General features: G+C 34.4%; 46 protein-coding genes, 4 tRNA genes and 7 pseudogenes (1 of these 57 running past the window's edge). 13 read left to right on the forward strand and 44 right to left on the reverse strand.

What is annotated here, in order from left to right; genetic code table 11:
* Positions 1-240 precede the first annotated feature (240 nt).
* The 7 genes and pseudogenes from IPH11_00005 to IPH11_00035 form a co-directional block, all read right to left on the reverse strand.
* On the reverse strand, positions 241-1674 hold the full coding sequence (locus IPH11_00005) for a hypothetical protein (protein ID MBK6912135.1): 1434 nt from the start codon (positions 1672-1674) through the stop codon (positions 241-243).
* Positions 1587-1994: a hypothetical protein gene (locus IPH11_00010; GenBank protein MBK6912136.1), complete on the reverse strand. Its 408-nt coding sequence runs from the start codon at positions 1992-1994 to the stop codon at positions 1587-1589. The genes IPH11_00005 and IPH11_00010 overlap by 88 nt, the downstream gene beginning before the upstream one ends.
* A 245-nt stretch (positions 1995-2239) precedes the next feature.
* Positions 2240-5572: pseudogene (locus IPH11_00015) on the reverse strand (NgoFVII family restriction endonuclease).
* Between the two features lie 448 nt (positions 5573-6020).
* Positions 6021-7521, reverse strand: a pseudogene (nrfA, locus tag IPH11_00020) (ammonia-forming cytochrome c nitrite reductase).
* Positions 7522-7560: 39 nt separating this feature from the next.
* A pseudogene (nrfH, locus tag IPH11_00025) lies at positions 7561-8138 on the reverse strand (cytochrome c nitrite reductase small subunit).
* 165 nt (positions 8139-8303) lie between these two features.
* Positions 8304-9748: pseudogene (locus IPH11_00030) on the reverse strand (DNA-protecting protein DprA).
* Positions 9745-11762 (reverse strand): annotated as a pseudogene (locus tag IPH11_00035) (RecQ family ATP-dependent DNA helicase). Before IPH11_00035 ends, IPH11_00030 begins: the two co-directional pseudogenes overlap by 4 nt.
* An 865-nt stretch (positions 11763-12627) precedes the next feature.
* On the opposite strand from IPH11_00035, the gene IPH11_00040 reads away from it, so the two are divergent.
* The 5 genes from IPH11_00040 to IPH11_00060 all read left to right on the forward strand — a co-directional run bounded on the left by IPH11_00040 (position 12628) and on the right by IPH11_00060 (position 17939).
* Entirely contained in the window at positions 12628-13038 is a 411-nt protein-coding gene (locus IPH11_00040; protein MBK6912137.1) for an amino acid permease, read from the forward strand.
* Positions 12971-13729: an amino acid permease gene (locus tag IPH11_00045; protein ID MBK6912138.1), complete on the forward strand. Its 759-nt coding sequence runs from the start codon at positions 12971-12973 to the stop codon at positions 13727-13729. The genes IPH11_00040 and IPH11_00045 overlap by 68 nt, the downstream gene beginning before the upstream one ends.
* Positions 13692-13985, forward strand: coding sequence for a hypothetical protein (locus IPH11_00050; protein ID MBK6912139.1), 294 nt, complete (start codon positions 13692-13694; stop codon positions 13983-13985). The genes IPH11_00045 and IPH11_00050 overlap by 38 nt, the downstream gene beginning before the upstream one ends.
* Before the next feature lie 77 nt (positions 13986-14062).
* Positions 14063-16828, forward strand: coding sequence for a DNA polymerase I (gene polA, locus IPH11_00055; GenBank protein ID MBK6912140.1), 2766 nt, complete (start codon positions 14063-14065; stop codon positions 16826-16828).
* Positions 16829-16913: 85 nt separating this feature from the next.
* A complete protein-coding gene (locus tag IPH11_00060; protein MBK6912141.1) occupies positions 16914-17939 on the forward strand; it encodes a glycosyltransferase family 9 protein in 1026 nt (341 codons plus the stop codon).
* A 1-nt stretch (position 17940) separates the two neighbouring features.
* Here the strand turns inward: IPH11_00060 and IPH11_00065 are convergent, their stop codons facing one another.
* Positions 17941-19038, reverse strand: a complete 1098-nt coding sequence (locus IPH11_00065; protein MBK6912142.1) for a glycosyltransferase — start codon at positions 19036-19038, stop codon at positions 17941-17943.
* A gap of 106 nt (positions 19039-19144) precedes the next feature.
* Between IPH11_00065 and IPH11_00070 the strand changes: the two are divergent.
* From IPH11_00070 to ispE, 3 genes and pseudogenes are all read left to right on the forward strand, one after another.
* Positions 19145-20264: pseudogene (locus tag IPH11_00070) on the forward strand (glycosyltransferase family 9 protein).
* Positions 20265-20313: 49 nt separating this feature from the next.
* On the forward strand, positions 20314-21153 hold the full coding sequence (locus tag IPH11_00075) for a homocysteine S-methyltransferase family protein (GenBank protein MBK6912143.1): 840 nt from the start codon (positions 20314-20316) through the stop codon (positions 21151-21153).
* Positions 21122-21967 (forward strand): 4-(cytidine 5'-diphospho)-2-C-methyl-D-erythritol kinase, encoded by an 846-nt coding sequence (gene ispE / locus IPH11_00080; GenBank protein MBK6912144.1) that lies wholly within the window; start codon positions 21122-21124, stop codon positions 21965-21967. The genes IPH11_00075 and ispE overlap by 32 nt, the downstream gene beginning before the upstream one ends.
* On the opposite strand, the gene IPH11_00085 is transcribed toward ispE, so the two are convergent.
* Positions 21964-22905 carry an LD-carboxypeptidase gene (locus IPH11_00085; GenBank protein MBK6912145.1) on the reverse strand — a complete coding sequence of 314 codons (942 nt, stop codon included), beginning with the start codon at positions 22903-22905 and terminating at the stop codon, positions 21964-21966. The genes ispE and IPH11_00085 overlap by 4 nt on opposite strands.
* A 103-nt stretch (positions 22906-23008) precedes the next feature.
* On the opposite strand from IPH11_00085, the gene IPH11_00090 reads away from it, so the two are divergent.
* On the forward strand, positions 23009-23545 hold the full coding sequence (locus tag IPH11_00090) for an HAD-IIIA family hydrolase (protein MBK6912146.1): 537 nt from the start codon (positions 23009-23011) through the stop codon (positions 23543-23545).
* 31 nt (positions 23546-23576) lie between these two features.
* On the opposite strand, the gene IPH11_00095 is transcribed toward IPH11_00090, so the two are convergent.
* From IPH11_00095 to IPH11_00225, 27 genes and pseudogenes are all read right to left on the reverse strand, one after another.
* Positions 23577-23966, reverse strand: coding sequence for a hypothetical protein (locus IPH11_00095; GenBank protein ID MBK6912147.1), 390 nt, complete (start codon positions 23964-23966; stop codon positions 23577-23579).
* 103 nt (positions 23967-24069) lie between these two features.
* Complete coding sequence (locus IPH11_00100; GenBank protein ID MBK6912148.1) at positions 24070-24897, reverse strand: phosphate ABC transporter substrate-binding protein; 828 nt, start codon at positions 24895-24897, stop codon at positions 24070-24072.
* A gap of 4 nt (positions 24898-24901) precedes the next feature.
* Positions 24902-25768: a M28 family peptidase gene (locus IPH11_00105; GenBank protein ID MBK6912149.1), complete on the reverse strand. Its 867-nt coding sequence runs from the start codon at positions 25766-25768 to the stop codon at positions 24902-24904.
* A 68-nt stretch (positions 25769-25836) separates the two neighbouring features.
* Positions 25837-26550, reverse strand: coding sequence for a hypothetical protein (locus IPH11_00110; protein MBK6912150.1), 714 nt, complete (start codon positions 26548-26550; stop codon positions 25837-25839).
* A gap of 98 nt (positions 26551-26648) precedes the next feature.
* On the reverse strand, positions 26649-27383 hold the full coding sequence (locus IPH11_00115) for a T9SS type A sorting domain-containing protein (GenBank protein ID MBK6912151.1): 735 nt from the start codon (positions 27381-27383) through the stop codon (positions 26649-26651).
* A 176-nt stretch (positions 27384-27559) separates the two neighbouring features.
* The gene (locus IPH11_00120; GenBank protein MBK6912152.1) at positions 27560-28006 is read right to left on the reverse strand and encodes a hypothetical protein; all 447 of its coding nucleotides are present in this window, start codon (positions 28004-28006) and stop codon (positions 27560-27562) included.
* Positions 28007-28280: 274 nt separating this feature from the next.
* The gene (locus tag IPH11_00125) at positions 28281-28838 is read right to left on the reverse strand and encodes a TonB-dependent receptor (protein ID MBK6912153.1); all 558 of its coding nucleotides are present in this window, start codon (positions 28836-28838) and stop codon (positions 28281-28283) included.
* The gene (locus IPH11_00130; GenBank protein ID MBK6912154.1) at positions 28754-31087 is read right to left on the reverse strand and encodes a TonB-dependent receptor; all 2334 of its coding nucleotides are present in this window, start codon (positions 31085-31087) and stop codon (positions 28754-28756) included. The genes IPH11_00125 and IPH11_00130 overlap by 85 nt, the downstream gene beginning before the upstream one ends.
* 120 nt (positions 31088-31207) lie before the next feature.
* A complete protein-coding gene (locus IPH11_00135) occupies positions 31208-31558 on the reverse strand; it encodes a DUF190 domain-containing protein (protein ID MBK6912155.1) in 351 nt (116 codons plus the stop codon).
* A gap of 12 nt (positions 31559-31570) precedes the next feature.
* Entirely contained in the window at positions 31571-31939 is a 369-nt protein-coding gene (gene crcB / locus IPH11_00140) for a fluoride efflux transporter CrcB (protein ID MBK6912156.1), read from the reverse strand.
* Positions 31940-31944: 5 nt separating this feature from the next.
* Positions 31945-32919 (reverse strand): DUF4249 family protein, encoded by a 975-nt coding sequence (locus tag IPH11_00145; protein ID MBK6912157.1) that lies wholly within the window; start codon positions 32917-32919, stop codon positions 31945-31947.
* Positions 32920-32921: 2 nt separating this feature from the next.
* A complete protein-coding gene (locus tag IPH11_00150) occupies positions 32922-34706 on the reverse strand; it encodes a TonB-dependent receptor plug domain-containing protein (protein ID MBK6912158.1) in 1785 nt (594 codons plus the stop codon).
* Entirely contained in the window at positions 34637-35104 is a 468-nt protein-coding gene (locus IPH11_00155; GenBank protein MBK6912159.1) for a carboxypeptidase-like regulatory domain-containing protein, read from the reverse strand. Before IPH11_00155 ends, IPH11_00150 begins: the two co-directional genes overlap by 70 nt.
* A gap of 131 nt (positions 35105-35235) precedes the next feature.
* A pseudogene (locus IPH11_00160) lies at positions 35236-35412 on the reverse strand (N-6 DNA methylase).
* A 408-nt stretch (positions 35413-35820) separates the two neighbouring features.
* On the reverse strand, positions 35821-37047 hold the full coding sequence (locus IPH11_00165; protein ID MBK6912160.1) for a TlpA family protein disulfide reductase: 1227 nt from the start codon (positions 37045-37047) through the stop codon (positions 35821-35823).
* Between the two features lies 1 nt (position 37048).
* Entirely contained in the window at positions 37049-37186 is a 138-nt protein-coding gene (locus tag IPH11_00170; GenBank protein MBK6912161.1) for a hypothetical protein, read from the reverse strand.
* Complete coding sequence (locus tag IPH11_00175) at positions 37183-37644, reverse strand: DUF3368 domain-containing protein (protein ID MBK6912162.1); 462 nt, start codon at positions 37642-37644, stop codon at positions 37183-37185. Before IPH11_00175 ends, IPH11_00170 begins: the two co-directional genes overlap by 4 nt.
* The gene (locus IPH11_00180) at positions 37637-37891 is read right to left on the reverse strand and encodes a UPF0175 family protein (protein ID MBK6912163.1); all 255 of its coding nucleotides are present in this window, start codon (positions 37889-37891) and stop codon (positions 37637-37639) included. The genes IPH11_00175 and IPH11_00180 overlap by 8 nt, the downstream gene beginning before the upstream one ends.
* Positions 37892-38132: 241 nt before the next feature.
* The gene (locus IPH11_00185) at positions 38133-38495 is read right to left on the reverse strand and encodes a four helix bundle protein (GenBank protein ID MBK6912164.1); all 363 of its coding nucleotides are present in this window, start codon (positions 38493-38495) and stop codon (positions 38133-38135) included.
* A gap of 71 nt (positions 38496-38566) precedes the next feature.
* Positions 38567-39736: a group II intron reverse transcriptase domain-containing protein gene (locus IPH11_00190; protein MBK6912165.1), complete on the reverse strand. Its 1170-nt coding sequence runs from the start codon at positions 39734-39736 to the stop codon at positions 38567-38569.
* The gene (locus IPH11_00195) at positions 39729-39965 is read right to left on the reverse strand and encodes a hypothetical protein (protein MBK6912166.1); all 237 of its coding nucleotides are present in this window, start codon (positions 39963-39965) and stop codon (positions 39729-39731) included. Before IPH11_00195 ends, IPH11_00190 begins: the two co-directional genes overlap by 8 nt.
* A 273-nt stretch (positions 39966-40238) precedes the next feature.
* A complete protein-coding gene (locus tag IPH11_00200; GenBank protein ID MBK6912167.1) occupies positions 40239-40871 on the reverse strand; it encodes a hypothetical protein in 633 nt (210 codons plus the stop codon).
* 185 nt (positions 40872-41056) lie between these two features.
* Positions 41057-42598 (reverse strand): fibronectin type III domain-containing protein, encoded by a 1542-nt coding sequence (locus IPH11_00205; GenBank protein ID MBK6912168.1) that lies wholly within the window; start codon positions 42596-42598, stop codon positions 41057-41059.
* Positions 42599-42688: 90 nt separating this feature from the next.
* Positions 42689-43051 carry a hypothetical protein gene (locus tag IPH11_00210; protein MBK6912169.1) on the reverse strand — a complete coding sequence of 121 codons (363 nt, stop codon included), beginning with the start codon at positions 43049-43051 and terminating at the stop codon, positions 42689-42691.
* A 42-nt stretch (positions 43052-43093) separates the two neighbouring features.
* Positions 43094-43450, reverse strand: a complete 357-nt coding sequence (locus IPH11_00215; protein MBK6912170.1) for a hypothetical protein — start codon at positions 43448-43450, stop codon at positions 43094-43096.
* 119 nt (positions 43451-43569) lie between these two features.
* A complete protein-coding gene (locus IPH11_00220; GenBank protein MBK6912171.1) occupies positions 43570-44022 on the reverse strand; it encodes a four helix bundle protein in 453 nt (150 codons plus the stop codon).
* 61 nt (positions 44023-44083) lie between these two features.
* On the reverse strand, positions 44084-45367 hold the full coding sequence (locus tag IPH11_00225) for a T9SS type A sorting domain-containing protein (protein MBK6912172.1): 1284 nt from the start codon (positions 45365-45367) through the stop codon (positions 44084-44086).
* Between the two features lie 491 nt (positions 45368-45858).
* Here IPH11_00225 and IPH11_00230 point away from each other — a divergent pair, with 491 nt between their 5' ends.
* Positions 45859-46545: a hypothetical protein gene (locus tag IPH11_00230; protein MBK6912173.1), complete on the forward strand. Its 687-nt coding sequence runs from the start codon at positions 45859-45861 to the stop codon at positions 46543-46545.
* Between the two features lie 44 nt (positions 46546-46589).
* On the opposite strand, the gene IPH11_00235 is transcribed toward IPH11_00230, so the two are convergent.
* From IPH11_00235 to IPH11_00250, 4 genes are all read right to left on the reverse strand, one after another.
* A tRNA-Glu gene (locus tag IPH11_00235) sits at positions 46590-46664 on the reverse strand.
* A gap of 48 nt (positions 46665-46712) precedes the next feature.
* Positions 46713-46789: transfer RNA gene (locus IPH11_00240), tRNA-His, on the reverse strand.
* 113 nt (positions 46790-46902) lie between these two features.
* Positions 46903-46976, reverse strand: a tRNA-Arg gene (locus tag IPH11_00245).
* A gap of 174 nt (positions 46977-47150) precedes the next feature.
* Positions 47151-47224 (reverse strand) — tRNA-Pro (locus IPH11_00250).
* Positions 47225-47495: 271 nt separating this feature from the next.
* On the opposite strand from IPH11_00250, the gene IPH11_00255 reads away from it, so the two are divergent.
* Genes IPH11_00255 through IPH11_00265 form a run of 3 tightly spaced genes read left to right on the forward strand, consistent with a single transcriptional unit; the run spans position 47496 to position 50644 of the window.
* Positions 47496-48716 (forward strand): ABC transporter permease, encoded by a 1221-nt coding sequence (locus tag IPH11_00255; GenBank protein MBK6912174.1) that lies wholly within the window; start codon positions 47496-47498, stop codon positions 48714-48716.
* Positions 48716-49945, forward strand: a complete 1230-nt coding sequence (locus IPH11_00260; GenBank protein MBK6912175.1) for an ABC transporter permease — start codon at positions 48716-48718, stop codon at positions 49943-49945. Before IPH11_00255 ends, IPH11_00260 begins: the two co-directional genes overlap by 1 nt.
* Before the next feature lie 15 nt (positions 49946-49960).
* Complete coding sequence (locus IPH11_00265; GenBank protein MBK6912176.1) at positions 49961-50644, forward strand: ABC transporter ATP-binding protein; 684 nt, start codon at positions 49961-49963, stop codon at positions 50642-50644.
* Between the two features lie 11 nt (positions 50645-50655).
* Here IPH11_00265 and IPH11_00270 read toward each other — a convergent pair whose 3' ends face one another.
* The 4 genes from IPH11_00270 to IPH11_00285 form a co-directional block, all read right to left on the reverse strand.
* Positions 50656-52164: a leucyl aminopeptidase gene (locus tag IPH11_00270; protein MBK6912177.1), complete on the reverse strand. Its 1509-nt coding sequence runs from the start codon at positions 52162-52164 to the stop codon at positions 50656-50658.
* 920 nt (positions 52165-53084) lie between these two features.
* Positions 53085-54119, reverse strand: coding sequence for a 2-oxoacid:ferredoxin oxidoreductase subunit beta (locus tag IPH11_00275; GenBank protein ID MBK6912178.1), 1035 nt, complete (start codon positions 54117-54119; stop codon positions 53085-53087).
* Positions 54119-55972 carry a 2-oxoacid:acceptor oxidoreductase subunit alpha gene (locus IPH11_00280; GenBank protein ID MBK6912179.1) on the reverse strand — a complete coding sequence of 618 codons (1854 nt, stop codon included), beginning with the start codon at positions 55970-55972 and terminating at the stop codon, positions 54119-54121. The genes IPH11_00275 and IPH11_00280 overlap by 1 nt, the downstream gene beginning before the upstream one ends.
* Before the next feature lie 231 nt (positions 55973-56203).
* Positions 56204-57671 carry the 3' portion of a thioredoxin fold domain-containing protein gene (locus IPH11_00285; protein MBK6912180.1) on the reverse strand. 317 nt of this gene lie beyond the right edge of the window, so only the last 1468 of its 1785 coding nucleotides appear in the window; its start codon lies off the right edge, out of view; the stop codon is at positions 56204-56206.

The following is a 57671-nucleotide window of genomic DNA, read 5'->3' on the forward strand; positions in this document are numbered from 1 at the left end:
CTTCAATTATTTCATAAAACTCAGCAAACCAATGGAATGGCTGGTGAGATTTTAACCAATCATCAAATTCTTTTTCTTCTTTCTACTTTTTTTCATAATCATTTCCAAGGTAATCATTAAGTGATCGTTTAGTTTTTTAATCTTTCATTAAATTCGTCTTTAGATTTTTAAACACTGTATGTTTAGATTCATCTTCTAATTGTATTTCTTTATATCTTTTAAATGCTTTTGAAACAACATCTAATTCATCATAAATTTTTTTGTATCTACACCAACATTTAAACTCCAGGTTAGTCCCTTATCAAGTTCTTGCTTGGTTGCATAACCAATTAATGTATTACCACAACGCACATTAAAATCAATATCAGGCAATGGTTCAAGATGTTCAAAGTCTTCAACTTCGGCGACAAGCTTTAAGAAAAGACGAAGTTTTGCGATTTCAACAGCTTCGTTCATTATATCCACACCATAAAGGTTATTAAGTATTATGGATTTGTAGATATAGTATTGTTGGTTAGGATGCTTTGTTATTTCTTCAAGTACTTTTCTAAATTGCGAAAATTTCTTGCCATTTTGTTTATCATCTTCTTCAATAAATCCTTTCATACGTTCAATACAGCCATAGTAAAGTGGTTCAAGAATGTTAAGAGCTGCAAACAAAAATGCACCTGAACCGCAGGTGGGATCAAGTACAGTAATTTTTGTGATTGCCTTATAGAATGCATTTATAAAATCAGAGCCTTCGTATTGCTGAACTGCATCTTGAGCAAACTGGCGTATGTTTAGATTGTAAGTGATAAAATTGTTTATCTCTTTTATTTCACCATTTTCAATTTTTGTTTTAACATCAAAGTATCGGTTTCTTCTTTCCACAACTTCACGCCAGATTTCAGTCGGTAATGCAAATTCTGGTGGTGCGGCTTTGTTCCAATCTTTACGGCGTTCTAACAAATTTGGTTTAGTAGTATCAAGACCGATTTGTATTTCTTTGGGTAGTTCGCGAATTTTTAATTCAGATTGCTTCGCTCCGCTCGCAATGACATTATCGTATATACCGTGTTTTACAGAATCGTAAATGTAGCGGTCGGGATTATCACGAAGCATTTTCCATAAACTGCTCTCATCTTTGAAAGCGTTTGCACAATCTTTTTTAATCTGGTCGAATAGATAAGGAATGACAGTATTCTTTGCTATGTATTCAGTTATATCTTCTTTGGTGTAATATGCACCCATAGTGGCACGGTCGTTAATGTACTTCTCAAAGATGTAGCCGATTACATCAGGATTTATATCTTTACCTGTTGCAGTAATTTTTGTATCAAGATGCCAATTATATTCATCAAAGAACTTAAAGATTTTATCAAAGGCTTTGTCTTCAATTTCTATTTTTTTATAATTCTTTTCGATCTGGTGAACATCGAATAATCCACCATTGAGATAAGGCACTTTACCAATTTCTTTAGGAAGTCTTTCGGTTCGTTCTGGCGAACCTAATCCCTGGTGTAAAAGAACGAGTAAAAAGTTACGATAGAATGAAAAGAATTTGTCTTTGCCTTTTCGTTTTTGAACATCTTTAAGTTTATCACTTAAATAATTGATATTGTTATCAAGAAATCCTTTTTCTGAATAAAATAAATAAACATTAAACGGTTTAGCATAAGCGATGCATACCAATCTTTGTTTACTTTATCTTCAATACCATCAATAAATTTTAAGAAGGCTGTATGTTGTGCTTTAAATTCAACATAAAATTTCTTTGTTACTTTTTCAGCATTTGTGTTAAACTGTTCACGTACATTTGAACGTACATCGGCAATTGTAACTTTATCTTCTTCATCAAGATTAAATAGTAGACCACTAAGTTTTTGAAATAAAAGTTCGGGGGATTGGGATTGGAAATAAGGTGTTTCTCTAACAACTATTGGTTTATCAGATTCACGAAGTACAAGCTGCCAAATTTGTTGAAAGTTTTCTTTATCCGTGTATATGATCAAATGTTCATAATAAAGTTTTGTGATGCGCTGATCAATTTTTTTACGGATACTTGATAATGGAATTTTACCAGTTGCATCCGGTGAACAAACGAAAATAACAAAACCTCTTTTTCAGCAACTGCATTAAGATTAAATTTTTCATCATCAATTGAGATAGGAACAGTCAGTGAAAGGTTCTCCCAACCAAGTTAATTAAAAAGTTCTTTGAATGATGCTGATTTGATTAGTTGAGTGAATCAGATTTATTAAGAGTCATATTTTAATCCCATTGAACAAATAATTTGAGGGTCTTTATTTTTTATTTCATCTTCATTTATAAAACAAAGTTTATCATCTTCACGAAGTGAGATAGCAAGCTTAGCAAGTTGTTCATCATCAATGCCTGCTTTTAATTGACGATTAAATGTTTCTTTAGCAAATTCTTTAAGGGCATAACGATAAATATCATCGATTGTTCTTTTTAATGAATCATCAGCAAAAAGGGTATTTTTATTTTCTTCATAATAACGATTAAGCCGAGCGTACACACGAAACCGAGCACCAGTTTTTTTACCAAGCTGACCACCAATAAGTTTTTCAGAAACTTTGATATATTCAAGTCCAGATGCAACCAGTTTATGATGATTAGTTAATTTTTGCAAAGCAGTTTCGGATTCTTCGCAAGCTGCTTTTTTAAGAATAGTATATTGTGATTGGGTAATGAGTTCGCCTTTATCATCAACCATTATTAGTACGTCATTATCTTCCCACGTTTTAGAATAAACAATTACACCTTCAGAGTTATCTTTTTTCTTTGATTCTTTTTTAGTTGCATAAATGACATTAGGTAGCGAAGGGATTATTTTTTCTAGTTCAGGATTTTTATCAAGTGCATTTTTCCATATCTGAAATGCGTAAGAAGCAAGATCAACTTCAGAATCATCTTCATTATCAAGGATACCGGATTTCTCATTATACAAATCTGAAATGTTTATCGGATCACCTTCAAAGAAAGTTTCATCAGAACCAACAACCTCAGCATTTTCCTGAATACGCTGTGTAAGTCTGCGTCGTAGGTTGATGATTTTTTCAATACCATCTTCGGGTAGGAAAGAGTAACAAAGAATTTTATCCGATTCCTGCCCAATTCTATCAACACGACCTGCACGCTGAATTAAACGAATGATAGCCCAGGGCAGATCATAATTAAGAATGATATGACCATCTTGTAAATTTTGCCCTTCACTAAGAACATCAGTAGTAATAAGAACTCGAATTTCTTTGTTTGTACCTTTTAGTGCTGGAAATTCATTACTTACAGGACTAAAACGATTTGCAAAAGAAGTTGGATCTTCAGCATCACCTGTAACACATTCAAGACTATCAACACCACGCGATTTCATTTCATTAAAAAGATAATTTGCTGTATCTGCATACTGAGTGAAGATTAGAATTTTATCTTTTTTATGTTTTTTAGTACAGACATCATAAAGAGCGTTTAATTGGCGATCTTGTTTTGGATCCCAATCTTTGCCAAGTTGCAAAATTGATAAGAGTTTTAAACTGTCATTTGAAAGATCGAGTTCAAGTTCTGGTCTGAAGAAGTTTGCAGGTAACCAATCAAATTTGCTTTTCTGTGAGCCAGAAAATAAAATGTAAACTTCTTTAGCAAGATCGTAATATGCTTTTTCTTCAAACAGAATATTGTTGTTGTTTTGATTTGCATTATCATAGTCTTTATCATCAAGAAATTCATCAAGCAAATTTGCTTCCTGCCCGCCAATTGGAATTGGTAAATTATTTTTAAGCGCATATTGATAGATGTTATTTCTTAGAATATGACGACTAAGAGATAAGAGAAATGAATACCCACTGCTTTCAAGACGTTTGAATAAATTAGTACGTGCGAAACCCATAAGTCGTTTACCTGCACGAGATAAATTTATAATTGTTGTATCTTCATCTTTACTTGGTTTTGTTGGAGTAGTTTCTTTGATGTAATTGCCTAATCCATAGCGTGGAAGATTTAATTGATTTAGTGCCGAAACAACCGACGTTGTATAAAGTTTTGCATATTGATCATTAGGGTCATTGGGATTAAAATCATATTCTACTTTTTTAGGGATACGATCCGGAAAATAAGAACGACGACCATCACTAAACAATAAGTACTTACGTTTTTTACTGGATCATCAATTGAATAGTTCTCTTTAATGAAGCTACGTGTTCTGCGGACTAAATAGAGACGCATTAATTCACGCCAATCATCAGAATAATCACTTTTCTCAAAAGCTAATAATGTACGTTCTGAGTATTGATACTTTGCAACAAATTCTACTTTGCCACCAATCTCACGTATAAAATTTTCTGGTGATTGCCCTAAGTCTGCATCATCATCTATAAATAGACGTAATTGATTTGATAAATCTGAGTAAGATTTATTATATGGTGTTGCGGATAATAGAATAACTTTGCTTGCATTAAGACCAATATATTCTTTTATAGCTCTGTATCTTTTACCTTCGCGATTACGAAGATTATGGCTCTCATCAATTATTATAATTCTATATCGTCTAAGTTTTTGAAGTTCAGTTTGGGCGACAGAAATAGACATTACTTTTGCGCGGAGTTGATATTTATGAACGTACTTCTCCCACATTTCAGTAATGTTTTTAGGACATATAATTAGTGTTTCAAGATAAAAATCGTCTTCAAATATTTTTGCGAGTGCACAAGCAGTTATTGTTTTACCAAGACCAACAACATCCCCAATTATAACGCCATCTCTTTTATTAAGATGATGTGCTGCAATCAACACAGCTTTCTGTTGAAATTCGAGTAATTCATTTTTGAAAACTTTAGGAATTTGAAATTCTGATAAACCTGATCTTGCTTCGCGAGAAAGATGATAAGCTATTTTAAGATAAATATGATAAGGTAAATATGGTTGTTCGGATGCCCAGGATGTGTCAATTATCTCAGCAAGTTCTTTCGAAATATCTATACACCATCTGTCATTCCATCTATCTTCAAACCATTTTGATAATTTGATGGCAGCATCCTGTTCGAGTACATCAACATTTAATTCACCTTGTTTTGCTAAACCTGCCAAAGTAAGATTGCTACTACCAACAAAACCAATAACCGGATTTATCTTGTCATTCCGGAATGTGAGATACAATTTTGCGTGAAGAGTATGTTTAAGAAATAATTTTACAACTACTTTGCTTTGTTTTATTTGGGTCGATAATTTACGAAGGCCGAGTTCATCTTCTTCTGAAGGAACACCAATTGTTAATTGTTCACGGAATTTTTTAGCAAGGTCTTTTCTAAGATTGTTAGCTTTTTGATTATCGATCTCATTTGAACCTTCAGAAGAAAAATATTCTCTCAAAAATTCTTCTGGGTGTTTATGCATCCCAACCAATAGGCGGCATTTGTTGTCATCCACACCTGTAAAAGAATCAATTTTGTTCGCTACTTCTTTCCAACCACGAAGATTAAAATAACCTACAAAAATCAGATCGGTGTGAAACTTCAAGGAAATCGGATAAACCTTTGGTGAGATAGTTTTCGATGTTGTCAAAAATTTTAGGCATAGAGTTTAATATTTAATAATGAAAATGTTCCATTTACAACCAACTCAGCACCCCCAATAAAGAAACAAGTTTGAGGGGAGTGTAATCCTGTTACAATCTACAGTGCTTATTTATAAAGACAATGATATTCAAAAATCACATCATAAATTAAAAAAAAGTATTCATTAACTCTAACAATTTTCCCTAATGATCTTCTCATAAACAAAAGACTATTAGCGACGATCTACACTGTAATCAAAGTCTAATCAATTTACCTCATTAAGCTCATCTTCTTGGTATTAATAAAACCCCCTTCCTGCAATCTATACCAATAAATCCCTGCGCTTAATTGTAAATTGTAAATTCTACATTGCACATTATTCATTCTAAACTCCACATTGTACATTGTTTTAAGTTGAACAAGAGAACCTTCATCTTCGCTCAAGGCTGCATAAAGTTTAATGAGCAATTACTCTTTTAATTTATACTCATATAAAAATCCCTGCCGCTGTTTAGCTATTTTATCCCATTTAACAACGGTCGTATTTAGAAATTCTTGTTTAGCCTTTTCAAGTTTTTGAATATCAAGCCCAATATATTCTTGTGCTTTTTCTTTTGTAGATATATCGGGCATATCAATCGGATATTTCCATCCCTGCCTGGAAAATAATATGGCAATTTCCCTTCTCGCCTGCTCACCTTTTTGAATTGATGTACCAAGAACTCTTAATTCTTCAACCGGTGCATGGAATCCTAAAGCATTGGCGGCAGCAACCCAATCCCATCTCCATTGTGCATGACGAATAAGTTTGAGTATTGGTTTCATCTGTTCTTCAGTTGCACCATTATCCTGACGCAACTTTGGCTTCAATGTGTGCGGCTGCTAATGTTTTCTCAGCTATTCTTCTTATCTCTTCTATTCTATCCTGCCTGTCATAAACATCCTGCATAAGTCTATCAGTATCTTCTCGATGACAAACCTGGCAGGTTCTTGCAACATTGTTCAAAGGTGATTGTATGTGATGGTCTGTAAACTTAACCCCGCCTTCACTTTTGTATGGCATATGACAATCCGAACAGGAAACACCGCGCACTGCGTGAATACCAGTCATAAATAATTCAAAATCAGGATGCTGCGCTTTTAACATTGGGGCTCTGCTAAGTGCATGTGTCCAGTCAGAAAATTCAATTTCATCAAAGTATTCTTCCATATCATCTGCACTGAATCCTTTATCCCACGGGAAAGTCAAATACTTTTCTTCTTTTCCCTTAAAGTAATATTCAACGTGGCATTGTGCACAAACTAATGAACGCATTTCCTGTCTGCTAAAACTACTCATATCTTTTCCCTGTCTCTGATAAGCTTCAATTAGTGCTGGACGAGTAATTCTTAAGTTCATAGTTTTGGGATCATGGCAATCCTGACAACCAATCGGGTTAACTATTTCTGAACCTAAATCAATCCATTTTTTCTTATAAAAATTTGAAGCTCCTATCTCATGCATAACCCGCGGAACATCTGTGCTTTTGCAAGTCCAGCAAGTTGCCGGCATCGGACTATTTTCGTTATCTCCCGTTCGTAAAATATTTCGAATATCTTCTATTGCATGACCATGTCCCCTACCCTGATTATCCTCTTTTGAAAAAGCATAACCCGCCCACATCACAACAAGCTCGGTGTATTTTTCAAGATAATCTATTTTAACTGAGCCTCCATGTTTGCTTGCATAATCAGTCTTCAAAGTTTTAAGATATGATTCAAACTCGCGAGGATAATTTTCTCCCCATACTTCATTCCTTGGTTCCCAATCATTTATGGGTTTAACCATTTGCAAAACTGCGGATTCACTCCTTCTTTCCAAAATTGATGAAGCGAATAATCCAATTAAAAAAACTACAACTGCCGTTACAAAGAACAATATCCAGCCTAGCCATGGTTTGTTTTTTACTAATTCACTAATTGGTTTCATAACTTTATCCCGAATGATTTATTAATAATTAATTCTTTTTTATTTCAATTCTTTCTCTATCCACTCCGGCACAGGAGAAGTTAATGCAGGAACTCTTGCATACGGGGTTGATGATAAACTGTTAACTCTTCCATGCGGAATATCGCGATGGCAATCCCAGCAATATCCATCGCCATCCTCCTGTATTTTCTGATTGCTGATTGCTCTTACCGAAATCGGATGGATCATTTCAGAATGACAGCGAATACAATTTTGCTGAACTGCTTCTTTTCCTGCTTGCTTAATTTGTATTACCTGCGGCTCAAGTCTGAACGTAAACATAAATGAATGCCTAAGTCCATCAGAGGCTTTAAAGAAATATTTTTAAGAATGTTATCCTGCGGAACATGACAATCGTTGCAGACAGTAAATCTGCCGTGGTTGCTTCTCTCCCATGTAACATACTGCGGTGTCATCACATGGCAGTTTACACAAGCCTCCGGCTTATCAGATAAATATGAAGTTGCCCTGACTATATGCAATACAAAAAAAAACAATCCTGTTAAAATGCCAAGACTGAACAATACGGGGATTTTCCATTTGTGAGGAGGTTTAATTTTGTCAATTACTTTTTTCATAGTTAATCATTACTGGATTATGTTTTTGTTTTATAAGATTTACTATCTGGTCTGCTTATATCAAACTTTCTCATTATTGCAGCACCTCAAATCCTCACCTCTGATTGAAATGCTAAGTCCGGTAGAAAGGTTGCGTATGTACTCCTCTGATAACATAGAGATTGTTTATTCTTTATACTTAAGTTTTAAATCAACAATGTTAGTTATTTCTATTGCAGACGAATTTTTAACTCGTTTAATATCTGCTACGAGCTTATCACCTTTAGCAAATCCATATATTGTGTTATTAACCTTTTGAATAAAATTGATATCTACAATCTGCGCTAGTAGCCTTTCACCTCTATATCTAAATTCCCAATTTGAAAAATTATCAAAGTCAATTTTTAAGACTTCTATTTCAGCATTATTAATTACTTCATCTGTTGTATTAGTTAATTTCATTACTGGAATTTTTTCGTCTTCTATTCCACAAAACAATGACTCGTGATCTTTAGGAATATGATACCTGATAGGTTTACCTTTTACCTTGCTGACACCTTCTTCATTATTTAATAGACTTGATATTTTTTTAGAATTAATCTTATTACTCAAACTATTTGAAATTTCTTTTGCTGAGAGAGCCCCTTTAGCGTTCTTTAATAATTCTAATATTTCTTTTAATCCCGGAGGTACCTCCTTTTCAAGAGATTCCATAACAAGTTGTACTTTTGAAATTTCCGAACTATATGATTCTAATTGTCTTCCATCAAAATCTACTGGGATAGCGCCTAATTTTATCAATTCAAAATTAGAGTTATTCTCGTCAGAGTTAGGTTGTCGGACATAAATAACTCTACCCATCTTTAAACCTTTTCTAACTCCTTCCCAGGTCCCCCCTTTGTTACTTGATTGGGCAACATAAATATCTTTTGCAAGTCCATATATGATGGGGTTTCTTGCCATTGCGAGCCCTGTACTCCAAACAGAATTCGGATGGAAAGTGCTGAGTACTACTACATTTCCTTCAACAATTTGTTTATAATATTTATTCATACCCGAAGTAAAAGTTAGTATTCCTTGCGGAAGTACTATTATACTTCTACCAACATACTTTATAGCGCTGTCCAAGGCTTGCTGATCAACTCCTTTTGCAAATCCACTTACAACAACCTTGAAGTCCTTCGAAGCAAGTCTGGCAATATTATCAGTGAATTTCAATGATATCTCACTAGCATCTCACGATCCGACAATCGCTATTGAATTTTCTTCAAATATCTGTATATTGCCCTTAGTGTAAATAACGGGAGGTGAAAATTTAGTTTTAAGGTTTGCCTTTAAAATCTTTGGATAATTTTTAGAAGTAATAGGAATGACTTCAAATCCCTGTGATAATAAACTCTCAGCTAAAAAGGAATTACTTGCGAGATTCTTTTGGCTTCATTCAAATCATGGGTATCGCTTGAGCTGAGTTCAAAGTCAGTTTTCCATTTAGTTTCATCAAGATCAAAGAATTTTTCAAGATCAATATTCTTCAAATTAATTTTTATAATCAGTTTATTAATTTTTTCCGCTCCCCATCTTGGAAGATGGGCAAGTGTAATCCAATATGTTTGTTCTAAAAAGTCACTCATATATCTCCACCAACTGTTTTGGCAATTACTAATGGTGCTATTTTATTTGCACCGTTTTCTGATAAATATTTTCCAATTTCTTTAATTGTTGCACCACTATCAAAAATATCATCTATTAACAAGATGTTTCTACCGGAAATTATGCCCGGATTACTAACCGAAAAAACTCCGGCAACATTATCTTTTTTAAGTAACCCCGTCTGAAATATTTTTTGTGCTTTAGTAGTCCTTGTTTTTATCAAACCTTCAGAGAAAGTTAGTTTTAAGGTATCAGCTATTTTCTTAGCAAAATTTCTAACAAGATTTCCTGATTCAGTCGGCGGGACAAATAAACATAAATCAAATTTCGTATCACTTAAGTATTTACGAAATGCTTTTAAACATAGTTTCAATAAATAATCCGGATAATCGCCCCCCACCTTCATATTTACAACGGTGAATAACCTTTCCAACATTTGATACTCCATAATATGATGCGGCTACACCGTTAATTAATTTATTAGTTCTGTTCTCAACTTCCAAAATTGGGAAAAAGTTTCATAAAAATCAGTTAGTTTCTTTTTCAACACATCATTTTCTGATATTTTAATTTTTTTACCCAAGTCATTATCACATTTACCACAACTTTTACTGGAACGATCCCCCAAATAATCACAAAGAAAATTCATTCTACAGGTTTTAAGCTCTGTATAATCAACAATATCCTGGAGTTCCTTTTGCTTGAATTTTCTTAGTTCTTCGAAATATTTTGTATTGAGTGCCGGAGCATTGAATTTATATTCATACTTTTTACTCCTACCTGCCAAAACTCATTAATAATTCCTTGATCCCGCAAATCTGATAGAATTACTTTGACTTGAGTTTGCTTCATATTTGCGCTTTCTATAATGGCATGCAATCCAAGTCTTTGTGCCTTAACAATGTTTATTATTTTATCATATTTATCTAAAGAGGGTTTTGCTCCATCAATGAAAGAGTTTAGCAAATCTAAATCATCTTTGCGATTAAAAAATAAAATGACCCAGGCAGGTTCACCGTCTCTTCCCGCTCTACCAATTTCCTGATAATAATGAATTGGTGATTGAGGCATTTGTGTGTGCACAATAAAACGTAAATCAGGTTTGTCAATACCCATTCCCAATGCATTCGTAGAAACAACGCACTTGTAATCATTATGCATTAAACCAGTTTCAATTTCCTTCCGACTCTCTCCGTCCAAACCGGAATTATAATTAATGGATTTAATCTGTAAATATTCAAACCATCTTGAATATTGTTCAGTGCTAACTTTTGTACCGGTATAAATTATTCCCGTACCTGGTAGATTAGAGATGTTTTCTCCAAGCCAAATCATCTTTTCATCTTCGGAATTAACTTTAACAACTCTCAAATTAAAATTATTCCTTAATAAATTTCCCCTGATAGATGTTATATTTTTTCCAATCTGATTTTTTATATCTTCTTCAACTCTCGGTGTTGCGGTCGCAGTAGTAGCTAGAACAGGAAAATTTTAGGAAGTAAAGTAACAAGGTTAATTATTCTTCGGTAAGCAGGCCTAAAATCATGTCCCCAAACGCTAATGCAATGAGCTTCATCTATCACAACCATTGAAATATTAATCTTTGTTGCTGCTTCAATCCATTGTTGGTTTTCCTGTCTTTCTGGAGCAATGAAAAGAATCTTGTATTTACCAGTAATAGCATTTCTTATAATCTCATCATTTTTCATCATCGGTTTGGTTGCTATTAATTGAAGCTGTGGGAATATTTTGGATTCAATGAATTTAACTTGATCCTCATTAATGCAATAAGAGGTGAGAAAATAATTGTTGTACCTTTGAATTGAGTTGCCCGGTACTGATAGCAGAGAGATTTCCCAAAACCAGTTTTCTCGATTAACAATATTCTTTCACCGTTAAAGATTTTTTGAATTGTATTCCACTGATCATAAAAAATTTATTGAACCCAAAAATTTTTGATAACTTTGTTTCCTCTATACGCCTATCTAATTGCATAAGTTTCGGATAAGTTTGATGAAAAATTATTATTCACAACCAACTCAACACCACCAAATTATGGAAGGGAGAGTAATTTCTTAAAATTGACAATGTATAATTAACAATGCACATTGTATTCAAAAATTTCATTACAAATTAAAAAAAAGTATTGATTAACTCTAACAATTTTCCCTAATGATCTTCAGATAAACAAAAGACTAATCGGACGATCTATAGTCTAATCAAAGTCTAATCAATTTACCTCATTCAGCTGATCTCCTTACTATTAATAAATCCCCCTCACTGCCATCAACACCAATAAATCCCTGCACTTAATTGTACATTGTACATTGTTAATTGTAAATTCTTCATTGTACATTCTGAATTCTATATTCCTAATTGTTAATTGTTTATTGTTAATTGTAAATTCTTCATTTCTCAGTTGTCTCGCCCATCTCCGTCTCTATTTCCGTTGTAAATGGCTTAATCATACGCTATTCTTACGCTAATCATACGCTAAAAATACGCTGCTAATATATCCTTCTCTCGTATATATTGCTTTCTCGATTCGTTTAAGTATTCTATTAATATGCTTTTATTATGGCGATCGTAACAAAACGTATCCCTGATGACCTTCACAGTAATTTACTCTCCATTGTATGTAAATCAATGTCCCACTAACTTAAAATGGCTTTCTTCTAATTAAAATTTTTATCTGCCCGCTGTCATTAAATTAATTATGATGCCCACTTACACTTTTGATAATTAAATAATTCAGCAATTCAACAATTAAACAATTCAGCAATTAAACCCTCCGTACTATTTAAATAAATCTATTATCTTAACCCCCAAGAATTTTTTTCATAATAAAAAGAAAAGAATAATGCCAAATACAAATTTGAAGCGAACACTATCACTCACTGCCGCAATTATGGTTGTTGCCGGTTCAATGATTGGTTCGGGAATTTTCCGCAAGCCGGCAACTATGGCTGGTCAACTTCTTTCGCCGGAACTGCTGCTTCTCGTTTGGGTCGCCGCAGGGTTAATAACTTTTATGGGCGCACTCTCAAACGCCGAAGTCGCAGGGATGATAGATGCTACAGGCGGGCAGTATGTTTACTTCCAAAAAATGTACGGAAAGTTTTTTTCTTTTCTTTACGGCTGGTCTGTCATTGCCGTCATCCAATCCGGCAGTCAGGCAGCTATCGCTTATGTGTTTGGCGAGTATGTCGGTTATTTTATCCACTACCCTTCACTTTATGCCTTTTGTCGGAAATATTTTTCCCTTCAATGATATAGGACCAAAGTTCGTTGCAATACTAAGTATAATATTTTTAACAATTGTAAATTACATCGGAGTGATGTTCGGCGGAGTGGTTCAAACCGTAGTCACTTATATTAAAATCATTTCTATCGTTGCACTTGCATTACTGCTCCTCATATTTGGCTCGGGCAATCTTGCAAATCTTGTTACTGATTCTCAACTCTCGAACAACGGGCAAAACATTTTCATCATGATCGGACTCGCACTCTCTGGCGCGTTCTGGGCTTACGACGGCTGGAATAATGTTACATTCATTTCAGGTGAAATAAAAAATCCGCAAATAAACGTACCCAAAGCATTACTGACCGGAACTTTGATTGTAATGTTCACTTACGTTCTGATCAATGCAGCCTATCTGTACATTCTTCCGATAGATGAAATGAGTAATTCCCCCCTCGTTGCAGCAAGTGCTATAGAAAAACTTTTTGGTTCAGCCGGAGGTGCGATAATTTCAATTGCGGTTATCATATCAACGTTCGGCGCACTGAATGGAAGCTTACTTGCTTCAGCGCGTGTACCTTTTGCTATGGCGAGAGAAAAATTATTTTTCAAAAGACTCGGCGACATTCATCCTAAATATGCTACCCCCACGTTTCACTTGTCGTGCAGGAATCTGGTCGGCTGTGTTAGTGCTCTCCGGTTCATTCGATACTATTTCTGATTATGTGATTTTTGCAACATGGTTGTTTTATATGCTTGGCGCTTACGGTGTGATCGTTCTTCGTAAAAAAATGCCGGATGCAAATCGTCCGTACAAAGTTTGGGGATATCCTTACACAACTTTTCTATTCGTCATATTCGCTTTTGTCTTTCTTCTAAATAGTCTAATCTCAGATACAGAGAACGCTGCAATGGGATTAATATTAATTTTTTCAGGTGTTCCGTTTTATTTTTACTACAGAAAGAAATCAGATTAAGTTCAGGTTCAGGTTCAAGCTTAAAAGCTGAAGAATTATTTTCAATATTTTATTTATAAATAATCAGGGACTCACCAATGTCTAAAAAGTTTGTAATAATAGATGCGATGGCGCTTGCTTACAAAGCTTACTTTGCGTTCATTCGTAATCCACTGCTTTCTTCAAAAGGTGAACCAACTTCTGCTACGTTCGGATTCATCACTCAAATATTAAAAGTACTTGAAGATTTTAAGCCCGACTACATTTCGATAGCATTCGATTCAAAAGAAAAAACTTTTCGGCACGAGAAATATGAAAACTATAAATCGTCCCGGCAGGCAATGCCCGATGACTTAATTCCGCAATTCGGAAGAATCAAATCAATCATCGAAGCCATGAATATTCCGCTTTACATACTCCCCCGTTACGAAGCAGATGATATTGTCGGCACAGCAGTTCGCAAAGCCGAAGAACATGGTTTAGAATCTTTTGCAGTAACTCCCGATAAAGATTATGTGCAGCTTGTAACCGACAAAGTTAAAATTGTCAAACCGGGAAAGTCTTCCGAAGAAAATATTATTCTTGATAAACAAAAAGTAATAGACCTGTATGGTTTCGAACCGGCACTTATGATAGATTACCTCGCACTTATTGGCGACACATCCGATGATATTCCCGGAGTAAAAGGTATCGGTGAAAAATCTGCCACTCCCCTCATTCAAAAGTTCGGCACGATTGAAAATATTTATCAGCACATTGAAGAAATTGAAAAGCCTGCCATTAAGAAAAAACTTATCGAAGGAAAAGAAAATGCCTTCCTTTCAAAAGACCTTGCAACGATTCATTGTCAGGTTCCGATTGAAATTGATTTTGAAAAAGCTAAATTTGAAAACCCCGACTTCGACAAGCTTCGCGAAATTTTTGTTGACCTCGAATTTAAGAATCTTTACAACAGGTTACTTAAACTTTATGATGCTTCAAAAGAAAATGAAAAACCGATTGAAACTATCTCGCCTGATCTTAAAACAATCAATCGTGACAAAACTAAATATCAACTCATCACTTCAATCAATGAAGCAAAAAATCTTTTCTTTAAATTAAACTCAACTGAACTTTTTGTTTTCGATACTGAGACGGACGGATTAGATCCATTTCAATTAAAACTGGCAGGAGTTTCTTTTTCCACCAAACCCGGTGAAGGATATTTTATCGCTGTCAATCCTTTCGAAGGTGGAAGTGATTTATTCAATCCCATAAATGATGAACGACTTTCAATAAAAGATTTTGTAAAAATCTTTAAACCTCTTTTAGAGAATTCATACATAAAAAAAGTTTGTCAGAATGGTAAATATGATATTTCTGTAATGCGAAGCATCGGAATTGAAGTAAATAATTTTTACTTCGACACAATGCTCGCAAGCTACATAATTGATCCCGATCAAAAACATGGAATGGATGAACTTGCTCAAAAATATCTCGATTATCAACCCATTCCTCTTAGCGATTTAATCGGTGTGAAAAAAGATCCAGCAAAAATATTTGAGGAAGAAGCTGAAAAACTTGGTGAGTATTCTGCTGAAGATGCTGATGTAACATTCCGACTATTCGATATTTTAAAGAAGGAACTTGAAAAAGAAAACCTGATAAAAGTTGCATATCAAGTTGAGTTCCCTCTTGTCCCCGTCCTCGAAGAAATGGAATTCAATGGAATCAAAGTAGATGAAAAAGTTCTGAATGAATTAAGTAAAGACTTATCAATATTAATGGATAATTACTCAGCCGAAATATTTCGGTTAAGCGGCAGTAAATTCAACATCAATTCTCCGAAACAATTACAGGAAATTTTATTCAACAAACTTCAATTGGCAAAAGGAAGAAAAACTAAAACAGGCTTTTCAACTGATGCTCGTTCTTTAGAATTTCTTCGCGGTGAACATGAAATTATTGATGTACTTTTGAACTACAGGCAAGTTTCAAAATTAAAATCAACCTACGCCGATTCACTTCCTAATCTTATCAATCCTAAAACCGGCAGAATACATACAAGCTACAATCAGACAGTTGCCTCAACAGGAAGGCTTTCAAGCATTGATCCGAATCTCCAAAACATTCCAATACGTTCTGAACTTGGCAAAGAAATTAGAAAGGCTTTTATTCCTCGGGATAAAAATTTTACTTTACTCAGTGCCGATTACAGTCAGATTGAATTAAGAATCCTTGCCGCAATTTGTAAGGATGAAGGTTTGATGAATGCTTTTAAAAATGGAGAGGATATTCATCGAAGCACAGCAGCACTCGTATTTATGGTTCCGCTACAGGATGTTACTCCCGATATGCGCCGCAAAGCTAAAGAAGTAAATTTCGGAATACTTTACGGAATCGGTCCTTTTGGATTGAAGACAAGGCTGGGGGTTACTCAACAGCATGCAAAAGAAATTATTGAAACTTACTTCAACACTTTTAAGCGTGTTAAAAATTATATGGATGATTCGGTTGAGAAAGCACGTGCAAAAGGTTTTGCCGAAACTCTGCTCGGTCGCAGAAGATTTCTACGGAATATAAACAGCAATAATCGGGTCGTCAGGCAATTCGAGGAACGCGTGGCAATCAACATGCCGATTCAGGGAACTGCCGCCGATATGATTAAACTTGCTATGATCAATATTCACAATGAAATTAAAAAACAAAAAATGAAATCGAAAATGCTCCTTCAGGTTCACGATGAACTTTTATTCGATGCGCACAATAGTGAGGTGGATGATTTGAAATCTCTTGTTAAAAACTTGATGGAGAATGCTATGCCTATGGCAGTTCCAATTTTAGTTGAAGTTGGTACCGGCGACAATTGGCTTGATGCACACTAGAAGAGTTCAAGTTCAAGTTCAGGTTCTAGGGCAAGTTTAGATTTATTTAGATAATATGAGTGAGTTTTAATTTTGAATTTTACTTATGAAAATTGATCACACAATCGTTAAGAAAATACTTTGCATTAAACCCCGTGGAATTGGTGATATCGTTCTATCCACAATAATTCTTGAAAATCTAAAGGCACATTTTACAAATGTGAAGATAGATTATTTAACCGAGCATTTTGCAGTAGATGCAGTTAGCGGCAACCCCCTTGTTAATAAAGTCATTTCAATGGATAAAACAGAATTTCCCCTTAAAGTTGCTTTGCGAATCAGAAAAGAAAAATATGATATGATCATTGATCTGTGGTCAAATCCGCGAAGTGCACAAATAACTTTTCTCTCTGGAGTTAAATATCGAGTTGGATATTCTTATCGCGGAAGAAAATATGCATATAATATTCACGGTACTTCAGAGAAAGGCATCCACCATTCAGCCGAACACAATCTTGAATTATTGAAAGTTATTAATGTTCCGATTATCAGTAAGCGAATTCATTTTTATGTGCGTGAAGAAGATAAATTATTTGCAGATAAATATTTTAAATCACAAAAGCTTTCAGACAAAATGGTAGTCGGTATCATTCCTGCAGGCGGCTGGGCTTCCAAAAGATGTGATGCGGCTAAGTGGATAGAAATTTGTAACTCTGTTTTACAAAAATATGATGTTCATTTTCTTCTCCTTTGGGGACCCGGAGATGAAGACGATGCACATAAAATTAAAACTGAATTAGAAGATAAAATTTCTTTAGCACCAAAGACTGATCTGCTTCAATTAACCGGCTTGATAAGTAAATGCGATATGATAATTGCAAATGACTCCGGTCCAATGCACATTTCCGCGGCTCTTGGTAAACCTACACTCGGAATTTTTGGTCCTACCAACCCGGCAGCTCACCGACCTTATTCTTCCAATTCAACTTTTATAAATAAAAAAGATTTGCACTGCATCATTTGCAACAAATTGTTTTGTCCATACGGACATGAATGCATGCTTGAACTTTCTGTTGATGAAGTGATAATAAAGTTAGAAACGATTGGCAAAGATATTCTGATCAGAAAATAAATTATTTCCGCATCGTATATGCTTCATCCAATAATTCAGTTAATCTTAAACCATACTTTTTAAGATTATAATTCTCCAGCGCATCCTCGCTTGCCTTCTTACCTAATTTATGTGCAAGAGTTTTATCATTAAAAAAAATTCTAATTGATTCAACAAGCTCTTCCGGATTTTTAATATCAAACAAAAATCCATTTTGCTCATGAATTATAAACTCATTATTGCCGGGAATGTTTGATACAATAATTGGTAGTCCTGCTGCAGCGGCTTCGAGCAGCGCAAGTGAAAACCCTTCCGAACGTGACGGCAGAACGAATACATCCATCGCTTTGTAATATTCATAAATATTATCAACAAATCCCGGAAGAATTAATCTATCGGAAGAAATTCCAAATGTTGCGGCGTAGTCAATCACTTCCTGCTGCATCTCAGTTGGAATCCCAATAATCAAAAGACAAAACTCCTGTTCGAGTTTAGAGAACGCTTCAAACAAAATATCAAACCCTTTCCTTTCTTTATGGAACCAACTCGAAACTCCGATTACAAACTTATTAATTATACCATATTGCTTTCTAATCTTGGTGCCGTCAACTGCAGAAATATTTTCAGGATATTCAGTTACGTTATAAATAACTCTCACACGGTTTTTTATTAATCCAGATCTAATTAAATCAGCAGCCACACCCATGCTGCAAGCCAATGTCATGTCGCAATAAAAATTATAAACTAAAGAACCAATAATTGGAAGCGATTTAGACATGTTTTGCCGGTAAGCAACATTAATAATTTTTTTACCTAACTTAGATTTGAGTGAGTTGCCTATTTTCCGATCAAGAGAATGATATGTAATACAAAAATCTGGTCTATTTATTTTAACATCAGATAATATTTGGTCGAATAACTGAGAATACTTTTGAGTGCTGTCAAACTCAATAGTTTTAATATTTTTTTCTTTGGCTCTTCTTTCGGTAAGAGAATTCTTTGAAACTATAATAGTAACATCGTTGCCTGACTCACTCAATACAGACGAACTTAGAATAGCCATTTTAGCACTTCCGGCATAGCCATCACCAAAACTGAACTGATAAATTTTATATTTCATTTAAAAGTGATTTATTAAGAATGATTCATATTTCTTATATTTCATTTAAGTAATGATAGAAAATCATACTTAAAACAAAATTAAGAATAAATAGATTTTAATCAGCATGACTAAAAAACAAATTCCATCCTGCAAAAGATTCACCGGTTATAAACCATGCTTTACTGATCACGATTGCTGGAGTAATGGCTGCAAAGATAATATTCCAATCGGCAAAAAATATTAATAATTAATCTTGATGCAATGGGTGATGTTTTAATGACCACTGCACAGCTTCCTGCTTTGAAAAAGAAATTTCCCGAATCAACAATTTATTGGGTCACTCTAAAAATTGCCGCTCCCCTGCTTCTCAATAATATGTATGTTGATAAAGTTTTTTCTTTTGACGCTGAATCAATTTTAATCCTTTCACAAATGGAATTTAATTTAATATTAAATGTGGATAAATCTCAGCGATCATGCTCATTGTTGAATGAGTTAAAATCTAAAAATAAATTGGGCTTCGGTCTCAATAGTGACGGTAAAATTATCCCTATGAATGAAGGAGCAAATTATAACTATCAGCTTGGAATGAACGATAATTTAAAGTTTAAATTGAATCAGAAAACCGGGCAGGAATATTTAGCTGAAACTTTCGAGCTTGATTTTAATAATGATGAATATGTTTTTGAATTTACCAAAGATGAAGAAATATTTATTGAGTCCTTTCGAAAAAAATTAAAACTTAAAAAGAACGACAAAGTAATCGGCTTCAACACAGGATGTTCCGAATTATATCCCAATAAAAAAATGACAGTTGAACAGCATATTTATTTAATTGATAAATTTTTGAAAAAGAAAAAGTACAAAATTATTTTGCTTGGCGGACCGGAAGATGAAAAAAGAAATTCCAAAATATATTCCCACTTAAAAGCAAAATAATTAACACTCCAACTAATGAAGGGGCCAGACGAGGTGCTTGTTATGAGGCTCTTGCTGATGTAATCATTACAGGCGACTCATTTGGGATGCATCTTGGAATTGCACTGAGAAAATTTATTATAGTTTGGTTTGGCGTTAGCTGCTGGAGTGAAATTGAATTATACAATCGCGGTGTAAAGCTCTTTCAAAATGATTTATTCTGCTCCCCCTGCTGGAAACGAAAATGTCCTTACAATCTTGAGTGCATTCAACAAATTGATTTAAATAGAATTATTACAGAAACAGAAAAGTTTTTCGCCGACTAAAATGTTCAATTATTTTTCTTTTGCCAAAAATATAAAGCGGCCATTAATTATGGATGGAGCTACAGGTAGTCTGCTCATTAAAATGGGCATTAAACCTGATCATAATTTATGGACTTCAGCGGCAAATATTTTCAATCCTGAAATAGTTTTCTCCTTACATAAAAAATATTTGAAGGCTGGGGCAGATATAATTACCACGAATACATTCAGGACTAATCCCGCGGCGGTAAAAAAATCCAATTTTGATCAAGCGCAGCTTGTAAAAAAAGGAGTTTTACTTGCTAAAAGTGCCGGAGAAAAATACAACGTATTAATTGCTGGTTCGAATCCACCTGCTGAAGATTGCTATCAGCAACAAAGGACTATCACACAAAAAGAATTAAAGTACAACCATCATAAACACATTTCTCAATTATTAGAATTCGGAAGTGATTTCGTTTTAAATGAAACTCAAAGTCATTTCGACGAAATAAAAATTATCAGCGAATATTCTTCAAAAAAAAATATTCCTTTTGTTGTAAGTCTGTTTATTGATCAAAAATTAAATTTGCTCTCCGGGGAAAATGTTTTCAAGATTATTGATTACCTGAATCATTCTCCACTGCTGGCAATAGGGATCAATTGTGTTTCACCTGATATATTTTTTCAAACCGTGAGTAAATTTTTTCGAAGAATGAATTGGGGTTTTTATTTAAACTGTGGAAAAAACGGTCACTCGTCCGGAAAAATAATTTGTTCAGTATCACCAGATGATTATCTTAAAACAGTAAAATTATCATTAGATAAATCTCCGTCTTTTATCGGAGCTTGCTGTGGTTCAACACCAAAGCATATTTCAAAACTAAAAAAATACTTCGATGGAAAAATTAATAATTCAAACACCGGCTAAAATAAATTTTGGTTTGCACGTAATCGAACAACGACCGGATAAATACCATAATATTGAGACAATATTTTATCCGATTAAATTATATGATACGCTAACTTTTGAAGAGTCAGACCATTTTGAGATAATTACGAATTCAAACGAATTGAATGAAAATAAATTTAATTTGATAGTCGAAGCCAAAGATTTGCTGCAATCTTATGATGATAAAAAGATGGAAATAAAAATCACACTCGATAAAAAAATTCCGATCGGCGGCGGTATGGGTGGTGGGAGTTCTGACGCAGCAGCAACATTAAAAGCGCTTATTAAACTTTATGATATTAATATAAGTGATGACCTGCTTAAAAAATTTGCTTTGCAGATAGGTTCTGATGTTCCGTTTTTTTTGAACCCCGTTCCTTCGCTCGGATATGCGCGCGGTGAGGACTTAATTCCGCTTGATAATTTCTTTATTGATTTTAATATTCTTTTAATCTATCCAAACTTCAATATATCTACCAAGTGGGCATTTGCTAAATTAAAGTTGAGTACACATAATTTTTCTTTAAGAAATTTCACTGAAGATCTTTGGAAGGATACAAAGAAAATGCGATCATTGATAAGAAATGATTTTGAACGTCGTGTTTTCAGCCATTTCCCGGTGCTTTCTGAAATTAAAAAGAAACTTTATTCCTTACACGCTCAGTATGCCTTAATGACCGGAACGGGTTCAACAATTTTTGCACTATTTAAGAATAAGGACGAAGCTGCAAATGCGAAAGCAATTTTCGAAGAAAAGTTCTTCACCTTTCTTCAACTTCGCGGGAAAAATTAGCTCACAACATTCTCCGTATACTCAACAAATCCTTTCGTAGCATTAATTCTGATCATTGCCCCGAATGGTACGGTTAATTTATCAGCAATATGACCGTGCGGAAAATTATAAACTATTGGTTTGCCAAGATGTCCGAAGTAATGATCCATAACTTCACCCAAAGTCAGTGATCGTTTTGACGGATCGTTTTCATAACACTCCGCAAACCGCCCAATTAATACCGACTTAATCTGCTGAAATATTTTAGTAAGCCGAAGATGATTCAACATTCGATCTATTTTATACGGCATTTCTCCAATATCTTCAAGCAGAAGAATTTTATCTTTCATATTAGGCAGAAAACTTGTCCCAATTAAAGAATTAATCAGCGATAGATTTCCACCCACCAACCTGCCGGATGCTATTCCCTTAACTAATGTTCTTATCTTCATCTCATCGGATAATTTGACTTTCCCAATTTTTTTATTCGTAGTTACTAAAGTCCAAAACATTTCTTCGGTGAATGCGCTGACAGGGTCAATAAAATCAACTGCCGGCATTGGTCCGCCAAAAGTAATCAAACCGGACTTTTCGAGGAAAGCCATTTGCAGTGCTGTTATATCTGAATAGCCAACAAATATCTTTGGATTTTTCTGAATCAATTTATAATTTATTTTATCAAGCAATCGGGGTGAACCGTAACCGCCTCGTAAACAGAAAATTGCTTTTACATTTTTGTTCTCAAACATTGAGTGAAGGTCAGATAATCTTTCATCATCTGAGCCGGCGAGGTACCCATAGTACTGACCGACATTTTTCCCGACCTCAACTTTATAAGAGTTTTTTTCAAAGTATTTTACGCTTTTCTCAATCCTTGAAAAATCGTCAGGCGTTGAAGCCGGGGAAATTAAACCAATTAAATCCCCTTTTTGAAGCCGCTTTGGTTTCTGAATTCTCATTTAACATCCCGTTTTATTATTTTGGTAATCACTTAAATGAAAATAATCAACGGATGATACTCTTCCAACAGATACATTCAACAAATTCAAATAATTAAAAAAAATGAAGAATATAATTTTGAACCGATCTTTAGCTGTCAATAATCAGCATTTAAAAGAAAAAATTAAAAAAATTAAAATGGTTTTAACAGATAATGATGGTGTTTTGACTGACAATGGAGTTTATTATTCTGCGAATGGTGAATTTATGAAACGCTTTTCGATTCGTGATGGAATGGGAATTGAGCGATTAAGAGAAATTCTTGGAATTGAAACCGGAATTTTAACAGGAGAAAATTCTGAAGCGATACGCCGTCGCGCTGAAAAATTGGCAATTACAAATCTGTACCTGGGTGTAAAAGATAAATTGGAAGTGCTTCAAATTATTTTGAAGAAACATCAATTGAGAAGTGAAGAGATTGCCTATATCGGAGATGATGTTAACGATTACAATATTATTAAAGAGGTTGGTTTTTCTGCTTCACCTGCTGACGGTATGCCGTTCATAAAAGAAATTGTAGATTATGTATGCGAAGCCAGAAGCGGAAATGGAGCGTTCAGAGAATTAGCTGAATTGATTATTGCCGTCCAAAAATCCTGATCAAAAATATTTGATGATTGATAGTATTTTTTTAATTCTTAACTGTAATGGTTATTGATCCGGGTTTTACAATTCCCTGAACCTGAACATTTGTTCTTCCGTTCTTTCCAATTTCAGTTCCGGTTCCTGTAATTACAACTCTGTTTCGATCCGGCTGAATTTTTACCTTAATTTTTCCCAACACATACTTTTTAAAAAAAGAAGAGGTTTCAAATCCGGTGTAATCTAATCCCCCGCCCTGCAGTTCTTTTGGTTTCTTGTAATAAACTTGTGCATCAACTGCGATGTAAGTAACATCGTGAGCTACCAAATCTCTATTGGCATCCGAAGCATTTGACTTGAATAAACTTATCCCAAAATAAATTGCAACCGCAACGATAATAGCTCCCAATACGATTAAATACATCTGTTGTGTGCCCATTTTAATTCCTTTATTTTTTTGATGAATTAATTTTAATCATAAAAGTAAAACGATGTAAAGTAAATTATTTACAGAAGTAATTTAATCAAACTCATTTTAACTATTACAATTTGTTTTCCCAAAGCGGAATAAAACCTGATCGTCTCACTACATATTGACCGGATGGTGAAAGCACCCAATCAATAAAATTTTTCACAACTCCGCCGGGAGTTTTTACAACAAAGAAATGTAAATATCGAATAATCGGATAAGAATCATTTCGTACATTTTTTTCTAAAGGTTCTATACCTTCAATCATTACATTAAATACATTGCCTTTGTACCCCATTCCACCATAACCAATTGCATTATCATTTTCCGAAACATTTTGGACTATATCCTTTGTTGTTGGTTCAACAATGGATGTAGTAGTATATTTTTCTCCTTCAAGTACATGGTCTTTGAAATATAGGTATGTGCCGGAATTTGGATTTCGAATCACCGGAATGATTGATTTGTCTTCACCACCGAGATTTTTCCAATTATTTATTTTACCGGTAAAAATTTCTTTAAGCTGTTTCATTGTCAAATTTTTAACCGGGTTATCAGGATGGAGATAAATACTTAAAGCATCTTTAGCAATTAGGAAAACCAATCCGAGGGACCCGTAGTATTCTGTTAACGCTTTTGTCTCTTCCGGTTCCAGGTTTCTTGATGCAGTGCAAATATCTATTTGATTGTTAATTAGAATTTCTATGCCTTTGGCAGTTCCACCACCCTCGACATGAATTGATACACCGGGATGCTCGTTCATGTATTCTTCAGCAAGGAGTGAAGTCAATTCAAGCATAGTATCGGAGCCGGCAATTCTTATTACATTGCCGTCAATATTCTTATACGAACAAGAATTTAAGAACAGTAATACGGTGATAATAAAAATATTTCGTTTCATAAAATTATTTTTCTTCCGAGATTGATCTCAATCGCGCATTAATATAAGGTGAACCGGACTTCCATTCAGGTACCTTTAAATCGTTTGAAAGATGGAAACAAAAATCGAAAAGAATCTTTGCGTGTTTTGATGCTGCTTCAAAATCTATATCCTGTTTAATTTCATCAAATGGAGTATGATATTTTTCTAAATAATAATTGATAAAAGCCTTCAAAACTTCTTCCTCACTTTTCGTTTTATTTTTAACTCCTTCTAAAATTAATATTGATGGAATCCCGGCAATAGCAAATGCTAGTTGATCCGACTTATTGAAAGCATCAAAGTTTCTAAATTGAGCAGGAATATTTTCAATTGATAAATCATAGCGATCAACAGTTTGTTTTAAAGATTCATATAGGGTCGAATACTCAGAGCCGATGCCTACAACGCTTTGAAAATCTTTGAACATTGCTACACCGTCTATATTAATATCAGCAATCGTATTGTGAAGCGGCACGATGGGATTATCCACGTAGTAACTTGAACCGAGCAATCCGAATTCTTCACCTGTTAACGCCAAAAATAATATTGATCTTTTTGGTTTTATCTCTAATTCTGAAAAAGCTTTCGCAAGTTCGAGCAGCACAGAAACTCCAATTGCATTATCCAAGGCACCATTGTAAATGGAATCTCCGTTCACCGGTTTTCCAATTCCAAGATGATCATAATGTGCTGAAATAATTAAATAAGTTTTTTTTAATTCCGGGTCACTTCCTTCTATCATTCCAATTACATTTGGCGAGATGAAGTCTCTTTCTTTAAATATTCCCCTAAATTTTATTTTTGTTTCTAATGGAAAAGATTCCAATCTATTTTCATTATGTAATTTCATGACATCACTAAAAGAATATTCTGAATTACGAAAAAGAAAATCGGCAGAATTAGGATTAAGTAGAACACTCAAACTACTCGAAACAGAATATGCAAGTGTAACATCCTCAAACTCAAAATCTTTTGAACCTCTTTCCAGTTATTAAAATCGCTTATTGGAATTTGAATTGTTCCGGCTGCACCTCTTGAGATAGCAATTCTGCGTTTTGATTCAGGGTAGCTGTAAATGGTGGGTGTGTTGCCATCAAAATAATCTTCATCATCAGAATAGGGCTCGCCATCAAGAAATACAACTACTTTTCCTTCTACGTTGACTGACTGGTAATCATTATAATCAAATTCCGGAGCGATAATACCATAGCCAACAAAGACTATCGGTAATGAAACCGGGGTAAACGTTTGCTGCCCTGATCGAAAGAGAAAATAATCCTCAGATAATGCGAGATAAGTAGTATCTTCTTCAAGATAAAGACTCAACGCAGAAGAAGACAAAGGAATACTACCATGCATTTGAATATTCTGGAAATAATTATTTTCCTTTACAATTATGTTCAAATGATAATTTGAAAACTGATCCGAAATATATTCGGCTGCTTTATTTCCTCCTATTGTTCCCACCTTTCTTCCTTCGAGAGAGTCGTCAGCAAGAATGCTTAAGTGTTTCTCTATTGAATTCGCAGAGATTGAATCAAAAGCCGAGTAAAATGTTTTTTTATTTTGCGCCGGGAGAGTTACGATAAATAAAATAGTTAGCAGTGTTAATTTTATAGAGTAATTTTTCATTGTTATAAAATTAAATAAATCCTGTTGAAAAAATAAAAAGGACACTACAGGATTGCAGTGCCCTTTCGTCGAAGGAGAGAGCTGAGAGAGAGAAAATCTTACTTTAATAGAGTCATTTTCTTTGAAATAATTATTCCATCAGCTTCAATTTTGTAAATGTAAAGACCACTTGCAATTTGTGAAGCGTCAAAATTTATATCATAACTGCCTGCATTCTTAAATTCATTTAAGAGTACTGCAACTTCCTGCCCTAAAATATTTGTTACTGAAAGTTTCACATTTCCAGAATTTGGAATTGCAAATCTAATTGTAGTTGAAGGATTAAAAGGATTAGGAAAATTTTGTTCAAGTCTAAAGTCACTTACCAATCCTGATCCTGATTCCTCAACTGCAGTTACATAACTACCGGGATTAAAGTTCGACCATTCAAAAGTCCAATCGGTGGGACCAAATGCACCGACAAAGGTTGCGGTTACATCAAAGAATCCATCGTTAGGAGGGGTGGCGGCACCACTCAACAACGGTGATCCAACTTCAGGAAGGAAATTGGGATTTGTAAGGTTAAAAGGATCATTTAATTGCAGATCAGAATTATTCGCATAAGTTCTTCCGTCTGCATTGCTAAACCAGGAGTGAATATCAAATGATTGATTTGCTGCGCTGACTGTATCAAGATCAACAGTGTTCCAACCACTTATAACTGAATTATCAAGCCACATATCATTGTTAATTGCAGCCTCGATTGTATATTGTCCATCTAACCTAACCCCGGTTGGCCACCCGGCGATAAGGGTATTTGATATTTTATTTTGTGATGAGCGTCTTAAGTGCATTCCTCTTTGATAATTGGCATTAGCAACAGAAGAAGTCTCTTCTAATGGACCAAAAATAGAAACATTCCACCAGGTGGGGGAAGTTCGTGGTTCATTTAGTGAACCGCTTCCGTCATTATCTGATTCGAATCCATTTGAACCGGATTGATCAGCAATATCAGGATCACGTAAACTAACTAAGAATTGAAGTTTTCCTCGATAACCAAAGTCAGTATCAAAATCATCATCCCATCCTCTGTAAGCAATCCAATATTTGCAATTAACTGTACCGCCAAAAATTCATAAGAATCATCACCACTGTAAGAAACCTGTATGTGATCAATCAGTGTTCCATTTCCAACGCCGCCAAAAGTTAGACCGTTAATTTCATTGTTCAATGTAAACGCTATTCCCGGATATTCGATTCTAACATAGTGCATTTCGCCGCTGTTATCAGCATCATTAGTTCCACCGTAAGTATCACCGGGACCTTCAATCAAAGCAGTTCCGCCAGGTACATTTATTTTAGCGTTGCCAAGAAGAATTATTCCCCCCCAATCTCCGTAGTTGGGTGTTGTGGAAGAACCAAGTTTAGCGAACTCACTTGTAAAAATGATTGGTTTACTTTCTGTACCCATCGCCATAATTTTTGCACCTGGTTTTACAATAAGCGAACCTTGAGTTGAATTCTCACCGTAGATTAGAGTTCCTGCTTCAATGGTGAGTACCGCAGGTGCCTGAACTCTTACAAATCCTCTCAGTAAGTAAGAGTTATTTGCTGTAAGTGTTGTGTTTGAAGTTATGTCGCCTTCAAGAATAACATCTTGAGCTTGAACAAAATTTGAAAGAAAGAGAACAGAAACAAACGTACAATAGGAGTTTTTTCATTTTTTTTCCTTTTTGTGAATGAATTATTTATTATAACTGATAACCAAATCCGAGTGATATATTTCTACCGACTCTTCTTAATTCAGCAACCTGATCTCCGCTTGCTGTCTGCTGAATGAACTTACGATCTTGATTTAATAAATCTTTTACAGATAATTTTATGCTGAATTTTTCAAATACTTTTTGTGAGAAGTTAATGTCAATTAAGTCAACCGGTTTTTCAATGATATCTCCAAGATCAGCCGTACCTACCTTTGCGATTCGCTGCCCGACTTTGTTATAAACTAAAGAAGACGAAAAACCCGATTCATAATTGTCGTAGTATAGTCCGAGATTGAAAATATAATCTGCTTGACCCTGTAAAGCTCTATCGGATTTTTGGAATCCAACATTATTGTTCTCATCAATCACGATTGAAGATGAAATTAAACTTAGATTACCTACAAAAGAGAAATGATCGAAAGTTGAAGTGATAAATGCTAATGATTTTCTAACCTCAAACTCTACCCCATAATTTTTAGCTCCGCTAACATTTGCGAATGAACGAATCGGTTCATTACTTGAAGATGCAAGTAGTATTTCTTCAATCGGATTTTGAAATTTTTATAGAATAAACTAACTGCAGCTAATTCGCCGGCTGAGGGGTAAAGTTCAAACCGTAAATCATAATTGTTTATTAAGCTTCTTTGTAAATCCGGATTGCCTTGAACCAATTCATTGGATATGAAATCGAAGTAACTGAATGGCGCAAGTTCTCTAAATTCTGGTCTTGAGAGAGTTGTACTGAAAGCAAAACGTAAGTTGATATCGTTAGTTAATCCGTATGTTAAATTTAAACTCGGCAGCCAATCACGATAGAAATTTGAAACATTGATCAGAGTTCCGGTTTGTGATTCTGAATTGAGTATTTGGTTTGAATATTCCAATCTAACTCCGGAGGCAATTCTAATTTTTTCAAATACATTAGCATCAAACATTAAATAACCTGCTGCTAATTTCTGATTTGAATCATAACTGTCCGATGGCTTGGTAATTTCCGTAACTTCGATAAAAGTAGAATTTATATTTTCAGGCGCAAATATTTGATCAACAGATTGTTGAAGCACACTATCTTCGAATTGAAAATTTCCACCGGGAATATTTCTGAACCCAAAAGATCTTGCCTCAAAATTTCTATCTTTTCTGTCGTACAGCAAACCAAATTTAAAGGAAGGGGCTTCAGAAAATTCAAATGGTTTGATAGTAAAATTTGTTGCAAAGGATAAATCCTGATCATCTAAATTTCCGTAGTATCTTGTCGCAAGCGATTGGTCCAATTGAAACCTAAGAGGATCGGTTGGATTTTCAATTGATCTTGCATAAACATACCTTCTTGCATCGGGCTCATTACGAGTTGAGCGGGAATAATTTACAGCCCAGTCAATATTAGTGCTTCGGAAGAAATCGAATTGATGTTCACCGATAAGTTGATTTGATAGTAATGATCTTGAGACATATCTGAGTGATGTAATTTCCCTGTACTGATCAGCGTATCTGTAATCACCGGTATAAATTGTTGTTTCATCATCTGCATTTTGGTTAAATACATTTTTCAAACTGATTTTGTTTGTAGCAGCAAATTTGTAACTGAGATTAAGCATACCGCCAAGCATTATATTCTGGTTGAACGAATTGCCTTTGAAATTGTAACGCGGTCCGCTGAAATCATAAAAATTTCTTTCTTTCTCTTCATTTGAAAGTGAGGAGGAATAGTTAAATGAAGCTACATAGCCAAGTATATTTTCCCCAAGCTCATATTTGTCTCCGACAGAAAGTTTTATATTTCCATTTAAAGGAGCTGTTGAATTTGTAGTATTCCAATTATTTTTAAAGGCAGTGGTAATGCTATTGAGTTCATCCGAAGTGAAATTTCCTTTTACCACTTTTGAATCATTGATAATCGAGGGGTAGTCTCTTGTTCCATCATCAATTCCGTAGAAATCGGTTTTACCTCCGCTGTAACCGGTGTAATTCTTAAAGGAGGTGAGCGTATTAAATCCTGTTGAAGCACTAACATTCAAAGTAAAATTCGAAGGAAATTCGATTGTATTGATTTGAATAAGTCCGCCGCTAAAATCACCGGGCTTATCAGGCGAAAAAGTTTTTGCAGTTATTAAATTCTCGATAAGATTGGCAGGGAAAATATCATAAGAAAAACTTTTCTTTTCGGGATCTGTGCTCGGCAGACTTGCCCCATTTAATAAAGTATTATTGTATCTATCACTCACTCCGCGAACAAAAGCATATTTGCCATCAGTGATTGTAACACCGGACATTCTCTTAAGAACATCTGTCCCGTCCGTGCTATTATTTTTGCTTATCAATTCAGAACTGACTCCGTCAACAATGTTTGAGGAATTTTTTTGAATTTTCAGCACTGATGTTTCAGTAGTCTTTAATGCTTCGGCAGTGACTACAACTTCCTCAAGTTCTGTAGAAGCTGGATCTAATGAGATATTTATTTTTGTGTCTTCACCTGGTTTAACTTCGACACTTTCTACAGTTACTGTTTGATATGAGATGTATGAAATTTTTAGTGTGTACTTCCCCGTCGGAACAAACTTGATACTAAATTGCCCATCAATGTCGCTTGAAGCTCCATAATTTGTTCCGATGATGAGCACGTTTGCACCAATTAACTCTTCGTTGTTTGAATTGTCAATTATTTTTCCACTAATTGATCCGCTCGATTGAGCAAATGAATTAGGGCTCATTACTAACAAGAGTATTAAGCACATTAGTGAAGGTGTTATTAATTCTTTCAATTTTAATCTGAAAGTTGTTGAACTATAAAACATTGTTTCTCTCCGTTGAATTATTTTTATTCCGACGGGCGAAACTTAGGAATGCAGTATTATGAGAATGTTAAGTGAGTATTAACTTAATGTTAACAAATATGAGTGAGGAAGATGAAGATGTTACTTTTTTGCAGCAGAATATTTTATTACTTCGGCTTTTTCAATTGTAATTAAGCCGCCGCAATTTGCTTCTTCAAAAATGGAATCAACCCTTGGTAGAAATAGTTCAATTTTTTCTTGTTCATCAACAATCTCTATTATCATTGGAAGGTCTTCCGAAAGACGGAGAATTTTTGCTGTGTGAATTCGACTGTTCCCGCCAAAACCCATAACACCTTTGAAGGCTGTTGCACCGGCTAATCCAGATTTTTTAGCTTCGAGCACTATTGTTTCATAAACAGGAATTGAACCATGCTTATCACTTTCACCGACAAATATTCTAAGCAGTTTTGCATCACGATTGATTTTCATATCTATCCCAAATTAATTTGAAATTATATTAGCCAAAATAATTCCTGCTAAACAAAGAAAGACATTTAATACAATATTTAACGAGGCAAGCAGGTATTGAGATTCTTTGAGTAAATTAAAAGTCTCGAACGTAAATGTAGAAAACGTAGTAAATCCTCCGCATAACCCAATGGTTAAAAATAATTTTAATTGCGGTGAAATTAATTCTTTTGCATCCAGTCCAAACATGATAAATCCTAATAGTAAACTTCCAAAAAAATTTACCGACAAAGTTCCGTAAGCAAAATTAGCCGGCAAAAAATTATAAACGAAGTTCGACATCCAATAGCGAAGTGCTCCCCCTATCGCCGCTCCTGCTGATACAATTAGATAATTAATCATTTTTTTTATGGTGAATATAATACATAGCCGAAACTTTCTAAGTAGTTAACATCAAAAGAAATTTTCAAACTCTTTTTATAGAACGAACCAAACACACCATAACCATTTTCAATATTTGAATAATCGAGTTGGTCTAATAATACAGTGTACCCGTCTGTAAATGATTGGCTTGTTAAAATGTATGGTGCGAGATTCCTATCAAGTAGATATAACTCGAATAATGATGAGTCAATTTTGTAGCTTAATTTTGAGGTATCATCCCCCGATATTTCGTTCATTGCTTGATTCAAAACTGAAATATCAAATGTAATCTGATTTTGCTCTGTGACTATTGGATAAAATGGAAGTACTTCTCCATCTATAGAATTAAAATAATATAGCGGTACTAATTTTTCTTTTTTTATATCATTACCATTTTCTTCTTTGTAATAAATTATTATTAAAGACGGAAGGAATAGAGCATTATTGTTTTCAGGATTTGTTATCTCCCAAAATAAAGTTTGACCTTCAGTGTTGTGTCCAATCGAATAATCAGTCACAACATCTTCAGGGAAAAATGTTAAGTTGCCTGCCTTTGGTGTTGTAGTTGATGATTTTAAAATTGTTCCATCACTAAGAGCTGCTTCTATACTTAAAGTTTTATTTGGTTCAGGCTGCAATGAATTTGTATAATAGATAAAAGACTCACTCCCGTCGGCATTCAACACAATTGTATCCCTAAGCAAATAATTATTTCCATTATAAAAAATATTTATTACTGCATCTCTAACTGTTAAATCTTTTTCGTTCACTGAAGGGTCATATCCTTCCACATCAAAAGTTTTTGAGATCGAGGCAAACTGATAAGTTGTATCTCCGTTTATTATACAATTTAAAACATACTGCTGCTTAAACTCAGACTTCAGATTAAAGTCTTCACTGCAGGAAATTAAAAATGAAAGAAGAGTTAGTAATAATATTTTTTGCAGATATAACTTCATGTTCATATTTCAATTTTGATAGTTGCAGTAACCAAAAACGGAAGCATGTTAATTCTTTTCCCTGTTGTTAAATCAAAGTAAAATAAATTTTTTCTATCATAAACATTTACAAAACTAATATCTGTGGAGACATCAAAATTCCAAAGCTGTAATTTTTTAGAAATGTTAAAATCAAGACGATGGTAATCAGGCAGACGCGCGGTGTTTCTATCGTCAAATATTGTAATTGGGATGTAATTAAAAATCCTTGCGCCAAGATTTTCAACATAGAGTTTATTGTAATAGCCAAGCACTTGCGTGAATGGAAATCCCGATGAATAATTCCATGTTATTCCTGCGGAGAAATCATCACCGAAATTATAATTAAAACTTAGATTAACTGTGTGTCTCGAATCGTATCGAGGATGATATCGTACTCCATTCAATTCCTTAAAAGCCCAGGCTAATGTGTAACCGAGTGAAGCTGTCCAATTTTTAGTGGATAAGTCCGTGCTGAATTCCATTCCATAAGCCTCCCCCTTGCCGGCGATCAAATCAGGGTCACTTTCAAAATACTTTTTGTCATTTAGCGAAGCGAAATTGCTGATCAATTTATAATAACCTTCTAAAGAAAAAGACAACATCTCATCCGGTGTAAATTTTAGACCGGCAATGTAATGAGCGGCTCGTTCAGGATTCAAATATTTTGGAATAATTATCCACGGAGAGAAAATGCTTATCACTTCATTCTCATCAGAAATAGTTGTGAGTTCCTGCTGATAGACTCCGATTGATGCACTTATATTAATTCCCTGAATTAATTTATAGGAAAGATTCAGCCGCGGCTCAAATGATATTTGTCCCGGAGTTCCGACAGCAAGTCTTGTAAAATTAATTCTCGAACCTAAGTCAGCACCGAAGTTATCGAACTGCATTAATTTAAATTTACCAAAAATGCTAACGTTAGTACCTTCAGCATCAATCAAAGCTAAAGCGCCTTTGGAATTTTCGAGAGCTAAATTTGTTTTGATATTTATAAATTTCATACCGATTGAAAACTCATCACGGTTATTAAATTTATAGGTTAGATTACCCCCTGCTGTATAATCAGTCAAATTATTTTTATTGCTTTTTGCTGAAGAGAATTTGGGAATTACTTCACTCGTAAAGTCGCTTTGATAAATAAAAAATTCATAAAAAATCGGGCTATCAGTAACCAATTGAAAATAATTAAACCCGAATATTTTATTCGTCCACTTGAAATCCTCTTTCAACGGATCGCTGTTCGTAAGATTATCTCCGCTGATAAAACCGTGCAGCATAAATTTAGCATCCTGCATTACATCTGAATTAGAGTAATTAATTTTAAAAGATAAATCATAAAAATCTATTGGGATATCATCGTTATTCAAAAACTTTTTGAGCACTTCTGTTGAATAACTTTTTCTTCCAGTAACAATAAATGAACCATCCGGGATTGGACCTTCGAGAAGTAATTTGCCGCTTAAAAAACTTGCACTTGCATTTCCATGATATTCTTGTTTATTTCCGTCCTTCGAAATGATACGAAGTAAAGAAGAAATGCCGCCGTTAAATTCAAGAGGGAAACCGCCTTTATAGAACTCTGCAACATTTATTACGTCGGGATCTATCGCACTGAAAAGACCTAAAGCATGGAAAGGACTGTAAACAGGGGCATCATTCAACAAAATTAACTTCTGATCGCTCGACCCACCCCTTACATAATATGGCGCCGAAACATCTCCGGTAAAACTAACCCCTGGCAAGTGCTGCAAAGATCTAAACAAATCATTCTCCACACTTTGTGGAATTTTTCTAAATCACGCAGAAATATTTTTTCTAAACTTATATCACTCGTATTAAGCTTATATTTTTCACCGATCTTTTCAACTGATTGGAGCTGGATAACCGAAGGTGATAATTGAATATCAACAGCAGTAATTTGATTCTCATATACATTGACCGTAATATTTTTTGAATCATATCCGATGTAAGAAATTTTAATTGAATATTTTTTATATGCCGGTAAAGAAGGAATGAAAAAATAACCTCTATCATTGGTCGAAGTTCCAATATTTAATTCTTCAATAAAAATATTGCAATATGAAAGTACTTCATTTGTCGTAGAGTCCTCAACGAATCCTCTGATAGAACCTGTTCGCTGAGAATAAATGGGTTCCGCCACCGACATCGTCAGTACAAATGCAATTACAAATTTTATTAAACAAAGGCTGCGAGTTATCAATGGCGTATTCAAAAAATATTTTGGAGGATATTTTGTTTAAACTTGCTGTTTTTTTATTACAAGCTAAACAATAGAAAGATAAAAGTAAACACAAAGAAACCACCGCTACCACAAGCTGGATCAGCAATTGTTTTCTTTGGCTCTGGTCTTATACATTCTACCATTGCTTTTATTAAAGAGCGTGGAGTAAAATATTGTCCCGCTCCTGATTTTGTATCTTCAGCAGTTTTGGTTAGCTTTTGTAACATTAGTTACTCCTAAAATTAAAGTGTTAGAAAATTAATAGAAATGTCACAAAATTTTTCGTCAGATTCAGAGGCACTCCGTTCCGCGGAGTTTATCCCGATGAATATCGGGGCTACATCCGTCCTCTGAGTCAATCCTTTTCCCTCTACTATTTACCTCTCTCACTATTTTGGGTAGCAATTTAAATTCCTAAATTCTTAATATTTAATTACAAACGATCTTTCCTCATCCATCAACCTATCAATTCATTCAAAAGTCTGCAGCCTCATAATTAACAATCAAGTTGATTACTATTGATAACCATTGCGGGAAAAATAAAGATAGTTCAATTTGATTCAAAGGAATGGTGATGAATTATTTCTAAATGCGAAGGCGAATGTTATGTAGGAGGTAAGTATGGCAAGTAGTTATTATCTATTCTCTGATTGCTCTTTTAACTCCTCCACCGTCTTTGGCATTCCTATTAGTTTCAGATTCTTATCAACCAGAAACATTGTTGGTGTTGCATAAATAAAATAATCCAATGCAGCTTTGCCTCCCCATCCTTTAAGATCTGAAACATTTTTCCAAGCCAGATTATTGGTCTTAACAAATTTTAGCCAATCTGTTTTTGATGTGTCAATTGATATTGCCAAAACTTCTAATTTCTTTTCAGTTTGACTTTTATAAAATTCATTTATCCGCGGGAGTAATGTTTGACAATGCGGACACCAGCTTGCATAAAAAATAATTAAAATCTTTTCTGAATTTATTTTATTCAAATCAATTAGCGAACCGGATGAATCAGGAATGCTAATATTTGGAACGATACTTCCAACCTTTAAATTTCTTGATTGCTGAATTCTTCTTTCTAATGCTGTTTCAAGTTTTTCATCCAGACACAATTCATCTTTAATTACATAATTCTCAACGATGTAGTTTATAACATTATCGAACCCAAATTTCTTGAAGCCATCAAGCAAATATTCAACTAAATGAGTATATACTGCTTCATTAACTTTTGCTTTATTTAGAATCGAATCAATAGCTGCTTCAAATTCTTTTTCAAGCAAGCCCATTGGAAGTTGTGGATTTCTGTAATACGTGAGGTATTCAATTGACTTATTTGTAAAAGCATCCGAGTAAATCAATCCATCATCATAAAAGTTCACGTTACCCAAAGCGTGAGTTTTTAAATATGTTAATTGCTTCTCAAAAGGAATTTCAGGATCAATTACCGGCAGTTGAGCAGACCTAACATATCTTGCAATGAAGGAATTTGGATTTACTTGTGCGGTTATGTTTATAAAATTCAGATAATCTTCCTGAACCTGTATTAGTTTTTCATTTGTGGTTTGATAATACTCATCCTCATTTGGATAGCGGGAAAGCATCAACTGAAGTAGTTCTGCTTTAGTTTTATAGTCTTTATTTAGTTTAACAAATTCATAATAAATTTTATTGGATTCTGATTTGAGAACTTTAAGACTGTCTAAAATATGATTAGCATCAGTTTCTAATTCAACATCTTCACTATCATAAATAAAATCTACCCATTTGTTATTACCAAAAGATAAGCGATAAAAGCCGGGGTGATATTTTTTATTCTCTAATGAAAGCCGAAATATTCCATTCTCTTTTGCTGTGACTGAATCCACCTCATTGATTTTCTCCCCCTTGCAGCGACTGGAGTTTTGCGGAAGTTAAACCCATATTAGTGATTGTAACTTGAAGAGTTTGAGCATGGTTGGTGGCTGTTACCAGGTAAAAAATAAAAATAAAAAGGCTTACTTTCATTTTAATTTAAAGTTAAATCTAAATCCCTCTTTTCGTAAGTCATCTAGAGTTTTTTCAAAGTTCTTGATCAATCCTTTTGATTTTGCTTTTTGCAAAATAGCCAGTGTACCAACAAAAGTAAGAGATAACTCTTCAGCAGTTTGTCTCGCTTTTAAATCGTCGAGGATAATTAAATCAGCATTTTTCTCAATTGCCAAAGTTATTGCTTCCGATTCACCTGCGCCTAAATTAATCTGTAATGCCTTTACCGCAAGTCTGTTCATCACATTCTCAACTTTAATCCATTTTGCATTTTTAATTTCTTCGGCACCTGTTCTTCCTATTCCTTGAACAACCACTTCGATATATACTGCTTTGGGAATGACAATATATTTGAACAAAGTATGTAAAATTTCTAACTCTCCGATTTTACTTAGAGCAATTAAACAAGAAGAATCGGCGATAACAACCTTATACATTTGATAATTTTTCCAGGTCCGTATTGAAATCCTTTTTTGAGTAATGAATAGAAACACCCAGATGTTTATTCATCTCAAAGAATTCCCATTGACTCATGCCGCCTACTTCGCATGCTTTGCTTAATGATATTTTATTATGTTCGTACAAAAAAACAGCTACCATTTTTTTTACTTCATCACTGAGCGAACCCGGGTTTAATCCTGCTTGAGATACAACCGATGCAGGAAGTTCGAAATTTATCCTCATACTATTCATGTCTTACTCCTAATTTCATTACATATAATATTGGCATTTTTATTTTGCAAATTAACAAAAATATTTTCAATTATTCTACGCTTTGCATAATGAGAGTGTATTGCAATCTTGTTCAATAATCAAGTTGACTCGATTATGATTTTTTTTTCTCTCCTCCATATAAAACTTGAGCCAAACCTCCGATGGCATTGCCATCGGAGGTTTAATAAAAAAATTCGCACACTGCGCATTGTCACCCTGAGCTTGTCGAAGGGTTTTTTTGTGCTTTTTGCCAGCCTGTAAGCTGCTTTGATACATTTTCTATATATACGTTTACAAATACCAATTGTTTTACGTTTATTTGATGAAGGTCTTTTAATAACCTAATATATAATCTTATTACTTCTATATTTTCTCTTGCTTTAGTTAAATGAATTGTTTTGTCTTGAGTGCAATTTGCACGATAAACATTTGTAACCACTTCAATAGCTTCCTTTTTTATACTTTCACCAATTGTGTACTTGTATTCTTTATTAAAATTTTTTACAAAGCTAAATATTACTAAAACCAAATCGTAAGTGGCTTTATAAATTGGTAACTCTTCTGTTAATGCCATATCGTAACATCCAAACCTTTTTACCAAACTTCTGATGGCAGTGCCATCGGAGGTTTTTTTGAATTACTAAATTAACGCAATATTATTTTATCCAAAGATTCTGGAACTTTAAAAAATTTTAAGAATGAATTATTTATAGGTTTTAAAATAATCTTCTTTCTTAATTTATATGTATTGTAGTGCTTCATCAAGCCAAGATACGAATTGATATTTGCCCGACATTCTATTTTTTGATCTTCTGATAATCCGTCTTTCGCGATTTTTATTTTACCGTTCCAATCCGAAATTTTTCTATAAAAATTTGTTTTGCATCTTTTACCGATATAAATGCGATAGGGTTTGATACATGCACCGAGAAATTGAACTCCCTTAAAATAATGTTGCAGGTAAAATTTCTTCGGATGCAAAGTAAGTGCTAATCTTTTCTTCAAATAATTCCTAATTCTTTCTCTGCATTCGAGCAAGTAGTGTTTATCTTGATGAACAAGCACACAGTCATCAACATATCTTCCATAATATTTTATTTTCAACTCATCTTTTACAAAATGGTCAAACTCATTTAAGTAAATGTTACCAAATAATTGAGAGGTTAGATTTCCAATTGGGAATCCTTTATTATCTTCAGCACAAAAAAGACTTTTACTTTCTGGTAATCCTTTCCAGTCAGACTTTTTACCTCTAATATTACAATTAATAGTAGGATCATTAAATATTATTTTTTGTAGAAGATACTTAAGAAGATTAGTATCGCAATTTAAGTTATCGCGCTTTTGTCTTAATACGTCCGTTATTTTTTGATAAAGTATTTCTCTATCCATTTTCATAAAATAACCCTCAATATCAAGCTTCATTATGTAACAATCTTTAGCATAATTGTTAGAGCACTGACTTATGAACCTTCTGATTCTCTTTATACCATAATGCGTACCCCTATTCTTTCTGCAGCTATAACTATCGTTTATAAAGGTTTTATCGAAGATTGGATTTATATAATTAAAAACAAGATGGTGAACTATTCTGTCCCTGAAATCAGCAGCAAAAATCTCTCTTTGAACTGGATCAAAATTGATAAAACATATACTTCTGGCTATTTTATAATTTCTTTCATCTATCTCCTCATATAGTCTAAAAAGATTACTTTCATAATTAAGCTCAAATGACAAAGCATTAATAGTATTTCTTTTATTTCTACGCGCATCAAAATATGCGGTAAATAAATCCTCTAACAAATTATTAAGCATAATATATTGAACAGCAGTAATTTATATTTGAATCCTTAAGGCAACGAACACTAAAACCGTTTTCCTTGTTATCGTTGTTGAGGTTGATATTACTATCATTATAGTTCAGGTTCAGGTTGTTAGCGTTATTTGTATTGTTCTCCGTAGAACTCCAAAAGTTAGTGTTGTTACCTAAATTGTTGAAGTTGCCATTGTTGTTTCGGTTGCCCGCCAACAACGCGGAAAGCATAAACAATCACTTTATTTATTAAAGTGTAAAACCACTATAACTTAAAATTGCCTCAACATGTCGGGGCGGATTGTGGGATTAAAAAAGGTTCTCTTACTTTTGCCTTAGCTAAAAGTAACTCTCACCATTATTTTTTTACTGCTGTTCAAACTCCTTTTTTATTTTTAATACTTTTTTATCCAAACCTCAGAGGTTTAGTGGCATTGCCATCGGAGGTTTTTTTTAGTAAAATCGAACCCCGCTTACGCGGGGTAAGCAAAATAGACAAATAGTTTAATCCTTAAGGCAACGAACACTAAAACCGTATGCCTTGCCATCGTCGTAGAGGCCGATATTACTACCAATATAGTACAGGGACAGGTAGTAAGCGTAACCTGTATCGTACTCCGTAGAACTCCAAAAGTCAGTGTAGTAACCTAAATCGTAGAAGAAGCCATTGAAGAAACGGTAACCCGCCAACAACGCGGAAAAGCCGCTAGTGTTTGTTCCTGCGCCCTCACCTGTTCCTTGTCCAATTGCCTTAAGTGAATTTCCATCATAATTAACTGTTGTTACAAGAGTTTGAAACTCTGCTAATGTTGGTAAGTGCCAACCTGATGGGCAGATCCCTTTAGTACCTTCAGTTGTTACATATTGCATTGCTTCATTCCACTGGTATAAACCGCCGTAAGTTGTACAATTTGCAGGGTCATTATCATAGCAATATTTTTCAATTACTCCGTTGTCAGTTGCGTTTTGGATTCCGTCTATTCTCGTGCCTACATCAAGATTTTCTCTTAACCAACACTGTTCACCTATCAGAACTGTGTTGTAGGTTTTACCCTCATAAGTAACCGTTCCTGGACAAGGTTCTCCACCCCCACCTCCGCTTTCGGTTGTAAAGTTCCAAACAGGACCATTTGTCATATTACCTTGATTATCTTTTGCAAATATCTGCCAGTAATAAGTTGAATTATTATCTAACGCAGAAGCATTGTAACTTTGCGTCGCTTGTGCGGAAGATACTTTAACATCAGGAGGATTTGTTTTACTTAACCAAACATCGTATGTCAGGGGATCACCATCAGGGTCACTGCATTCCCAACTAAGTGTCAGGGAAGTTGATTTGTTTCATTGTTGGCTGGTATTGGATTACTTGGTTGTGCTGGCGACGAATTGTTTAATTTTTCTATTAAGATATCATCTACCTTAGTAACAGATATATTACTTTCAGTACCGATTGAAAAATAAGTTGGTGAATTATCAGTCATACCAAAATCATCTGCTATTAAAATATCATCCAGATAAATATCAAATAATTTGTTTTGAAGATTAAATACTATATCAACTTTAAACCATTGATTGGTTGAAAATTCACCAATTTTTTCCCCTGAGCCTACATTCGCATCTATTGTGATTATATCATTACTACTAAAACCAATTCCACCACCTCCGAATAAAACACCTATTGCACTATGATAAGCATAGTCGGAAAAAAAGTTTATTTGAAAACTAGGCAATAGATTATCTACTGAGGAAATCTTAATCATAGTAGAACTTCTAATGGTGCTCTGTTCTAATAGATTTCCAAAACTTCTAGAAATATACCAATTGCCTGCCCCACCTGATAATGCATAAATGCCTTGATACGGTGAGTTTGAAGATATCTGAACGGTGCCATAACTTTCCCAATTTCCATAATTGAATCCCCCTGATTCAAATCCCTCGTTGAAAGGTAATACATCAGAATTTGTGGTGGTAAATTTCCAAACTGGACCATTTGTAATATTACCTTGATCATCTTTTGCGAATATCTGCCAATAATAATTTGAATTATAATTTAATCCTGAAGCGTTATAACTTTTTTCTGTCTGTAAAGAAGATACTTTAACATTAGGGGGATTAGATGTGCTCAACCAAACATCATAACTTATGGGGTCACCATCTGGATCTGAGCAATCCCAACTTAAAGTTGGAGAAGTAGATTGATACGTTGCATTATTTATTGGATTCGGGTTACTAGGTTCATTTGGTGCTTGATTATTGGTACCGCTACTTGTAGAAAAATTCCAAATATCACCGGTGGTCGAATTACCCTTGTTATCTTTAACAATTATTTGCCAATAATAAGTGGAATTCTGATTTAGTAAACCAGGGTCATAACTTAACGAAGCATTATCACTTTTTACTAATGGTGGTGTAGATGAAGTCCCTAAATAAATATCATAAGTTAATTGATCGTTCTCCGGATCAGTACAAGTCCAAGTTAAATCAGAGTTAGTGAATTGATTTGTCGCACCGTTAGTTGGTGCAGGATTCGTAGGTTTATTTGGCGGGAAATTTACCTGTAATTCGTAACTGTCTATAATAGAATTATTATTATCATCCAATGTACTATTGGTTAATTGAGATATTTTTTTTGCATACTCATAATTATCAAAGGAGTAAATATGGGTTGCATCACTATTCAGGATGTAGTTGCCAAAATTTGGCCCATTTGCTATAACCCATTTTACTTTAACGAAATATTCTTTCTGGGTATTAACTTGATAATCAAAATTAAAAATGTATGGATCTCCACTAAACCACGGTTCTCTTTGATCTGAGTTTTGAGTAGGAGCAGTGCATAGTTGGTCCAGTTGATAACTTAGCAACGCGTCTGGCGGGTATTTACTATATAACTTTCCACCTAATTGAGATGATGTATTTCCTGTCCTTTCAAAGGCAAGTAATTTTACTTCCTGCTAGTAGAGAACCAATAATCGTTTTTTTTCCATCAACTCAACTCTTAATACCATCCAGGGTGGAAGATTACCGACCAAAAATGTTGCTTGGTCTATTGCTTGTTTCGCGTTAAAAATTCCAAATGGCCAAGACCAAACTAGAGTTGGTATTCCTATTAACCCAACATTTTGATTATTATTAAAGCCATCAATTAATATATTTGCACTTATTTTACCTGAATTTTGATACATAGTTACTGAAGCCTGTGTGCCATCATCATCAACAAGAAAATTTGAAAAATGAATCGTTTCTAGAATGCCAAGTTTATTATTAGTATCAACTGATTTAAGAGGTAAATTTTCAAGAATATTTTCATCAGGCACATAATAAGAGGCTTTCAGATCAGATGTGCTTTGTACGTTTTTCTAAGGAATACCAATCGTAACTGGCTTATTAAATGTTAAGCCATCAGGTTCAAATCTAATGATAATTGAAGTTGTATCAGATAGATATTGGATACTAGATGGAGCTAAAGAAATTGTGATGTTAGTGTTTGAAGATAAAGCACCCTCGGGAATATCAACATAAGCCCCCTTAATTGGAGAGTTTGCATCAGTAATAATTATCAAGGCACCAGTCGTTCCAACTATTCCGGAACCTTCGTAGGTTGGTCTTTCAGCGGGTGGCGTAACAGGATTTTCATCATCCTTTTTACAACTTTGTATAAATAGAAGAGTAAGTATAAAAAGAATTGATACGAAACTTGTAAATAACTTTTTCATAAATCTCCTTAATTATGATCATTGATAATTTATGAATAAATATTAGGAAGTGAAAGCTATTTGGAAAAATACTTTTTTTTTGCTTGAGTAAATTTGAAATTGAGACTGTCTTACAACTTTTATTCGGCTGTAATGAAGTATCGTTTGTAAAAAAGGGGTTCTAACAAACCTCGGAGGTTTAATGTAGAAATTAACACACTGCACAATGTCACCCTGAGCTTGTCGAAGGGTTTTTTTTGTGATTTTTGCCAGCCTGTAAGCTGCTTGGATACGTTTTCAATATATCCATTTACAAAGACTAATTGCTTTACGCTTATTTGATGAAGATCTTTTAATAAACGTACATATAAGCGTATTACTTCTATGTGTTTTCTTGCTTTAGTTAAGTGCATTGTTTTATCCTGGCTGCAGTTTGCACGGTAAACATTTGTAACAGCGTTAATAGCTTTCTTTTTTATACTCTCCCCTATTTTGTACTTGTATTCTTTACTAAAGTTTTTTACAAAGCCAAATAATACTAAAACCAAATTGTAAGTTGCTTTGTATATTGGGAACTCTTCTGTTAAGGCCATATTGTATTGCTCAAACTTTAAACTCTTTCAAACCTCCGAGGTTTGAGAGAAGACAACTAGCCTAATCCTTCACGCAACGAACACTAGAACCGTGAACTTTGGAATCGTAAGCCAGACTAGCAGAACTAATATCATAGTATAAGTACAGGCCATAAGCCTTAGTAGCATTGAACTCCGTAGAACTCCATAAGCCAGTGATGTACCCTAAATTGTCGAAGAAACCAAGGCTGAACCGGTAGCCCGCCAACAGCGCGGAAAAACCGCTAGTGTTTGTTCCAGCACCGTCACCTGTTCCTTGTCCAATTTCTTTCAGTGCATTTCCATTAAAATATCCGCCTACTTCAGTCATTAACTTTTGAAAGTCTGCTACTGTTGGAAAATGCCAACGTGGGGGACAAATCCCTTTAGTACCTTCAGTTGTTACATATTGCATCGCTTCATCCCATTGGTATAAACCACCGTAAGTAAAACAATTTGCAGGGTCATTATCATAGCAATATTTTTCAATTACTCCGTTGTCAGTTGCATTTTGGCTTCCGCCAATAGTTGTTCCTACATCAAGGTTTTTTCTCAGCCAACATTGGTCACCTATCTGCACAGTATAATATGTTTTGCCTTCGTAAGTAACTGTTGGGGTTCCTGGACAAAATCTATCGATGATTAAATTTCCTAACTCAAGTGTATCCCCACTTATGTTAGGAAGATCCATAAAGGTTTTTCTGCCGAAAATCAAGCTTGTTGCTACGAGACTATCTAAATTTGTATCAAGATATGTATGGCTTGCCATGCCTTTGGTATTGTCAGGTTTATTTAATTGGGTACTGATTGTACTTCCACCTGTTATCAGATGCTGGCTTCCATAAATCAGCATCATTTTTTTTGTAACCGAGTATTTTTCATCAATAGTTATTCTGGCAAAGTATAAACCATTTGGTAATCCATTCAATTCTAAATCTATAAAATTTGTACCTGCACTAAATGACCTTTCTATCACATCTGCAACAGCTTGACCGAGTAGATTGAATACTTCGATCTTAACATTATCTCTGCCAGGTATAGTAATCCCTATTCTTGTAGTGGGGTTAAATGGATTGGGAAAATTATTTGAAACCGCATATCCTGTTGGAAGCTGATTATCTTCGACATTAGAAACGTTATCAAAAGTAAATGATCCGTCAGAGAGGGAAACTGCATTATAAACATTTTGAGCAGCATAAAGTTGAAGTTGTACTTCAGCAAGCCCCTCACCATTTTCATCAACCAATTTGCCAGTAACGGATTGGGCTATAATTATTATCGGTATTAACAATACAATAAAGAACGAAGAGTAAAATAAGTTTTTCATAAATCTCCTTAATTATGATCATTGATAATTTATGAATAAATACTAGGAAGTGAAAGCTATTTGGAAAAATACTTTTTTTTTGCTTGAGTAAATTTGAAATTGAGACTGTCTTACAACTTTTATTCGGCTGTAATAAAGTATCGTTTGTTAAAAAGGTGTTCTAACAAACCTACGATAGCAGTGCCATCGGAAGATTAAGAGATTGACTCTGTTCAAAAATTAATACTAAAATACATTTATCAACCGCGGCAAAATTCTATGTTTAAAGAGTATTTATTAATAGATGTAGTTTCTTGTATCCAGGTTAAATTATTCATAACACTATCTGTAATTCATTCAAATTTCTTAGCTATAGCTTTTCACATACGCTCCTATTTCACTCCTATTATACACCTAATTCACTCTAATTAGTTATTTTTATTTAGAAAGATGTACTCGGTTTTATACACGATTGAAATAAAACATATTTATTCACTTTGAAGAAAATTATTTTGGTAAAAGTTAAACCCGGTATTTTTGGTCCGATAAGCGGAACAGTAGGCGAATTTGTCTATAGAGTAAGAAATGGAGATCAAGTAAAATATAAGAGACCTGTAAATCAAAAAATCAGCAATTCACCCGAAGCAGTAACAGCAAGATCAAGGTTCGCGATGAATATAAATTTCTCCAGATTCGTCAATTCATTCCCGGCATTAAAGTTCATCTGGAAACGCGCTAAAATAAAAGCCAGCAACCACTATCAGAAAATTATTAAGTGTAATTCAGAGTTCACTAAAAAGTGTGGTATCTCTGTCAGGAATATTATAACTCCCGCTGGGGTTCCATTCATAGTTGAAGATGTTTCAATAAAAGGAGATGAGCTAAGCTTTACAATTCCGGTTAATTCATCGAAGCTAAATGATTTGGTAAGTGATCTGACAATTGTACAGCTTATATTATACTTTTATGAACCCCGAGAAGAAGATGCAGCTATTTATCAATTAAATTCGGTAGTTACCCGACTGCCTGATAAATCTGCGACCAGAATTTATAAGATACAATTGCAAATAGAGGAAAAAATAAAAAACAACTTTCAATACTATCAAAAAGTCATTCTGTACTTTGCATTATATAATTCAACTCCAAATCCTAAAAAAATTTATTGGAGTTCAACCTTTGCGCACGAATTAAGGAATTGAATAAATAAAAAAGCCCTCGAACATTAAAGTTCAAGGGCTGATTGTGGTGACCCCAAGGGGATTTGAACCCCTGTTACAGCCGTGAAAGGGCTATGTCCTAACCACTAGACGATGGGGCCAAGAATGAATAAAATTTTTAATTCTGAATTTTTCATTTTTAATTGTTATGGGGTGAGCGATGGGAGTTGAACCCACGACCCCCAGGGCCACAACCTGGTGCTCTAACCAACTGAGCTACGCTCACCATAAAAAAGAACATTTTTTATGCCCGATTATATTCTCCCTAGGAGATAGCTTAGCCAAAACCATAAGCCCTCAGCTTAGAAGGCTGATACTTTTTCCATCGGACAAATCTTGTACGCCCGAGTGGATTCGAACCACTAACCCTCAGCTTAGAAGGCTGATGCTCTATCCGATTGAGCTACGGGCGCTCTTTAAACGGGCTTATATTATCAGGGCGGCAGGATTTGAACCTGCGACCTTCCCGATCCTATCGGGACGCGATTTCATTTTCTCAAATTTATTTTGTCGGGGCGGCAGGATTTGAACCTGCGGCCTTCCCGATCTTATCGGTACGCGATTTCATTTTCTCAAATTCATTTTTGTCGGGGCGGCAGGATTTGAACCTGCGACATCCTGCTCCCAAAGCAGGCGCGATACCGGGCTACGCTACGCCCCGAATCTTAATATCAATCGTTAATAAATACTGAAAAAACTATTGTTTAGATTTTAAGGATTATTAATCTTATATCAAATTTGGATTACAAATATAAATCCCTAAGCTTAAATATACAATTTTAACAGAATTAATTATTTTAAGACTGCTTATCCGCAAAAATAATTTTTATCAGTGACACACACGTTTCAAACATCACTAATTTACCCATTAATTCTTATTTCAAATAAATCGGCTACTTGATTAAATTGCTTCTAAAAATAACCAACTTTTAATGTACCTAACATTATTCCTTTCATTCAGATTTTTAGAATCGCGGAAAAATTCTAACTTCATTAGTTTAATTTCTACTATTACAATAGGCGGCATTAGTTTGGGTGTTGCTGCGTTAATTATAACCGTAAGCATTTTATCGGGATTTGAGAATACACTTTCACAAAAGCTTATCAATTTTGACTCTCATATCAAATTAGTTTCTTATGCGGATATTCTTCCCGACTATCTAAACGAACAGACAAAAGTAGAAAAGTTAATTGGTAATTCAATAAATCAAATTGTTCCTTACGCTTCTAAATTGTCTATCATTTCTTCCGGGAAAATTAAGGAAGGTGTAAATATTAAAGGCGTTCCATCAGCAAGTTTAAGTAATTATCTAAAAAATAATTCGATAATCGGCAGTATTGAACTTACAAAGTCCACCACCCCTCCAATCGTGCTTGGCAAAAAATTAGCGAATAAATTATTAGTTAAGCCCGGTGATCAGATTACAATATTTTCGCTTAAAGATGATAGGCTTCCATCTCAGGAAAACCTGCCAACTATTAAAAGATTCAAAGTGATTGGATTATTTGAAAGTGGTATGTCTGAGTTTGATGATCTTTTTGCTTATGTGAATCTTGAAGATGCTCAATCTCTTTTTAGCATTGGTAATAATATTACAGGCTATGATATTACCTTAGCAAATCCTTCTGCAATAGACAGCATCACTAAGGTGTTAGCGAATAACCTAAAATATCCTTATTCAGTTCACTCCATTTATGAAATTCATAAAAATATTTTTACCTGGATTGGATTGCAAAAACAATTGATCCCCGTAGTACTTTTTCTTATCACTTTTGTTGCGATATTTAACATAGTAGGCACTTTACTTTTAGTAATTATTGAGAAGACAAATGAGATTGGAATATTAAAAACTCTTGGTTCAAAAAATAAATCAATCGTATCCATTTTTATGTACTACGGTCTATTCATTTCTGTTATAGGAATTTTTATAGGAAATTTTTTAGCCTTAACATTCATTTTACTCCAGAAGGAATTTAATATTATTTCTCTCCCCTCCTCTGTATATTTTGTTAATAGTGTTCCTGTCGATATTTCAATTTTAAATTTCGTTTCAGTTTCTGCGCTTGCATTACTATTATGTCTGATCGCATCTATACTGCCAAGTTATATCGCATCCAGAATCAGTCCACTCACATCACTTAGATTCAGCTAATGAACATCGAGTATTTTATAGCAAAAAGATATTTGGTATCAAAACATAAGTTAAACTTTATCTCTATAATTTCTCTGCTTTCTATTTTCGGAATTACGATTGGAGTAGCAGCATTAGTAATTGTGCTCTCAGTCTTCAATGGATTTGAAGGGCTCGTTCAATCCTTCCTTATGAAATTTGATCCTCACTTGAGATTAGAAATAATTTCTGAAAATGTTGGAAACAACGAGTTAAGAAATGTAGAAGAATTTCTTAAGAAGCCCGAAATTAAATCCTTCAGTCCTTATATCAGCGGAAAAATACTTTGCTATCGAGCAGGAAAATATCAAATAGCAAACCTAAAAGGAATCGAGTCAGATAAAATCAATTCAGTTTATGAAATTGGCAGCAGCATTCTTTTTGGAAAAGCGAATCTAAATAATTCTCAATTACCAAAAATAGTTTTAGGTATCAATCTTGCTGATAAACTTCAAGTGATCACCGGTGATACGATTACCTTAGTCTCACCGGCAAATATAGAGAATTCCATATTAAACTATTCCGCTCCAAAAATGTTAAATGTGATTGTGATCGGTATATACAGTTCTAATAATAATGAGTATGATCAGACATTTTTATTTACGGACATCTCAACCACTCAAAATTTATTCGGATATGCCAATCGCATTCAGGGATATGATATTAAACTAAATGATCCTGCTAATGCCTATCAGATTAAATCTGAATTGCAAAGTCAAATTAATTCTTCAAAATTTTTAATAAACACTTGGTACGATTTTCATAAAGAGTTGTATAATGTTATGCAAATTGAGAGATGGTCTGCTTACATAATTCTATCGCTCATTATTGCAGTCTCAACTTTTAATATGCTCGGGTCATTATCGATGTCTGTTATAGAGAAAAAAAGAGAAATCGGAGTGTTGTTCTCGTTAGGTCTGGAGGAAAAATCTATCCTCCGCATTTTTATGTATGAAGGAATTTTGATTGGCATAATCGGAACCATAGTCGGTCTTTTAATCGGTTACTTTGTTTGTTGGCTGCAATTAAATTATAACATTTATCCACTAGATCCAACACAGTATAAAATCAATTCTCTCCCAATAGAAATTAAAATTAGTGATTTCTTTTTTATAGTTGGAGCTTCATTTAGCTTAACATTTCTCGCATCCTTAATTCCGGCAAGAAAGGCTTCAAAACTTAATCCAATAGATTCAATCAAATGGGAATAAAATTTATTTTTAATTATGATTAAAACGATATTAAGAGCGGAAAATTTAGTAAAGTCCTATAAGGTTGGTAAGGATAAACAATTAAATATTCTAAAGGGAATATCAATTGAAATTCAGGAAAATAAAATAACAACAATTATCGGCGCCTCTGGTGCCGGGAAGAGCACTCTTCTGCACATACTTAGCGGATTGGATAAAGCCGATAGTGGCGATGTTTATTTCTTCAATAGAAAATTTTCTGATATGAAACAATCAGAACTTGCTAAATTCCGAAATCAAAATCTTGGATTCGTATTTCAGTTTCATCATCTTCTTCCTGAATTTACAGCCCTTGAAAATGTAGCAATTCCATTAATGATTAATAAAATTTCCAGACAAAAATCATTTGAAAAAAGCCAAACTTTGCTGCAGATGGTTGGCTTATCTGAAAGAGTAAATAATAAACCGGCAGAACTTTCTGGTGGGGAGCAGCAAAGAGTAGCACTAGCAAGAGCGTTAGTAAATGATCCCAAAATAATTTTAGCTGATGAACCAACAGGAAATCTTGATTCCGAGAATAGCGAGTCAATTGGGAAGTTATTTATTAAAATAAGAGATGAATTGAAGGGAAGTCTTGTAATAGTAACTCACAATCCAGAATTAGTCAAGATAGCCGATCAAGTTTATGAGATGTTTGATGGTAAGTTAAAGAATAATTGACTATATGCAGATTACTTAGATTTATAATTAGACAAATAATCGGATAAAAGCCGCACACCAAATCCAGTCATATATTTTTTTGTATAGTTCGTCGAACTATTTGGGAAAGCCGGACCGGCAATGTCTAAATGAGCCCATTTCAGTTCAGGTTTAACAAAATTTTCGAGAAATTTAGCTGCCGTAATTGCTCCGCCCCATCTGCCACCAAGATTTTTGATATCTGCTATTTCACTTTTGTTTAATATGCCGTAGTCGTCCCAGAGTGGCAATCTCCAAACTCTATCAAATGTTCGTTGTCCGGCATCGTATAATGAATTGGATAATTCATCATTCGTACTAAATAAACCACCAACAAATTCACCTAATGCTACTACACAAGCGCCTGTTAGAGTTGCGAGGTCAATTATTATATCTGGTTTCATCTTTGAAGCGAAGTCTAATGCATCTGCAAGAATCACTCTACCTTCAGCATCGGTATTATCAACTTCAATCGTTTTTCCCGAAGAAGTTTTAATAATATCACCCGGGCGAAGTGATGATCCTGAAATCATATTTTCCGCCGAAGGTATAATGCCAATAATATTCAATGGAATTTTGTTTTTTGCTGCGGCAATGATCGTCCCGGCTACTACTGCCGCACCTGACATGTCAGCTTTCATATCTCCCATATTGGCAGCAGGTTTTATTGAAATGCCGCCGCTGTCAAAGGTAACACCTTTACCAACTAAACAAATTGTAGGAAGTTTTTTCTTCGAAGATTTTGAAGACTTGTAGTTTATTTGAATAAATCTTGCCGGATTAGAACTCCCCATTCCGACTGCTAATAACCCTCCCATATTTTTCTGCGTTATTTCTTTTTGATCAAATACTATGGTTTTTATTTTTAATTTAGCCATTTCTTCTTTTATGCGATTGGCAAGCAATTCGGGAGTTAAATTAATTGAAGGTTCATTCTGAAGATCGCGAGTAAATGAAAGCCCGGTATTAATATTTTTGGCAATCTGAATGGCTGATTTTAATTTTTTAGAATCTTCTGCATAAAAGAAAATATTCAGTTGTCTTTTTTGCTTTTTCTCACTTAGATATTTATCAAAAGTGTAGTTACCTAAAAATAATCCTTCCACAAAGCTTTGATAATAATATTCTTCGTTAGTAAAATACTTTTTGAACGAACTGAAATTCGGTATAAATACATGTAAATTCTGAACTTGTTCCTCTTCTAAATTTTGAATGAACTTAGAAAGATGATTTCTGAAATAATCGACATTAAATTTGGCATCAAGAATAACTTTGTGAATAATTACTGCATCAGGTTTGCCTTCATCTTTTGAAACTCTAATTTCCTTTCCATTTTTGGAAAGAAAGTTTTTCCTCTGCAATTCACTAAATCTGACATCAAATACTTTTTCCAAACCCCCGCCCCACAATTTCGCAATTTCGTTTACAGGTATGTTCCCCTTCGAACGAAAACTAACTTTAAAGCCATCTTTCAATTCGATAAATAAAAGTCCGATTGTCACACCCTTTATTGATAAAGCAAAATTGACAAATCCATCAGTATCTGATTCAAGTGCATTAAATTTAGAGAAATCATTCTGGGTGATGATCATGTAACCGATCTGCTCTTGTTTTCCGAATAACTTTAATGAGTTTAGAGCATTACCAAGCAGCTTGATTTTACCAAACTGACTTTGGTCAAAAATTTTATCATAAACTTCAGAGGGTATAACGCCTTCGTTAAGTAGTTCGGCGGCGATAAGATGCAAGGCAGAGTTCGTTTTTTCAAATCGAAATGAACCTGTGTCCGTCATAATTGCTGCATAAATTGGATTAGCCAGTTCATAATTCATTTTTACAATGGATGTGCGTTTAATTAGATGATAAATTATTTCGCCGGTAGAGCTGAATGCCTGATCTATAAAATAATAATCACAAAAATTTTCAGGGTCGGTATGATGATCAATTACAATCTTAGTCTTTTTAGATTTTATAAATGAATCACGCATACTAACAACGCGGTCTGAGCGATTGAAGTCTAAACACACTAAGACATCAACTTTATCAAAAATAAAATTATGCTTACCCGCATCATATTGTTGAATTTCGTTTTTCTTGTCAAGAAACAATAAGTTGTAAGGGGTTTCGCTGTGGTTAATAATAAAATACTCCTTATTTAATACGCGAAGTATGTTCCCAAAAGCAACCTCCGAACCAATTGCATCAGCATCAGGATTGACGTGTGTTGTTACAAGGAATGAATTATTATTTAGAATTATTTCAGATAATTTTTGAAAATCTATCATTTCGGCAAGTTACATTAATAGATATTTTTGATACTATAAAAATAAAAGTGGTGAAATTATTATTATAAAAAAAATTCTAATGAACCGAAGCCCATTAGAATTTTAAAATAAATAAAATATTCATTAAGGGATAAAAACTAATTTACTTCCCATGTGCTGCCTGCAAAAAGTAATTTTTCCAAATCTCCTTCACCCTTAATTTTCTTTACCTCAGCAATTTGGTTGGCTACCGCTTCATCATAAGTTGTTTTCATTATTTGTCTAAACACCCCAATAGGAACCGGCATGTTTGGTGAATCACTAAGATGACTTAGTATCATAGAAAGTACCGGACTGTCATCGAATTCATTATGAACTAAAACATCATTAACGCTATTACCTGGTTCATTAATATTAATAACTACAGGTTTTGTCCCAACTAATTTAAGCCCTTTGTCTTTTTTAGCACCAAATAACATAGGCTGGTTGTGTTCCAGAAATAGCAGGTTTTCATCCCGAACTGATTTATCTGAATACGAATCAAAAGCGCCATCATTAAAGATTACGCAGTTCTGAAAGATTTCAATAAATGCAAAACCTTTATGGTCTGCAGCTCTTTTAATAATTGTCTGCATGTGTTTAGGATTAGTATCAATAGTGCGGGCAATAAATGTTGAATCGCTTCCAAGCGCAACAGATATAGGATTGAACGGGTAATCTATTGAACCATAGGGGGATGTTTTCGTTTTCTTACCGACTTCAGAAGTTGGCGAATATTGACCTTTAGTTAATCCATAAATTTTATTATTAAATAGAAGTACTTTTAGATCAATGTTTCGACGGCAAGCATGAATAAAATGATTTCCTCCAATGCTCAGTAAATCACCATCACCAGTCGCAACCCAGACAGAGAGTTCAGGATTGGCAACTTTTACTCCGGTAGCTATTGCAGGTGCCCTGCCGTGGATACTATGAAAACCGTAAGTATTCATGTAATAAGGAAACCTTGATGAGCATCCAATACCGGAAATCCATACTACTTTTTCTTTTTCTTTCTCAATAATATCAGGAAAGGATCTTTGAACTTGGGCAAGTATTGAATAATCTCCGCAACCCGGACACCATCTGACTTCCTGATCAGATGCAAAATCTTTTGCTGTAAATTTTAATTGAGTCTTTACTTTTTCTTCCATTATTTTTTTTCTCCAAGTAATTCTAAAATTTTATCTTCAATATCAGATGTTCTCAAGGGCAGTCCTCTAACTTTATTAAAAGAGACAACAGGAGCAAGAAATTCACTTTTTAAAATTTTGGACAACTGACCAAGATTTATTTCCGGTACAAGAATTTTATTGAATTTCTTCAAAACTTCAGATGTGTTTTTAGGGAATGGGTTAATATATCTGAAATGAGCTTGCGATACTTTATGTCCTCTGTTTCTTACATGCATTACAGCTTCTTTGATAGATCCGTAAGTTCCACCCCATCCTAATACAAGTACTTCACCTTGTTGTTCACCATCAACAGAAAGCTCAGGAATATCATTTGCAATATTATTAATTTTTTGCTGTCTTAATCTGACCATCAAGTCGTGATTTTCCGGATCGTAGCTAACGTTCCCTGTGATATTCGCTTTCTCCAGCCCTCCAATTCTATGTTCTAAGCCGGGTGTTCCGGGTTTTGTCCAGGGTCTAGATAAATTTTCATCTCTCAAATATGGATGAAAACCTTCTGAATCAGTTCTGAAGTTTACCGGAAAATCGGGGATTTCATTTGCGTGAGGAATCCTCCAGGGTTCGGAACCATTAGCCAAATAGCCATCGGTTAACAATATAACAGGAGTCATGAATTTAACAGCAATTCTTGAAGCTTCAAAAGCCATATTAAAGCAATCGCTTGGAGTAGAAGCAGCAATTACCGGAATTGGTGCCTCGCCATTTCTTCCATAAACAGCTTGCAAAAGATCAGCTTGTTCAGTTTTAGTTGGAAGACCGGTACTTGGACCGCCTCGTTGCACATTAACTATAACAAGTGGTAGTTCTGTCATAACCGCTAAGCCCATGGCTTCTGTTTTTAATGCTAATCCAGGACCGCTTGTTGTTGTAAGCGCAAGGCTTCCTGCGAAAGAAGCACCAATAGCAGAGGTAATACCCGCAATCTCATCCTCGGCTTGAAAAGTTTTAACGCCAAAATTTTTGTACGTACTAAGAAATTGCAAAATATCAGAAGCCGGTGTTATCGGATATGATCCCAAAAATAAAGGCAATTTGCTTTTTACCGAAGCCGCAAGGAAACCAAGTGCGGTTGCTTCGTTACCTGAAATACTTCTGTAAGTACCTGCGGGTAATTTTGCTTTGTCCACTTCATACCTTGTTTCAAATAGCTCTGTAATTTCACCGAAATTATAACCTGCTTTCAATGCTTTTAAATTTGCGTCAGCTAAATCAGCTTTATTTTTGAATTTATCTTTTATCCAGCTAATTGTATTTTCAAGTGGTCTGTTATACAACCAATACATTAATCCAAGCGCAAAGAAGTTTTTACTGCGTGTGACTTCTTTTACTGAGAGTTTACTTCCTTCAAGAGCTTTAATGGTTAAAGAAGTAATGGGTACGGGGTAGGATTCGTATCCTTTTAGGCTATCATCTTCAAGAGGATTAGATTCATAATGAGCAAGTTTTAAATTTCTCGCATCAAATGAATCAGTGTTGACAATTATGATCCCACCCTTCTTTAATTCTGAAATATTTTTTTTCAGTGCTGCGGGGTTCATTGCAACTAAAACGTCTGGTCTATCTCCCGGTGTATGTATATCATTACTGCTGAAATGTAATTGGAATCCGCTGACACCGTAGAGTGTGCCTAATGGTGCGCGAATTTCTGCCGGATAATCGGGCAGTGTACTTAAATCGTTACCGACTGCAGCGGTAGTATCACTGAATTGGCTTCCAGTTAACTGCATTCCATCACCAGAATCACCGGCAAAGCGAACAGTTACTTCTGTAAGTTTTTTTGTATGTTTTTTTGAATTTAGATCAACTATCATTTGTTAACTCTGAATTTTAATTTATTGTTTAAGAGATGAATCCTTTATTTCGTTTTTCAAAACTTTTTTATTGTTATAATTTGAATTACAAAATGGATTCGACTTTATATGAAATAGTATTTGGGCTGACAGTAAAAATAAAATACGATTCCAAAATTATTTCTATCATTAATTATATAAGAACAAAATTATTCAATTGTAAAAATAAGATTTTTTGGAACCATATCATATTTATTGAATGCTTTTAATAATGTCTATGAATTCTTCGGCATTTACAAATCCTGTTATCCTATTGGTTTCATTGCCGTTAGAATCAAGAATTAATACTGTTGGAACTCCCACAATCTTAAATTTATTTCTTAAAGATTCAACATCAGGCGATAAAGATTTTGTCATATCAGCTTTTAGAGTCAGGAATTTTTTCGACTCTTCAATAACCTTATCATCTAAAAATGTAATAGCATCTAATTCTTTACACGGGATACACCAGTCAGCATAAAAATCTATAATCACAGGAGTTTGTCCAATAGAGCCGCTTAACTTTGATTCGGAATACTCTTGCCAATCAATCGTATTTGTATTAGCGGATGGCAAAAGATTATAAACCGCAAATGCAATGAGTAATACTGAAAAAACTATTTTGAAATTTTTAAAACCTTTTACACTGTTGCCCAGTTTATCAAAAACTAAAAGGTAAACAGCAGTTATAATCATAAAAACAGGCAGGACATATCCTGAAAATGATTTTGGAAGCAGAGGCATTATGAAGTACAAAGCCATTCCAATCAGAATGAAACCAAAAATATGTTTTACCCCATCCATCCATTCACCCGCTCTCGGCAATTTTTTTATTTTACCAGAGAATATTGCAAGCAGTAGATAGGGAAAACCAAGTCCAAGGGCAAGTACAAAGAACATTAAAAATCCTAAATATGGATCCGCTTTTGCAGCCACGTAAGTAACTAATCCTAACACGAATGGACCTATACAAGGAGCAGCGACAATACCCATAGTTAGCCCCATAAAGAATGCACCGTAAAAACCGCCTTTTGCTCCACCAGCCTTTGCAACCCACGAATTTGGTAATTGAAATTCGTATAATCCAAACATGCTCAGCGATAATATTAAAAATATCAAAGCAATAATTATAATCACGATTGGATTTTGTAAGAGCGAACCAAACACAGCACCACTTAAAGCAGTCACAACGCCTATCACTGAATATGTAACAGCCATTCCCACCACAAAAAGCAAACCCATTCCAAAAAGTCGAATAGTTTTTCCTTCGCTCTGTCCGCCGAAAAACCCAATTGTAATTGGAATAAGCGGATAAACGCATGGCGTAAGATTCAAAGCTAAACCTCCGATAAATACAAACAACAAACCAAGGAATAGTCCATTATTTTCAAGCATATTTGAAATTGAATTATCTGATTCGGAAGTCTTATTTATTTTCGATGATAGATCAGCATAGCTAAAATCAATTTTTTTAAATTCATCCTGATTGATTTCACTTGAAACCGACTGACTGTTGACAACCTGAATGATTAATGTATCGGTTATTGACGAGGGGGGTAAGCAAGTCATGTCGTTGCAAGCTTGATAATCAAAATTAATAATTAGTGTATAGCTGCCTTCTAATATGCTTTTATCAATTGATAAAAGTGAGCCAATCAATACTTCTCCCTGCCATGCTGAT

This window comes from Ignavibacteriales bacterium, assembly GCA_016709155.1.
In the GTDB taxonomy this organism is placed as follows: domain Bacteria; phylum Bacteroidota; class Ignavibacteria; order Ignavibacteriales; family Ignavibacteriaceae; genus JADJEI01.

Bases quoted from the DNA above. Each gene is read 5' to 3' on its own strand.
- IPH11_00040 (MBK6912137.1), top strand. From the start codon at position 12,628: ATGCCAAATACAAATTTGAAGCGAACACTATCACTCACTGCCGCAATT.
- IPH11_00045 (MBK6912138.1), top strand. From the start codon at position 12,971: ATGTCGGTTATTTTATCCACTACCCTTCACTTTATGCCTTTTGTCGGA.
- polA (MBK6912140.1), top strand. From the start codon at position 14,063: ATGTCTAAAAAGTTTGTAATAATAGATGCGATGGCGCTTGCTTACAAA.
- IPH11_00060 (MBK6912141.1), top strand. From the start codon at position 16,914: ATGAAAATTGATCACACAATCGTTAAGAAAATACTTTGCATTAAACCC.
- IPH11_00065 (MBK6912142.1), bottom strand. From the start codon at position 19,038: ATGAAATATAAAATTTATCAGTTCAGTTTTGGTGATGGCTATGCCGGA.
- IPH11_00075 (MBK6912143.1), top strand. From the start codon at position 20,314: ATGGATGGAGCTACAGGTAGTCTGCTCATTAAAATGGGCATTAAACCT.
- ispE (MBK6912144.1), top strand. From the start codon at position 21,122: ATGGAAAAATTAATAATTCAAACACCGGCTAAAATAAATTTTGGTTTG.
- IPH11_00085 (MBK6912145.1), bottom strand. From the start codon at position 22,905: ATGAGAATTCAGAAACCAAAGCGGCTTCAAAAAGGGGATTTAATTGGT.
- IPH11_00090 (MBK6912146.1), top strand. From the start codon at position 23,009: ATGAAGAATATAATTTTGAACCGATCTTTAGCTGTCAATAATCAGCAT.
- IPH11_00095 (MBK6912147.1), bottom strand. From the start codon at position 23,966: ATGGGCACACAACAGATGTATTTAATCGTATTGGGAGCTATTATCGTT.
- IPH11_00100 (MBK6912148.1), bottom strand. From the start codon at position 24,897: ATGAAACGAAATATTTTTATTATCACCGTATTACTGTTCTTAAATTCT.
- IPH11_00105 (MBK6912149.1), bottom strand. From the start codon at position 25,768: ATGAAATTACATAATGAAAATAGATTGGAATCTTTTCCATTAGAAACA.
- IPH11_00110 (MBK6912150.1), bottom strand. From the start codon at position 26,550: ATGAAAAATTACTCTATAAAATTAACACTGCTAACTATTTTATTTATC.
- IPH11_00115 (MBK6912151.1), bottom strand. From the start codon at position 27,383: ATGCACTTAAGACGCTCATCACAAAATAAAATATCAAATACCCTTATC.
- IPH11_00120 (MBK6912152.1), bottom strand. From the start codon at position 28,006: ATGGCGATGGGTACAGAAAGTAAACCAATCATTTTTACAAGTGAGTTC.
- IPH11_00130 (MBK6912154.1), bottom strand. From the start codon at position 31,087: ATGTTTTATAGTTCAACAACTTTCAGATTAAAATTGAAAGAATTAATA.
- IPH11_00135 (MBK6912155.1), bottom strand. From the start codon at position 31,558: ATGAAAATCAATCGTGATGCAAAACTGCTTAGAATATTTGTCGGTGAA.
- crcB (MBK6912156.1), bottom strand. From the start codon at position 31,939: ATGATTAATTATCTAATTGTATCAGCAGGAGCGGCGATAGGGGGAGCA.
- IPH11_00145 (MBK6912157.1), bottom strand. From the start codon at position 32,919: ATGAAGTTATATCTGCAAAAAATATTATTACTAACTCTTCTTTCATTT.
- IPH11_00170 (MBK6912161.1), bottom strand. From the start codon at position 37,186: ATGAAAGTAAGCCTTTTTATTTTTATTTTTTACCTGGTAACAGCCACC.
- IPH11_00175 (MBK6912162.1), bottom strand. From the start codon at position 37,644: ATGTATAAGGTTGTTATCGCCGATTCTTCTTGTTTAATTGCTCTAAGT.
- IPH11_00180 (MBK6912163.1), bottom strand. From the start codon at position 37,891: ATGAGGATAAATTTCGAACTTCCTGCATCGGTTGTATCTCAAGCAGGA.
- IPH11_00185 (MBK6912164.1), bottom strand. From the start codon at position 38,495: ATGGCATTAACAGAAGAGTTACCAATTTATAAAGCCACTTACGATTTG.
- IPH11_00190 (MBK6912165.1), bottom strand. From the start codon at position 39,736: ATGCTTAATAATTTGTTAGAGGATTTATTTACCGCATATTTTGATGCG.
- IPH11_00195 (MBK6912166.1), bottom strand. From the start codon at position 39,965: ATGCTTTCCGCGTTGTTGGCGGGCAACCGAAACAACAATGGCAACTTC.
- IPH11_00200 (MBK6912167.1), bottom strand. From the start codon at position 40,871: ATGACAAATGGTCCTGTTTGGAACTTTACAACCGAAAGCGGAGGTGGG.
- IPH11_00215 (MBK6912170.1), bottom strand. From the start codon at position 43,450: ATGAAAAAGTTATTTACAAGTTTCGTATCAATTCTTTTTATACTTACT.
- IPH11_00220 (MBK6912171.1), bottom strand. From the start codon at position 44,022: ATGGCCTTAACAGAAGAGTTCCCAATATACAAAGCAACTTACAATTTG.
- IPH11_00225 (MBK6912172.1), bottom strand. From the start codon at position 45,367: ATGAAAAACTTATTTTACTCTTCGTTCTTTATTGTATTGTTAATACCG.
- IPH11_00255 (MBK6912174.1), top strand. From the start codon at position 47,496: ATGTACCTAACATTATTCCTTTCATTCAGATTTTTAGAATCGCGGAAA.
- IPH11_00260 (MBK6912175.1), top strand. From the start codon at position 48,716: ATGAACATCGAGTATTTTATAGCAAAAAGATATTTGGTATCAAAACAT.
- IPH11_00265 (MBK6912176.1), top strand. From the start codon at position 49,961: ATGATTAAAACGATATTAAGAGCGGAAAATTTAGTAAAGTCCTATAAG.
- IPH11_00275 (MBK6912178.1), bottom strand. From the start codon at position 54,119: ATGGAAGAAAAAGTAAAGACTCAATTAAAATTTACAGCAAAAGATTTT.
- IPH11_00280 (MBK6912179.1), bottom strand. From the start codon at position 55,972: ATGATAGTTGATCTAAATTCAAAAAAACATACAAAAAAACTTACAGAA.